50 protein-coding genes, 1 pseudogene and 1 riboswitch (2 of these 52 running past the window's edge) are annotated in these 57,671 nt (G+C 63.3%); of the genes and pseudogenes, 20 read left to right on the plus strand and 31 right to left on the minus strand.

Annotation, left to right across the window (positions count from 1 at the left end; translation table 11 throughout):
- From infB to rimP, 3 genes are all read right to left on the minus strand, one after another.
- Positions 1–1,794 carry the 5' portion of a translation initiation factor IF-2 gene (gene infB / locus M0D64_RS13730; RefSeq protein WP_266258079.1) on the minus strand. The gene continues 1,170 nt to the left of window position 1, outside the view, so only the first 1,794 of its 2,964 coding nucleotides appear in the window; its start codon is at positions 1,792–1,794; the stop codon falls past the left edge of the window.
- Between the two features lie 94 nt (positions 1,795–1,888).
- Entirely contained in the window at positions 1,889–3,364 is a 1,476-nt protein-coding gene (gene nusA / locus M0D64_RS13735; protein WP_054034655.1) for a transcription termination factor NusA, read from the minus strand.
- Positions 3,361–3,819 (minus strand): ribosome maturation factor RimP, encoded by a 459-nt coding sequence (gene rimP / locus M0D64_RS13740; RefSeq protein WP_028199738.1) that lies wholly within the window; start codon positions 3,817–3,819, stop codon positions 3,361–3,363. The genes nusA and rimP overlap by 4 nt, the downstream gene beginning before the upstream one ends.
- 186 nt (positions 3,820–4,005) lie before the next feature.
- Here rimP and M0D64_RS13745 point away from each other — a divergent pair, with 186 nt between their 5' ends.
- A complete protein-coding gene (locus M0D64_RS13745) occupies positions 4,006–4,245 on the plus strand; it encodes a hypothetical protein (protein ID WP_266258080.1) in 240 nt (79 codons plus the stop codon).
- 96 nt (positions 4,246–4,341) lie between these two features.
- Here M0D64_RS13745 and rluB read toward each other — a convergent pair whose 3' ends face one another.
- The 4 genes from rluB to M0D64_RS13765 form a co-directional block, all read right to left on the minus strand.
- A complete protein-coding gene (rluB, locus tag M0D64_RS13750) occupies positions 4,342–6,240 on the minus strand; it encodes a 23S rRNA pseudouridine(2605) synthase RluB (protein WP_266258081.1) in 1,899 nt (632 codons plus the stop codon).
- Positions 6,241–6,304: 64 nt separating this feature from the next.
- Positions 6,305–7,303: an SMC-Scp complex subunit ScpB gene (scpB, locus tag M0D64_RS13755; protein WP_266258082.1), complete on the minus strand. Its 999-nt coding sequence runs from the start codon at positions 7,301–7,303 to the stop codon at positions 6,305–6,307.
- Positions 7,304–7,677: 374 nt separating this feature from the next.
- Positions 7,678–8,901: a pyridoxal phosphate-dependent aminotransferase gene (locus tag M0D64_RS13760; RefSeq protein ID WP_266258083.1), complete on the minus strand. Its 1,224-nt coding sequence runs from the start codon at positions 8,899–8,901 to the stop codon at positions 7,678–7,680.
- 223 nt (positions 8,902–9,124) lie between these two features.
- Positions 9,125–10,027 carry a LysR family transcriptional regulator gene (locus M0D64_RS13765; protein ID WP_266258084.1) on the minus strand — a complete coding sequence of 301 codons (903 nt, stop codon included), beginning with the start codon at positions 10,025–10,027 and terminating at the stop codon, positions 9,125–9,127.
- Between the two features lie 409 nt (positions 10,028–10,436).
- Between M0D64_RS13765 and M0D64_RS13770 the strand changes: the two are divergent.
- Positions 10,437–10,823 (plus strand): annotated as a pseudogene (locus tag M0D64_RS13770) (transposase); the annotation flags it as partial.
- A 318-nt stretch (positions 10,824–11,141) separates the two neighbouring features.
- A complete protein-coding gene (locus tag M0D64_RS13775; RefSeq protein ID WP_266258085.1) occupies positions 11,142–11,396 on the plus strand; it encodes a hypothetical protein in 255 nt (84 codons plus the stop codon).
- A gap of 369 nt (positions 11,397–11,765) precedes the next feature.
- On the opposite strand, the gene M0D64_RS13780 is transcribed toward M0D64_RS13775, so the two are convergent.
- Positions 11,766–12,089, minus strand: a complete 324-nt coding sequence (locus tag M0D64_RS13780; RefSeq protein WP_097392170.1) for a hypothetical protein — start codon at positions 12,087–12,089, stop codon at positions 11,766–11,768.
- 307 nt (positions 12,090–12,396) lie between these two features.
- Between M0D64_RS13780 and M0D64_RS13785 the strand changes: the two genes are divergently transcribed.
- The 3 genes from M0D64_RS13785 to M0D64_RS13795 all read left to right on the plus strand — a co-directional run bounded on the left by M0D64_RS13785 (position 12,397) and on the right by M0D64_RS13795 (position 14,034).
- A complete protein-coding gene (locus tag M0D64_RS13785) occupies positions 12,397–13,074 on the plus strand; it encodes a YdcF family protein (protein ID WP_266258086.1) in 678 nt (225 codons plus the stop codon).
- Between the two features lie 245 nt (positions 13,075–13,319).
- Entirely contained in the window at positions 13,320–13,562 is a 243-nt protein-coding gene (locus M0D64_RS13790) for a hypothetical protein (protein WP_093632441.1), read from the plus strand.
- Positions 13,563–13,776: 214 nt separating this feature from the next.
- The gene (locus M0D64_RS13795) at positions 13,777–14,034 is read left to right on the plus strand and encodes a hypothetical protein (protein WP_007182306.1); all 258 of its coding nucleotides are present in this window, start codon (positions 13,777–13,779) and stop codon (positions 14,032–14,034) included.
- 139 nt (positions 14,035–14,173) lie between these two features.
- On the opposite strand, the gene M0D64_RS13800 is transcribed toward M0D64_RS13795, so the two are convergent.
- Positions 14,174–14,464 (minus strand): putative quinol monooxygenase, encoded by a 291-nt coding sequence (locus tag M0D64_RS13800; protein WP_266258087.1) that lies wholly within the window; start codon positions 14,462–14,464, stop codon positions 14,174–14,176.
- Between the two features lie 563 nt (positions 14,465–15,027).
- Between M0D64_RS13800 and M0D64_RS13805 the strand changes: the two genes are divergently transcribed.
- The gene (locus M0D64_RS13805) at positions 15,028–16,323 is read left to right on the plus strand and encodes an EAL domain-containing protein (RefSeq protein WP_171926863.1); all 1,296 of its coding nucleotides are present in this window, start codon (positions 15,028–15,030) and stop codon (positions 16,321–16,323) included.
- A gap of 123 nt (positions 16,324–16,446) precedes the next feature.
- Here the strand turns inward: M0D64_RS13805 and arfB are convergent, their stop codons facing one another.
- Complete coding sequence (gene arfB, locus M0D64_RS13810; RefSeq protein WP_054034662.1) at positions 16,447–16,851, minus strand: alternative ribosome rescue aminoacyl-tRNA hydrolase ArfB; 405 nt, start codon at positions 16,849–16,851, stop codon at positions 16,447–16,449.
- Between the two features lie 150 nt (positions 16,852–17,001).
- Between arfB and M0D64_RS13815 the strand changes: the two genes are divergently transcribed.
- The gene (locus M0D64_RS13815) at positions 17,002–17,643 is read left to right on the plus strand and encodes a VC0807 family protein (RefSeq protein WP_266258088.1); all 642 of its coding nucleotides are present in this window, start codon (positions 17,002–17,004) and stop codon (positions 17,641–17,643) included.
- A gap of 51 nt (positions 17,644–17,694) precedes the next feature.
- Here M0D64_RS13815 and M0D64_RS13820 read toward each other — a convergent pair whose 3' ends face one another.
- The 3 genes from M0D64_RS13820 to recC are packed head-to-tail and all read right to left on the minus strand — an operon-like array spanning position 17,695 to position 26,794.
- The gene (locus M0D64_RS13820) at positions 17,695–19,731 is read right to left on the minus strand and encodes an AAA family ATPase (protein WP_266258090.1); all 2,037 of its coding nucleotides are present in this window, start codon (positions 19,729–19,731) and stop codon (positions 17,695–17,697) included.
- Positions 19,728–23,420, minus strand: a complete 3,693-nt coding sequence (gene recB / locus M0D64_RS13825; protein ID WP_266258091.1) for an exodeoxyribonuclease V subunit beta — start codon at positions 23,418–23,420, stop codon at positions 19,728–19,730. The genes M0D64_RS13820 and recB overlap by 4 nt, the downstream gene beginning before the upstream one ends.
- Positions 23,417–26,794: an exodeoxyribonuclease V subunit gamma gene (recC, locus tag M0D64_RS13830; RefSeq protein ID WP_266258092.1), complete on the minus strand. Its 3,378-nt coding sequence runs from the start codon at positions 26,792–26,794 to the stop codon at positions 23,417–23,419. Before recC ends, recB begins: the two co-directional genes overlap by 4 nt.
- Positions 26,795–27,016: 222 nt before the next feature.
- On the opposite strand from recC, the gene M0D64_RS13835 reads away from it, so the two are divergent.
- Positions 27,017–29,530, plus strand: a complete 2,514-nt coding sequence (locus M0D64_RS13835; protein ID WP_266258093.1) for an FUSC family protein — start codon at positions 27,017–27,019, stop codon at positions 29,528–29,530.
- A 15-nt stretch (positions 29,531–29,545) separates the two neighbouring features.
- On the opposite strand, the gene M0D64_RS13840 is transcribed toward M0D64_RS13835, so the two are convergent.
- Both M0D64_RS13840 and M0D64_RS13845 read right to left on the minus strand, forming a co-directional pair.
- Positions 29,546–29,764: a hypothetical protein gene (locus M0D64_RS13840; RefSeq protein WP_266258094.1), complete on the minus strand. Its 219-nt coding sequence runs from the start codon at positions 29,762–29,764 to the stop codon at positions 29,546–29,548.
- 86 nt (positions 29,765–29,850) lie between these two features.
- The gene (locus M0D64_RS13845; protein ID WP_266258095.1) at positions 29,851–30,333 is read right to left on the minus strand and encodes an Lrp/AsnC family transcriptional regulator; all 483 of its coding nucleotides are present in this window, start codon (positions 30,331–30,333) and stop codon (positions 29,851–29,853) included.
- 273 nt (positions 30,334–30,606) lie between these two features.
- Here M0D64_RS13845 and M0D64_RS13850 point away from each other — a divergent pair, with 273 nt between their 5' ends.
- Positions 30,607–31,116, plus strand: coding sequence for a cysteine dioxygenase family protein (locus tag M0D64_RS13850; protein WP_266258153.1), 510 nt, complete (start codon positions 30,607–30,609; stop codon positions 31,114–31,116).
- An 83-nt stretch (positions 31,117–31,199) separates the two neighbouring features.
- Here the strand turns inward: M0D64_RS13850 and M0D64_RS13855 are convergent, their stop codons facing one another.
- From M0D64_RS13855 to M0D64_RS13870, 4 genes are all read right to left on the minus strand, one after another.
- Positions 31,200–33,812 (minus strand): mechanosensitive ion channel family protein, encoded by a 2,613-nt coding sequence (locus M0D64_RS13855; protein ID WP_154560071.1) that lies wholly within the window; start codon positions 33,810–33,812, stop codon positions 31,200–31,202.
- A 200-nt stretch (positions 33,813–34,012) separates the two neighbouring features.
- Positions 34,013–34,660, minus strand: a complete 648-nt coding sequence (locus tag M0D64_RS13860) for an NAD(P)-dependent oxidoreductase (RefSeq protein WP_266258096.1) — start codon at positions 34,658–34,660, stop codon at positions 34,013–34,015.
- Between the two features lie 169 nt (positions 34,661–34,829).
- Positions 34,830–35,285, minus strand: coding sequence for an Rrf2 family transcriptional regulator (locus M0D64_RS13865; protein WP_168435666.1), 456 nt, complete (start codon positions 35,283–35,285; stop codon positions 34,830–34,832).
- A 99-nt stretch (positions 35,286–35,384) separates the two neighbouring features.
- A complete protein-coding gene (locus M0D64_RS13870; RefSeq protein ID WP_266258097.1) occupies positions 35,385–35,858 on the minus strand; it encodes a hypothetical protein in 474 nt (157 codons plus the stop codon).
- Between the two features lie 279 nt (positions 35,859–36,137).
- Here M0D64_RS13870 and M0D64_RS13875 point away from each other — a divergent pair, with 279 nt between their 5' ends.
- Positions 36,138–36,719 carry a DJ-1/PfpI family protein gene (locus tag M0D64_RS13875; protein WP_154560073.1) on the plus strand — a complete coding sequence of 194 codons (582 nt, stop codon included), beginning with the start codon at positions 36,138–36,140 and terminating at the stop codon, positions 36,717–36,719.
- Between the two features lie 128 nt (positions 36,720–36,847).
- A complete protein-coding gene (locus tag M0D64_RS13880) occupies positions 36,848–37,174 on the plus strand; it encodes a hypothetical protein (RefSeq protein WP_054034668.1) in 327 nt (108 codons plus the stop codon).
- Here M0D64_RS13880 and M0D64_RS13885 read toward each other — a convergent pair.
- Together M0D64_RS13885 and M0D64_RS13890 are read right to left on the minus strand one after the other, a co-directional pair.
- Entirely contained in the window at positions 37,161–38,906 is a 1,746-nt protein-coding gene (locus M0D64_RS13885) for an ATP-binding protein (RefSeq protein WP_266258098.1), read from the minus strand. The two genes, M0D64_RS13880 and M0D64_RS13885, sit on opposite strands and share 14 nt — an antisense overlap.
- A 406-nt stretch (positions 38,907–39,312) precedes the next feature.
- Positions 39,313–39,660, minus strand: coding sequence for a DUF190 domain-containing protein (locus M0D64_RS13890; protein ID WP_266258099.1), 348 nt, complete (start codon positions 39,658–39,660; stop codon positions 39,313–39,315).
- 152 nt (positions 39,661–39,812) lie between these two features.
- A riboswitch (Fluoride riboswitch) is annotated at positions 39,813–39,875 on the plus strand.
- A gap of 80 nt (positions 39,876–39,955) precedes the next feature.
- On the opposite strand from M0D64_RS13890, the gene crcB reads away from it, so the two are divergent.
- Positions 39,956–40,336, plus strand: coding sequence for a fluoride efflux transporter CrcB (gene crcB / locus M0D64_RS13895; RefSeq protein ID WP_154560076.1), 381 nt, complete (start codon positions 39,956–39,958; stop codon positions 40,334–40,336).
- 63 nt (positions 40,337–40,399) lie between these two features.
- On the opposite strand, the gene M0D64_RS13900 is transcribed toward crcB, so the two are convergent.
- Positions 40,400–40,819 carry a DUF1801 domain-containing protein gene (locus M0D64_RS13900; protein WP_154560077.1) on the minus strand — a complete coding sequence of 140 codons (420 nt, stop codon included), beginning with the start codon at positions 40,817–40,819 and terminating at the stop codon, positions 40,400–40,402.
- Positions 40,820–41,080: 261 nt separating this feature from the next.
- Here M0D64_RS13900 and M0D64_RS13905 point away from each other — a divergent pair, with 261 nt between their 5' ends.
- Positions 41,081–42,229 (plus strand): acyltransferase, encoded by a 1,149-nt coding sequence (locus M0D64_RS13905; protein ID WP_266258101.1) that lies wholly within the window; start codon positions 41,081–41,083, stop codon positions 42,227–42,229.
- Between the two features lie 94 nt (positions 42,230–42,323).
- Here the strand turns inward: M0D64_RS13905 and M0D64_RS13910 are convergent, their stop codons facing one another.
- From M0D64_RS13910 to M0D64_RS13940, 7 genes are all read right to left on the minus strand, one after another.
- On the minus strand, positions 42,324–42,914 hold the full coding sequence (locus M0D64_RS13910; RefSeq protein ID WP_266258102.1) for a c-type cytochrome: 591 nt from the start codon (positions 42,912–42,914) through the stop codon (positions 42,324–42,326).
- On the minus strand, positions 42,907–44,175 hold the full coding sequence (gene soxC, locus M0D64_RS13915; RefSeq protein ID WP_266258103.1) for a sulfite dehydrogenase: 1,269 nt from the start codon (positions 44,173–44,175) through the stop codon (positions 42,907–42,909). The genes M0D64_RS13910 and soxC overlap by 8 nt, the downstream gene beginning before the upstream one ends.
- A gap of 116 nt (positions 44,176–44,291) precedes the next feature.
- The gene (locus M0D64_RS13920; protein WP_266258104.1) at positions 44,292–45,329 is read right to left on the minus strand and encodes an ABC transporter substrate-binding protein; all 1,038 of its coding nucleotides are present in this window, start codon (positions 45,327–45,329) and stop codon (positions 44,292–44,294) included.
- A 41-nt stretch (positions 45,330–45,370) separates the two neighbouring features.
- Positions 45,371–46,201, minus strand: a complete 831-nt coding sequence (locus M0D64_RS13925; protein WP_266258105.1) for an ABC transporter ATP-binding protein — start codon at positions 46,199–46,201, stop codon at positions 45,371–45,373.
- On the minus strand, positions 46,195–47,253 hold the full coding sequence (locus tag M0D64_RS13930; protein ID WP_266258106.1) for an ABC transporter permease: 1,059 nt from the start codon (positions 47,251–47,253) through the stop codon (positions 46,195–46,197). Before M0D64_RS13930 ends, M0D64_RS13925 begins: the two co-directional genes overlap by 7 nt.
- 60 nt (positions 47,254–47,313) lie before the next feature.
- Entirely contained in the window at positions 47,314–48,762 is a 1,449-nt protein-coding gene (locus tag M0D64_RS13935) for a SidA/IucD/PvdA family monooxygenase (RefSeq protein WP_266258107.1), read from the minus strand.
- Positions 48,763–48,904: 142 nt separating this feature from the next.
- Positions 48,905–50,395: an MFS transporter gene (locus tag M0D64_RS13940; protein WP_266258108.1), complete on the minus strand. Its 1,491-nt coding sequence runs from the start codon at positions 50,393–50,395 to the stop codon at positions 48,905–48,907.
- A gap of 277 nt (positions 50,396–50,672) precedes the next feature.
- Here M0D64_RS13940 and M0D64_RS13945 point away from each other — a divergent pair, with 277 nt between their 5' ends.
- The 6 genes from M0D64_RS13945 to M0D64_RS13970 all read left to right on the plus strand — a co-directional run bounded on the left by M0D64_RS13945 (position 50,673) and on the right by M0D64_RS13970 (position 56,884).
- Positions 50,673–51,740 (plus strand): ABC transporter substrate-binding protein, encoded by a 1,068-nt coding sequence (locus tag M0D64_RS13945; protein WP_266258109.1) that lies wholly within the window; start codon positions 50,673–50,675, stop codon positions 51,738–51,740.
- Between the two features lie 16 nt (positions 51,741–51,756).
- Positions 51,757–52,611, plus strand: coding sequence for an ABC transporter permease (locus tag M0D64_RS13950; RefSeq protein ID WP_266258110.1), 855 nt, complete (start codon positions 51,757–51,759; stop codon positions 52,609–52,611).
- 48 nt (positions 52,612–52,659) lie between these two features.
- Entirely contained in the window at positions 52,660–53,544 is an 885-nt protein-coding gene (locus tag M0D64_RS13955; protein WP_266258111.1) for an ABC transporter permease, read from the plus strand.
- Between the two features lie 71 nt (positions 53,545–53,615).
- Positions 53,616–54,482, plus strand: coding sequence for an ABC transporter ATP-binding protein (locus M0D64_RS13960; protein ID WP_266258112.1), 867 nt, complete (start codon positions 53,616–53,618; stop codon positions 54,480–54,482).
- Between the two features lie 46 nt (positions 54,483–54,528).
- Positions 54,529–55,905 (plus strand): LLM class flavin-dependent oxidoreductase, encoded by a 1,377-nt coding sequence (locus M0D64_RS13965; RefSeq protein WP_266258114.1) that lies wholly within the window; start codon positions 54,529–54,531, stop codon positions 55,903–55,905.
- Positions 55,906–55,936: 31 nt separating this feature from the next.
- Positions 55,937–56,884, plus strand: coding sequence for a TauD/TfdA family dioxygenase (locus tag M0D64_RS13970; protein ID WP_266258115.1), 948 nt, complete (start codon positions 55,937–55,939; stop codon positions 56,882–56,884).
- Between the two features lie 147 nt (positions 56,885–57,031).
- On the opposite strand, the gene M0D64_RS13975 is transcribed toward M0D64_RS13970, so the two are convergent.
- Together M0D64_RS13975 and M0D64_RS13980 are read right to left on the minus strand one after the other, a co-directional pair.
- On the minus strand, positions 57,032–57,376 hold the full coding sequence (locus tag M0D64_RS13975; protein ID WP_266258116.1) for a DUF3088 domain-containing protein: 345 nt from the start codon (positions 57,374–57,376) through the stop codon (positions 57,032–57,034).
- A 55-nt stretch (positions 57,377–57,431) separates the two neighbouring features.
- Positions 57,432–57,671: the final stretch of an acyl-CoA dehydrogenase family protein gene (locus tag M0D64_RS13980; RefSeq protein ID WP_266258117.1), read on the minus strand. It continues 978 nt past the right edge of the window; only the last 240 of its 1,218 coding nucleotides appear in the window; its start codon lies beyond the right edge, outside the window — the gene reads right to left on this strand; it ends in the stop codon at positions 57,432–57,434.

A 57,671-nucleotide genomic window follows, 5' to 3' on the forward strand; every position in this document is an offset into this window, starting at 1 on the left:
GATCTTGTTGATCGCGACGACGAGCGGCACGCCGCCTGCCTTCGCGTGGGCAATGGCTTCCTTCGTTTGCGGCATCACGCCGTCGTCGGCTGCCACCACCAGAATCACGATGTCGGTTGCCTTCGCACCGCGAGCACGCATGGCCGTAAATGCTTCGTGGCCCGGCGTATCGAGGAACGTGATGACGCCACGCGGCGTTTCGACGTGATAAGCGCCGATGTGCTGCGTAATCCCGCCCGCTTCACCCGCTGCAACCTTGGCGCGGCGGATGTAGTCGAGCAGCGAGGTCTTGCCGTGGTCGACGTGACCCATGACCGTGACGACCGGCGGACGCGGCAGTGCTTCTGCGTCCGTGATTTCGCCTTCGACCAGCATGGCTTCCGGATCGTCCAGCTTGGCCGCAACCGCGTGGTGGCCCAGTTCCTCGACGATGATCATCGCCGTTTCCTGGTCCAGCATCTGGTTGATCGTGACCATCTGGCCGAGCTTCATCATCGACTTGATGACTTCCGAGGCCTTCACCGCCATCTTGTGCGCCAGATCGGCGACCGTGATGGTTTCCGGCACGTGCACTTCACGCACGATCGGTTCGGTCGGCGCCTGGAACGTGGTGTTCTGATCCTGATGCTTGCCGCGCCCCTTCGGGCCACCGCGCCAGCCACGATCGACACCGCCGCTCGTATCGCCACGCGTCTTGATGCCACGGCGCTTCGCTGCGTCGTCCTGCCAGCCGCCCTTGCCACCGCCCGGCTTTTTCTTGTCGCCAGCCGACGGCGTGGTCGTTGCAGCCGGAGCCGCAGCAGCCGGTTTCTTGGCTGCCGGACGTGCCGGTGCTTCACCCGCCGGACGCGCCGGCTTGTGCAGCGTGCCCTTGGCTTCCACGGGCTTGGCCGGCTCAGCGGGCTTCGGTGCCGGTTCCGGCGCCTTGACCTGCGCCTTGCGCGGCGTGTTCATCATTTCGCGAATCGCACGCGCTTCGGCTTCTGCCGCCGCACGGCGCTTGCTGACTTCTTCCTGCTCGGCGCGCGTTTTCTCGGCGGCCTGACGCGCTGCGTCTTCCGCTTTCTTCGCTGCTTCGCGTTGTGCCGCGCGTTCTGCCGCAGCACGCTCGTCGTCCTGCTCGCTTTCCTTGGCAACCACCGGTTCCGCAGCCTTGGCCGCGACCGGTTCAGCCTTCGCCGCCGCCTTGGCAGCCTGCGCCGGCTGGGCAGCTTGAGCCTGTTCGCGAGCCGCCGCTTCGGCCGCAGCCGCCGCGCGCTTCTTCGCCGCTTCTTCTTCCGCACGACGACGCTCGGCTTCAGCCGCCTGCTCGCGCGCCTGACGTTCGGCTTCTTCGCGTTCGAGCTGTTCCTGACGTGCCTTCAACTCCTGAGCCTGCTTTTCGAGCAGCTCGGCTTCGTGACGTGCTTCCTCTTCACGACGCTGGAGTTCGAGATCGTCTACATCAGCTTCGGCCACATGATTCGATGCATCCCCGCCTTCAGCGGCGGATTCGTCGCGGCGGACGAAAGTGCGCTTCTTACGCACCTCGACCTGAATGGTGCGAGCTTTGCCCGTCGCGTCGGATTGCTTGATCTCCGACGTATGCCGTTTCGTCAGCGTGATCTTGCGCTTGTCCGCATCAGTCGAGCCGTGAGACTTGCGCAAGTGGTCGAGCAGACGCGCCTTGTCCGTTTCGGACAAGCTGTCGTCTTCGCTCGCTTTAGTGACGCCTGCTGCCTGAAGCTGCTCAAGGAGCACGCCTGCAGGCATTTTCAGTTCCGCGGCAAATTGGGCTACGTTGTTACTCGCCATTCATTCCTCTTAATGCAAGGACCGATTCCTTGCGGTTAGCATCTTGTCATGCGGCCTAACGGCCGCGTTCAATTTAGTGCGCCATGGTCATTTCTCACTGGAACCAATGTTCACGTGCTTTCATGATCAACGCCTTAGCGGCATCCTCTTCCATTCCGGTCATCTCGACCAGTTCATCCACAGCCAGCTCGGCGAGTTCGTCGCGCGTCTGGATCTGGTGTTCGGCAAGCTTGGCGAGCAGGTCGGCATCCATGCCGTCCAAGCTCTTCAGGTCGAGTGCAACATTCTCGACCTTTTCTTCATTCGCGATCGCCAACGTCAACAACGCATCGCGCGAGCGATTACGCAGTTCGTGAACGGTGTCTTCGTCGAATGCTTCGATTTCGAGCATCTCGTTGAGCGGCACATAAGCGATCTCTTCGAGGCTCGTAAAGCCTTCGTCGATCAGGATGTCGGCCACTTCTTCGTCGACATCGAGACGCGCCATGAACAGGTCACGCAGTACACCGCGCTCCTGATTCTGCTTTTGCGCAGATTCGTCCGGCGTCATGATGTTGATCTGCCAGCCGGTGAGTTCGCTGGCAAGACGCACGTTCTGGCCGCTGCGGCCGATCGCGACCGCCAGTTCGTTTTCGTCTACGACGACGTCCATCGAATGCTTTTCTTCATCGACGACGATCGACTGGACGGCTGCCGGCGCGAGCGCGCCGATCACAAACTGTGCGGGATCTTCCGACCATAGCACGATGTCGACGTTTTCGCCACCAAGCTCGTTACGCACGGCCTGGACACGCGAACCGCGGATACCGACGCAGGTGCCGATCGGGTCGATGCGCTTGTCGTAAGCGATCACGCCGATCTTGGCGCGCACGCCCGGATCGCGGGCCGCCGCCTTGATTTCCAGCAGGCCCTGTTCGATTTCCGGCACTTCCATTTCGAACAGCTTCATCAGGAATTCGGGCGCCGTACGCGACAGTTCGATCTGCGGACCGCGAGCGGTGCGATCGACCTTGGCGATATAGGCGCGCACGCGGTCGCCCACGCGCAGATTTTCCTTCGGAATCAACTGGTCGCGGCGCAGCAGCGCTTCGACACGGCCGGTTTCGACGATGAAGTTGCCCTTATCCAGGCGCTTCACCGAGCCGGTCATGATGTGCTCGCCGCGCTCGAGGAAGTCGTTCAGGATCTGCTCGCGTTCCGCGTCGCGCACCTTCTGCAGGATCACCTGTTTGGCAGCCTGTGCGCCGATACGGCCGAATTCGATCGACGGCACCGGTTCTTCGATGTATTCGTCGAGCTGGATTTCCGGCTTCTGTTCGCGTGCTTCGAACAGCAGGATTTCCTGATCCGGCTCCTGCAGGCCAGCTTCGTCCGGCACCACTTTCCAGCGGCGAAACGTTTCGTGCTCGCCGCTTTCACGGTCGATCTGGACGCGGATGTCCGCGTCTTCTTCGAAGAGTTTCTTGGAGGCCGAAGCGAGGGCCGCCTCGAGCGCGGCAAATACCACGTCTTTATCGACGTTCTTCTCGCGTGCCAGCGCATCCACCAGCATCAACACTTCGCGACTCATTGTTTGCGGCTCCTAAAGTCAACTTTCGGAACGAGGCGTGCCTTATCGATATCCGCGACGGTGAAATCGAGCATCGCGGCGCCTTCCTTCCCTTCAAATTCCAGACCGATCGTCTCGCCTTGCGGAGCATGCAGAATGCCCCGGTACGATTTCCGTCCGTCCAATGGCTTTTTCAATGTGATTACCACTTCGCTGCCTGCGAAGCGTTCAAAATCCGCCAGTTTTTTCAGCGGGCGGTCGAGACCCGGCGACGACACTTCAAGCCGCTCGTAATCGATATTTTCGACCGTCAGAACGTGCTGGAGCTGACGCGTGACTTTCTCGCAGTCTTCGATCGCGATGCCGGCCGGCTGGTCGATATAAATACACAACATGCCGCGCCCGGTGCGCTCGAGATCGACGAGCTCGTAGCCGAGTCCCACGACCGTGGTTTCAATCAGTTCCGTCAGTTGCACAGTGCCCTCTAAGATGTTCGCGCGGCGAGACCTGCCGGGTTTGTCTGCAAACACCAATGCGGGCCGCGCGCCAAGCCGGCGCACGTTCGTGCTACCCGAGATGCCGAACCACTTAGAACTGCGCGGCAAAAAAAAATGGGCTAAACGCCCATCATCTTATTACCGGTGGTCGCACCTGAGCCGCACATGAAAAGCCGCACGCCCAGCGACTCCGCGATTGTAGCCATTTTTCGGGACAAACGCAAACCGCAGAACGCCGTACGAAGCGCATTTCCGCTTGATTTCATGGGAATCTTTCAACGATATGGCGGCACGCCGCGCCTTTTGCAAGGCGGCTTGCGCCGCCTCGAACCTGCGCCGGACAAGCAGGGGCGAGGAAACTCTGCCCCTACTTATGCGCACGCCGCGGTTTTATGCATCAGATGAAACCCGCGGCGCTCGTCGATTGATTCTGACGGTGGCGAAGCGTAAATCGTTGATGAACGATCAGCGGCCAACCGTCATGCTTAAGTTGCTTGCCGTTTAACGGCCACGCGAACGGCCGCGCGGCGCTCCACCACCACGATTGGCACCACCCGCCGCGTTGGGGTTGCCGCCACCACCGGCGCGGTTGGCGTTACCGCCGCGATTGCCGGCCGGCCCGCGGCTACCGCCGCCGCCCGGATTGCCGCCGCCAGGGCCGCCAGCGCGCTTACCGCCGCCAGCCGCACGATTGCCATTGCCCGACGGCGCGCGATTGCCGTCGACGTCACGGCCGCCACGCGGGCCAGGTGCACCGCCGCCGCCCATCGGGCCGCTGAAGCCGCCGGCGCTGCGGCCAGCGCCGCGGTTGCCGTAACCGCCACCGCTACCACCGCCAAAACCACCACCCGAACCACCGCCGAAGCCGCCACCCGCCGCACCGCGACGGCCTTGACCGCGCGGCTGCTGTTGGTCGAAACGGCCATGCGACATCAGTACCGGTTCGCGGCTAATGAAGCCCATCGACGTTTGCATCGGATCCGGCTGCTTGCGCTCCGGTGCCTCTCTGCGGCCGCCCTTTTCTTCCGACGGCGCCTTCAGACCGACCGACGCCATCAGCGCGCGCACCTGATTGTCTTCGAGTTCTTCCCAGCGACCGCGCTTCAGGCCCTTCGGCAGCGAGATCGGGCCATGACGCGTGCGGATCAGGCGGCTGACCATCAGGCCGGCTGCTTCGAACATGCGGCGCACTTCCCGATTACGCCCTTCGGCGAGCGCGACGTGATACCAATGATTGGTGCCTTCGCCGCCGCCATCGCGGATGCGCAGGAAATTCGCCGGGCCGTCTTCCAGCTCGACGCCGTGCAGCAGCTTCTGACGCATGCCTTCCGCCAGCTCGCCGACCACACGCACCGCATATTCACGTTCGACGCTGTAACGCGGATGCATGAAACGGTTCGCCAGATCGCCGGAGGTGGTCAGCATCAGCAGACCTTCGGTGTTGAAGTCGAGGCGGCCGACCGCGAGCCACTTGGCGGTTTTCATGGGCGGCAGCTTGTCGAACACCGACGGGCGGCCTTCCGGATCGGCGTGGCTGACGATTTCGCCAGTCGGTTTGTGATACAGCAGCACGCGCGGCGGCTTGTTGGCCAGCTTGCGCTTGACCGGCTTGCCGTTGATGCGGACCTGGTCGGTCGGCATGATGCGCTGGCCGATGTGAGCCGGCTCGCCGTTCACCGACACGCGGCCGGCGACGATCAGTTCTTCCATGTCGCGGCGCGAGCCCATGCCGGCTTCGGCCAGCACTTTGTGCAGCTTCGGCGCGTCGTCGTCCGCAGCCAGGACGCGCTTGGGCGCGGCCGGCTTGCCACGGCGCAGCATCGGGGCGCGTACGCCGCCGGTGGCACTGTTGTCCGCATCGAATGCGGGCGACGTGACGTACGAGAACAGATCGTCCGGGTTCGCTTCGGCTGCGATTTCCACCGGCGCTTCGGCGCCACGGCGATTCTGACGCTGACCGCCTTCGCGCGGCTGACGCTCGCCGCGCCCGCCTTCGCGAGGGCCGCCCTCGCGGGGCGCACCTTCACGCTGACCACCCTCGCGCTTCGCGCCGCCCGCATTGCGGCGCGGGCCCTGGCCCTTGGCGCCACCATCCTTGCGCGGCATGCGCACTTGCGCGACCACCTCGCCGTCCGGCGGCGTTTCGGTGACGACCGGAGCTCCTTGCGCGGGCGCGCCTTCGGCGCCCTTCGTCTTCGCTCCGGCGCGGCGCCGCGCGATCAGGCTACGCGGTCCGCGACGCAGGCCGCGGCGCGGACGGTCTTCACCGTCTGCTTCCGTGGCCGGCGCCGGGCGCTCGCCCTCGCCTGCCGACGCTTGCGTGGTACGCGCTTCGTCGGCGCGTGCCGACGGCACGGCGCGCTCGGATTCGGACGAATCGGTGTCGTGGGTATGTGTCAAAACAACCTCAAAATGTCAGGTCGCGCGCGCCCATTGCGGGCGCGGCAAAAAAAGTTCGGTTACGTCAGGCGCTGCGCGACTCGGGTTCGTCGTCGGTCAGAATGCCTGCGTCCTGTGCGGCATCGCGGCGATCCTCAAGATCGCCGTGCGCCGCCGTGGTCGGGTTCGGCTCGGCGGCGTGCTCCGTATCGCGGAGTACGCCCGAGTCGTGCGCGGGTATTGCCGGATCGGCCTGGGAGACCGGATCGTGATTCAGTGCAGGCTCGGCGACGCCGGCCTGCGGTTCAAAGTTCGCTGCTTCGACATGTTCTTGCCTGTTCGGAGCTGCAGCAGCGTCCTGATGCGACTCGGGCGCCGGCGCGGCATCCGCCGGATCATGCCTTGCCTCGGCAAGTTCAACTGCCTTGCCTGCTTCAGCACCTGCCTCGCCAACGGCAGATTCCGACGGCCCTTCGAGCGGGCTCTCTTCACCCGAAGCCAATGCCTGTAAGGTCGCGGCCTCGGAAAATTCGATCGCATGCTGACCGAGCAGATCCGCGTTCAACTGCGCCGACGGATCCGCGAGGGGCGGCAATTCGTCGAGCGCCTTCAAACCGAGGTCGTCGAGAAATTGCCGCGTCGTCGCGTACAGCGCCGGACGGCCCGGCACATCACGATGGCCGATCACTTCGATCCAGCCGCGATCCTCGAGTTGCTTGACGACCTGCGTATTCACCGTGACGCCGCGAATCTCTTCGATATCGCCGCGCGTGACCGGTTGCCTGTACGCAATGATCGCGAGCGTCTCGAGCACCGCGCGCGAATATTTCGGCGGCTTCTCAGGATGCAAACGATCCAGGTACGAGCGCATCGCGGGCTTGCTTTGAAATCGCCAGCCCGACGCCAGCCCGACCAGCTCCACACCGCGCCCAGACCAATCCTGCTTCAGGTCTTCGAGCAAATTCCGAACAGTGTCTGCCGACACGCCGTCGGCAAAGAGCTTGCGCAAATCGACGAGCTTTAACGGCTCCTGCGCGCAGATCAAGGCAGTCTCGAGGACGATCTTCGCCTCTTGGGTATTCATGCAGCTAGGTCAGACCCTGTGGTCAAAGAACCGGATCAAACAGACGATGTGGAACTGAAGACGCGCTCGCCCGATTCTGATCGGTCATATTGATGGGAGCACGCACCGGGGGGAGGCGAAACAGGCAATCGAGCCAAACCCAGCCGGACGGAGCAGCGATATTCCTGAAAGGAATCGCGTGACTGAGCGCCATATTACGCAAAAACAACCAGTGCGTAAAGACGAAATCCCCGGCGCATTTTTCAGCGGCGCCCCAAGCTGCGTGCTTTCGCGGAAAACCAGGCGGAAATGCATGAGAATCGGACTGAAATCGGCCCTTAGTTGGGCCCTTGGTTGTGCCCTTCACCCACGCCAAGCGCCCGTTCCGCCGCACCTCAATGCGTGCCGTGCTGCGCCAGGAAACGCTTCAGACGCTCGACACCCGCGTCCAGCCGCGCCGTGTCGCAGGCATAGCACCAGCGCACAAACCCCTCGCCTTGCGGACCAAACGCGCTGCCGGGTGCCACGCCCAGGCCCACTTCGCGCACCATGGCCTTGCATAGCTCGAGACTGCGTGACGCCCCCGGCATCGAGAAAAACACATACATCGCCCCGAGCGGCGCCTTAACGTCGACGCCCGGCACCGTGGACAGCGCCCGCACCAGATGGTCGCGCGACGCCTTCAGGTCGAGCACCAGTTCCTGCGTGAAGCGCTCGCCCTGCTGGACGGCCGCGATGCCCGCCTGCTGGACGAAAGCCGGTGCACACGAGGTGTTGTATTCGACCAGCTTGCCCAGATCGTCCATCAGCGAGGCCGGCGCGACGATCCAGCCGAGCCGCCAGCCGGTCATCAGCCACGCCTTGGAAAACGAATTCACGCAGATCACGCGCTCGTCGCGCGTGGCCAGATCGAGAAACGACGGCGCCGTGCGTGAATGGGGGCTGTAGGCGCCAGCTTCGGCGTCCGCGTAATAAAGACGCTCGTAAACTTCGTCAGCGACGATCCAGATACCGTGGCGGCGGCAATGCGCCAGCACGGCGCGCTGCTCTTCGCGGCTCATCACCCAGCCGGTTGGATTGTTCGGCGAGTTGATCAGCAGCATCTTTGTGTCCGGCGTCAGCGCCGCCAGCAACTGCTCGAGATCGAGTTGCCAGCCGCGCTCACCGTAGCCCAGCGCGACGGTTTCTACATGCGCGCCCAGAATCTTGGGAATCTCGACCAGATTCGGCCACAGCGGCGTGACCGCGACGACACGGTCGCCCGCCCCCACCACCAATTGCGCGGCCAGCATCAGCGCATTGACGCCGGCGCTCGTCACCGCAATATGATCGGACGACGTCGTCCCGTGCAACGCGCTGACGTAGTCCGCGAGCGCCGCGCGCAACGGCGCAATGCCCAGGTTATGCGTATAGAAGGTGGCGCCCGCGGCTAACGCGGCGCTTGCGGCGTCGCGGATGAAGGCCGGGGTCACCCGATCGGACTCGCCGAACCAGAACGGCAACACGTCCGCATCGCCGAAACCGGCGTTAGCGACTTCTCGGATCTGCGAAGGACGCAGTGCGCGCACGGCATCGCGCGCGTTGGGGACGGAGGGCACAGGCAGATCCGTTTCGCTCATCGAGGCTTCCAGACAGGTGATAGGTAAGGGCTGACGCTTGGGAAGAGGCGTCAGTTTAGCGCGCCGCCTGTTTTCGGGACGGCGAAGTCGCTGACTCGCCTGGCACGATCAGAAAGCCGACCGCACCAGTCGCCCCGACTATCGGGCTAGGCTCAAGGCGGTGACCGCTCCGCGGATCGCGACAAATCTCATCTCGCTGAACAAACGGCCCAAGCCCGCGTCATCAGCCCAAATCCTCAGCCCGCGCCGGCAATTGACGAATCAGACTCCACACCGCCTCCGCCGCCGGCGACAGCGAGCGGTCGCGCCGCCGCACCAGTTCGACGGTGCGCTCGGCGCGCGGCACGAGCGGCCGCGCCACCAGCGAGGCGCCCGCCGGCAGCGGCAAGGCCAGCCAGGGCAGCACGCTCACGCCCACGCCCGCCTCGACCAGCCCAAAAACGGTCGCGGAATGCCCCAGCTCCTGCACCACGGTGGCGCTTACGCCGTACTCCTGCATCACGGCATCAATGATCGGCCGGCTGCCTGACGCGTAATCGAGCATGACGAGCTGCTGGCCTTCGAGGTCCGTCCATGCCACCTGCCTCTGTACCGCCAAGGGGTGATCGTCGCGCGAAACGACGCAAAACGAATCTGTCATCAGCGATTCGCTCAGCAGGTCGTCAGCGGAAAACGGACCGATGATCACGCCGAAATCGACTTCGCCCGACTTCACCTTGCGCACCACGTCGCTTTGCACGTCGTCGCGCAGACCCAATGTGATGTAGGGAAACTGCCGTCCGCACGACGCCACCACGCCGGGCATCAACCGGCAGGCGATCGTCGGGCTTGCGGCCACCACCACCCGTCCACGGCGCTGCTCGCCGATTTCGCGGATCTCGCGCAATGCGTCGTCCAGATCCGTCAGCAGGCGTGACACGCTCGACACCAGATTGCCGCCGACATCCGTGAGCTGCACCTCACGCGTGGTGCGGTCGATCAACTTCAGACCGATCTCCCCCTCCAGTTCGCGTACGCAGCGACTGACCGCCGATTGCGTCAGACCGATTTCATCGCCGGCCCGGCTAAAGCTCTGCAAACGGGCGACCTCAATGAAAACCCTTAGCTGACGCAGCGTCACATTCATTTACCAGCCTCATCAATAACCCAGTTTGATGCGCATTGTATGGCGAAATGTCGCACCACAGTCGCATTTAGTGCGATCGTTGCAGCGCAGCAATAAGGCGCAAACGCACGCTGGTCGGGCTTGATTGCACAAGATTGGTGATTGTCCCGATTTGCGAGATGGGTTTTTTGGATTCTTATACGCCCCTAGCTAGCGCCCGCGCTGGCCCGCTGTCACAGGCCTTTCAGGTAGTTGGATTCAACTTGGCACACTTCCTGCATTTACATGCACACAGGGTCGGCGCCATGACTACTGACTGAATAGCAGATCGTGGCAAGCCCGACCCCCCTTGGCACTCGCCTATCGAGTGCATGGAGAGTGCGCGGCGCGGGGCAGCGCACCGGAGTTAGCTTCGCTGAGGTGAAACATGATGCTGTTCGACGATTTGAGAGACAACGAGTGGGCGCTGGTCGAGGCGTTGTTCTGTGCGGAGCCAGCACGGAGCGAACGTCGTGGTCGACCACGCGTGGAAGCGCGCGCAGTAGTCAATGCCGTGCTTTGGGTGCTGTCGACTGGAGAGGGCTGGTCCAAACTGCCGGGCCGCTATCCGTCGCCGCCGACTTGCCGCCGTCGCTTCGACGAATGGCAAGCCGATGGTACGCTCGCCGAAATAGTTAAGCGACTCGGCACGAGCGGCCGTGAAATTTCGCTGCGCGGTCGCATTGGCGCGACCGCGGCGAAACCGCCGGCACCGCCGAGCCGCGACCGTCTGCGTGGCGCATTCTGGACCAATCCGGAATCGTGGCGCGCGCCGGTCAAGATGGCCTGACGCGAATTGTTTTGCCTCCGGGCGCCTGCGGGCGCCCGGCGTGTATCTGGGCCGCCGTGCGCCCGCCGTGCGCCGTATATCGACGCCCGACCGACAACAATGGGCACCGCTCCTCGGCGCGCCCAACTGAGTCGTCCCTTCCGGTTTCTCCGACGTCATCACCGGCTCGCTACAGGCATCCGAAGCGAGCCGATTATTGCCGGTGAAACATCCATTTACTATTGCTTACAGCGTGCTTTCGCCACTCGGCATACCTTATGTGTATGCAAACAGGCCTTGAGTCGATCGGCTTGACGGGAGCTCAGCATGAAACCAATGTCACTGCTTCTGTGCGGCATTGTCGTTTCATCAATGGCCGCACCGGCGCTCGCACAGCAGCGCCCCCAAGGCTGGAACTGGCGGCCGGATAACACGGCCACCGTTGAAGCCTGGCAGCAAAGCGGACCACGCAGCCGCGACTTCACGCCGCCTGCGCCGCGTGGCGACTTGCGCGGCGATATCGCGAGCAATGTACGCACGCGGCCTGAACCGCCGCGCGAAGACCCTGCGCGCCGCCGCTAGGCATGCGCCGCCGCGCCGCTGACAGGCTCGGCTTGTGTCAAATCACATGGGATCAACGCTGTTGTTCGCCGCCATTGTTCGCTATAGCCGGCGTCCATCGTCACTGCGAGACAACACGCTGTATGGCGAATTGAACGGTCAGGGAACCACGAGGCGCCGCGCCAGTCTGATTCAACGCCATTAGCACAGCGTGGCAGTAGTAATTCCGGTACGCCCGTATCCTCGCGATACGGGCTTTTTTTTGCGTCAACGGGCGGGCGGCGCGCACTGTACGCGGCGCATCAGCCAGGCAATAAAGCGAAGCAATAAAATCACCGCCAGCCGCGTGGAGCGGCCGGGAAATACAGCGCCAGCGCCTGCCCGCCGCCCTTAAGGCCGGGCTTCGAGAGCGGCTGTGGGCCGCGCTTCGGCTGTCGCGACGACGTAGTCGTTCATTCGCTGTGCGGTCCAGCTCAACAGGCGTTCGTCGTGCGCAAGCCTCGCGAACTCGGCCCTGCCGCGCTCGGTGAGCACGGCAATATCGACCGGCGCGTGAAAACCCGGAGCCGGTGCGACGGTGCGCTGCCGAACAGTGTCCATCAGGCCGAGCGCGCGAAGATATTGGAAGACACCCGGTCGTCTGGCCCATGGGACCTGGCGATATTGCGCCCGCCGCAGCGCTTCAAGTACCGCTTCGTTGGAATACGTGGTCATCTCACTTCTTTCTTAAAGTGCAGCTATGACACATCTATGCCCAACACGTCACCGCGCCACCAGTGACGCGCATAGCACCCGCCCTTGGCTGGAAACTGGCCGCTTTCATGCGGTCGAATTCCGCCAGGTGCTGCCCTGGTCTCGTTTTCGGAACCCCCGTCTGAACGCCATGTTAGCGTTCTGTCTACGGGCCGACGATGCAACCGCTGCGGCGCGATAGCAAGCCCATAGATTTGTCCCGAATGTCATACGTTACCCCATTTAAATTGATTCTATTCACTTTATTAGCGCTTTTTTTGCAGCAATCGTGCTTTGGAAACGCGCCCGCCGACCTCTCGCCATTGGCGCGATCGCCCTGTTCTGGCTGCTCGCCGCCGGCTGGCTCACGGCTCCATTGCTGCAATTGGCGCAGCCGCATCGGCGGACCGACACGCCCGCCCGCTTCGCGCCGCGCACCGCGATAATCATGCTCGGCGGCGGCACCATTTACGACAATGACGATGTGCTCGTGCCACCGCGTGACGTGCTCGCGCGCATCGCCGTGAGCGCGGAAAACTACGCAGCCTGCAAGCGTACGGCCGCCACGTGTCAGGTTATCGTGAGCGGCGGCAATCCGCAGCGACATAGCGCAACCGAGGCGGACACCTATCTGCCCTACCTGCTGCACCAACGGGTGCCGCGTGCGGACATCGTGCTGGAAAACAGCAGCCGCACGACTTACGAAAACGCGCGCAACGTCTCTGCCATTCTCGACCGGTCACGTTACGACTCCCTGATACTCGTCACCTCCGCCTATCAGATGCCGCGCGCCTTACTCGACTTCCATCGTTTCGGCCTCACGCCACAGCCGCTGATCTCGAGCGCGCTGCACGCAGATCCCGGTGTACTGCCGCGCTATGACAATCTGGTGAATGCGGAGATTGCGCTGCACGAACTGATTGGAATCGCTCAATTTCACGTCTATCGTGCAATCGGATGGTTCTGAATCTCACGCTTCCCAACGAAGCAATTTATTTAGAGATGCGAATATTCTTTGTATCGGCAACGCATTGTCGAGTTTGAAGCGAGATCGTCATCGACAGTGACTGTGGCCCGAACGTAACAAGGTGTAACTAATTGTCACTGTAGTTACAAAACGTCCGCTGGAGCGGATATTGCTGGCTAGAATGCATTGTCTTTCCGATTGGACAGGCAAATATTCGGGTCCATTACCACTCTGCGGAGGTAACAATGAAGAAAGTGTCCCTGGCGATCCTGGTTTCCCTCAGTGCCGTAACAGGCGCGGCCTATGCGCAGGACAACGGCGTCATGATGAGCACCGATCCGGCCAAGGCCGCCGACGTCGAGCAGCGCGCGCAAGATTTGCAAAACCGCCAGCAAGCAATGGAAAGCGCGCCTATGCCGGAGAAACATCACAAGATGGCCCCGCACCATCATAAGAAGGCCGCCAAGGCCGAAGCCGCCAGTTCGTGAGCGCAGTTTGACAGCATCACCTGCGGCCTCGCCGCGAAGGTGAAAAGCCGAAGCCGGCACCGTCGGCTTCGGCTTTTTTGTTGTCTAATGAACTTGCTGCAGGCCCGCTGCGCCCGGCCGACGTTATGCTAAAGTCGCGCACCGACCGGCGCCCAGCGACCGTCACCCGGCCGGAATCCCCCTAACCTGTGCGCACCTTGGTGCGGAGGACAGCATGAGCAACATCCAGCTAGATATCGAATGGACTGAAGCAGCATCTCGCAAAATCGAAAAACTGATGCCGCGCGGCGGTCAGGAAGCGTTCCTCGCGCTGCCGCCCGTCGAGTGCCTCCCGATGGAAGGCGACGTGCTGTTTCTTGGCCCGGACGGCAAGCAGCAACCGTTCATTGTCGCGGAACGCCAGTATCACCACGATGGCGATGCCGACTGGACCATCATCCTGATCCTCGACGTCCCGCAAGCCACGCACTAAAGATAAACGGCGAGCACCGCGCAGGCCGTGCCCGGCCTGGCAGATCACTCGCCGTTGTTCGGGCTTCAGGGTTCGACCTTCGGAGTTCCCTCCGTTGTTCGTCCCCGCTTTTCGTCCCCGCTGTTCGCCCCTTCAACGCTTACGCGATCTTCGACACGACGCGAATTTCCGCGTGTTCGACCCAATTCGCCACCGCTTTCTTATAAGCCGCAATGTGCGCGGATTTTGCATGCGCCGCCAGCGCTTCCTGGCTTTCCCAACGCTCGACAAACACGAACCGGCGCGGCTCCTGCACGTCACGATGCAGATCGTATTGAAGCGCACCCAGCTCCTTGCGTGTCGGCCCGACGATGCCTTCGAGCGCTTCGCGCAATTGCTCTTGATAGCCCGGCTTTGCCACCGAGATTGCGACCACTGCGATTTCCGCCATGCCTGTGCTCCGTTTGTTCAGGAAAAGCAGCAGCATACCCGCCGCCCGCCAAACCTGCAGGCGCTCACGCGCCCCGGGCAGGCTCCTGCGGCCACGGCAGGATGACCCTGATGCAAAACCTTCCGCAGACGCAAAATGTCTGAGCACCGTCCTTGCCTGGAGTTTGGCGGGCGGCCACTCACCGCCCTGCTACCCTCGGCTTCATACGCGTGATTGATTTCATTCGAACGATCGATCCTGCGCGCGGCAAACGAACGCGAAACCCACGCGAGACGCCCACGAGACCGGGGCCGGCCGCTGTACCACGGCCGGTTTGCCGGGCGCCCGGCCACATCCCGCGTCTGTGATAACCCGCACATTCACGCGAAGTTCGAACTGCTAGACTGGTTTTGACTAATCCCGCCGGAGCCCAGCATGGCTGGCATTGCTCTCCGCGTTCCCGGGCTGTGCCCGCCTGACCCTGCCGGCGCCTGGGCTGTGCATCCGTTGCGCGTCAAATCTGTCTGCGCGCCCCGTCACCCGCTTGCCGCGACGTCACTATGCCCGCACTTATGCCCGCCCTTATGCCGACCGTCAGAGAATTGACCCTTAGCGGCCTGCTCCCACACCTGGTCCGGGACGAGTCCGGCTGGACCGCGACATGGCGCGCGCTGACCCTGCACAGCGTGTTCCAGCCGGTGCTGTCGGTCACGCATCAGTGCGTGGTCGGCTACGAGGGCCTGCTGCGCGCGTTCGATCCGGTCGGCTTGCCGGTATCGCCGGAAGTGCTTTTCTCCGGCACGCGCTCGGCCGCCGACGCACGTGAACTCGACCGCATCGCGCGCTGCCTGCACGTGGCGAATTTCATGGAACAGGGCATCAGCACCGGGTGGCTGTTTCTGAATACGCGCCCACAGGTGTTCGAAACCGGCTGGCCGCAGCGCACCTTCATCGATGAGCTCTCGGCGCACTTCGGCCTGCCGCAGGAACGCATCGTCATCGAAGTACTCGAACAACCCGCCGACGATGAATCCGCCGTCGCCAGCATGCTCGCGGCATCGCAGCCGCGCGACTTCCTGATCGCGATCGACGACTTCGGCACCGGTTTTTCGAACTTCGACCGCGTCTGGCGCTTTCGCCCCGACATCGTGAAACTCGACCGCTCGCTGGTCGCGCGCGCAGGCAAGCGTGAAGGCGACGATTCGATGATCAGCCACCTGATCGCGATGCTCCACCAGTCCGGTACGCTGGTACTGGCCGAAGGCGTCGAAACCGACGAAGAGTTGATGATTCTGATGCAGGCCGACGTCGATTTCGTGCAAGGTTTCTGGCTCGGCCAGCCGAAGGGTTCGGTGCAGGCTGCGTGTGCCCGGGTGCCGGCGCTGATCGAGTCGATGTGGAGCAAGTTCGCCGCCTATGAACAGGCCCATGCCGGCCACCAGCGGCTCGGTTTCGAAGGATTCGCCGAATCCGTGCTCGCCGCTGCCGACACCTTCAAAGCCACCGGCGATCTGCGGCAGGCGGCGCAAAAGGTGTGGCATCTGCCCGAAGCCCGCCGCGTGTTCGTCACCGACGGTCAAGGCGAACAGACGCAAGCGTCGGTCTCGGCCGCCTCGCTGCCGCCACCTCCGCTGCGGCTCGCGCCGCTCTACACCGATACGCGCAGCAACTGGTCGCGGCGCGCGTATTTCAAGCACGCGCTCGCCGCGCCAGGGCGCGTCGCCATGATGGGGCCGCACTACTCGCTCGCGGACGGCCAGGACTGCTATACCGCGGCAATCGCATTCGAGCGCGACGGCACACATGTGCTTTGCGTCGATTTTGTGCCGACGACGTCGCCGCCCGATACGCGTTCTGGCGGACGCGGGGGCAAACGCTGAGCCTGAGCGACCGTTGGCTGGCGCGCGTTATCGTGAGACTCCTCGGGTGCCTCTGAGGGCACTTTTGTCGCTCTGCCGGGATTTAGCGCCTCGGCCCCGCCGCCTTAAATCCCTTTAATTCCGTCAATCCTCCACCCGCCCGCGGCCGGATTTGATCTCACTGCGCTTGGCCTTGCTGTCGAGGCGGCGCCGGTTCGACGCGCGCGTCGGCCGGGTCGCGACACGCGGCTTACGCGTCACGCTGACGCTTTCGATCAGCTCGTCGAGCCGCGCGAGCGCCGCCGCGCGGTTCATCTCCTGAGTGCGATGCTGCTGCGCCTTGATAATCACCACCCCGTCGCGCGTAAGCCGATGATCAGACAGCGCGAGCAGGCGCATTTTCAGCACTTCCGGTAACGACGAAGCGTGCACGTCGAAGCGCAGATGGATGGCACTCGAGACCTTGTTGACGTTCTGCCCGCCCGCTCCTTGCGCGCGCACTGCGGTCAATTCGATTTCGTTCGGCGGGATCGGATAACGGGATGTCATGATGGGATTGAGCTAGAGACGCAAGTGTACCCAGGGCACAGTCGATTACCGACTACGGACTATCGGTCACGGCCGCCGATGCGAAAAACTATTTGCATCGACACAGCCGGTTCACCGATACTGCCGTTTTCGCTTACAGCGTAAATTCATATGAAACTCCGTTCTGGTTTTGTGCTGGAACTGGCCGTCAACTTTCTGCTGCCATGGCTTGCCTACCGTTTCGCGCTGCCGCACCTGGGCGAGACCGGCGCGCTGATCGCGTCCGCCGTGCCGCCGATCGTCTGGAGCCTGATCGAACTGGTGCGCTTTCGACGCGTCGACGCGCTCAGCGTCATGGTCGTGGCGGGCATCGTGCTGTCGGTCGCGGCGATGGCGCTGGGCGGCAGCCCCCGCATGCTGTTGCTGCGGGAATCGCTGGTGTCCGGCGCGGTGGGCGTGGTGTTTCTGCTGTCGTTGCCGATGCGCCGTCCGCTGATCTTCTATCTCGCGCGCGCCACCGTCGCCCGTGAAATGGAAGGCGGCGCCGAGCGCTTCGAAACCTTGTGGCGCGAGCGGCCTGCTCTCGTCAGTGCAATGCGGCTCATGACGCTCGTATGGGGCGTCGGCCTGACCGGTGAAACGGCGCTGCGCGCCTGGATGGCGCTCACCTGGCCGATCGAACGCTTTCTGGTGGTCTCGCCGTTCATCGGCTACGGCATTTACGGCGCCTTGACGCTGTGGACGCTGTGGTATCGCAAGACCATGCGCAGCCGGGTCGAGGCGCGCGTGCAACCGGGCGGGATCGCGGGATAAGGGGTTTGGCCGGGCCCGCGAGCGAATACGCGCGTTGCCCACGTCATCCCGCTAGGCGACGCGCCACGCCTCCGCAATTCGCGCGGCCAAGCCCGAATCACGCTGCGTCGGCGTCGCGATGGCCTGCGCCAGCACGGCGCGCGCGCCAATCACTTCGACACGCTCACGCGCGCGGGTAATTGCCGTGTACACGAGTTCACGCGACAGCACGCGGCTGAACACCGACGGCAACATCAACACCGCATGCTGGAACTCCGAGCCTTGCGACTTATGAACCGTGAGCGCGAATGCCGTATCGTGCGGCGGCAGTGCAGCAGGCGACACGGCACGCAGACCGCCGTCGCCGGTACGGAAATACACGCGCAACGCACCGCCCGCACCCGGCAGCGCAATGCCGATGTCGCCGTTGAACAGTCCGAGCGCGTAGTCGTTGCGCGTCACCATAACGGGGCGTCCGGCGAACCACTGCGCACCTACGGCCAGCGTCACACCCGCCGCGCGCCGCACCTGTGCGGCCATTGCGGCATTCACCTGATCGACCCCGCGGGGCCCGGAGCGGGTCGCGCACAGAATTCGAAAGCGGTTCAGTGCGTCGAAGAGCGGCAATGGGTCCGGTGTATCGGCGGCTAGGGCTTCGGCGAGCGCATCCGCGTACGGTGCAAAACCTGCGGCGAGCCGCACGACGGTGCGATCGGCAAGCGTCGCATGCGTATCTTCGTACAGCGCCGCTGCACAGGGTTCGGCCGGGTCGATGCGCAGGACTTCGAGCGCCGCGCCGGCCGCACCGTTGCGAATCGCGAGCGACAAACGGCCGATCGGTGATTCGAGGCCGAATCGATAGTTGCGCTCGAGCCAGACGACGCAGTCGGCGAGCGGGTTTGGGGGGGACGAAGGTAGTGCTGAGACGAACAAGTCGTCAGGCGGAGTATCGAAATCGTCTGGCGCACCCGTTTGCGCGAAAAAATCGTCAGGCCCTTCGTCGAAGCCGCTCGACAAATCCGGCAATGCTTCCGACAACCGCGCCGCCTCAATGCCCAGCGCCTCAGCAATCCGCTGCAGTCCGTTCTGCGTAAAAGCAGGCCGCGCGCTGAGCTCGGCGAACACCGCACCAGCCTCGACGGCAGCGAGCTGATCCTTGTCACCCAGCATCACGAGACGCGTCTGCGGCGCAATGGCATCGAGCAAATGCGCCGCCATCGCAACGTCGATCATCGACGCCTCGTCGATCACGACGACGTCGTAAGGCAGCGGGTTGTCGCGATGATGCCGGAAGCGCCCACCCGGCCCTGAACCAAGCAGCCGATGCAAGGTGTACGACGTCTGCGGCAAGCGCGCGGCGAGTTCGGGCGGCAAATCGCCGGCACGTGTGAGCAAGGCTTCCTGCATGCGTTGCGCGGCTTTGCCGGTGGGCGCCGCCAATGCAATTCGCAGATCGGCCCGCGCATCCAGCAAACAGGCAAGCACGCCAACCACCGTAGTCGTTTTGCCTGTACCTGGGCCGCCGCTGACGATGGTCAACCGCCCGGACAGCGCCATGACTGCCGCGACACGTTGCCAGTCGACTTCGTCGTCCTGTGGCGGGCCGAAGTAGCGCAGCAGACGCTCGTGCAACGTTTGAGCGGTAGCGTCCGCGTCTACGCCTGCACTGGCGCCTGCATTTGCACCCGCATGCGCAACCAGCGAGCGTGCGAGACGCCGCTCATAGTCGTAGTAGCGCGCAAGATACAGCCGCCCTTGCCCATCGATCACCAGCGGGCGCAACGCCGCCGCGCTTTGCAAGCCGTCGCTAACCATGCCGCTTGCGAACAGCGCCGAGCGCACTTCCGTGCTCGATGCATCGAAGCGTCGCGCCAGCACGGCAAGCGGCAGGCACACGTGCCCTTCGGCAGTCGCGCGGCTCGCAGCAAAGGCGGCCCGCGCCGCCCACTTCACCGCCTCGCCCGACGCGCCGCCGCGCCGCGCCAAGGTGCCGATGCGGCGCGCGAACCCTTCGGCAAGCGCGGTGCTGAAATCGGCCGGCGCGGGCAAATTCACCCCGATGTCGTCAAGCTCCGGCGGCGCGGAAGAGTTCCGCTCGAACGTGCTCATGCGACACCTCCGATCATCGCCGCGTCGAGCAGCGCCACCAGTTCGAATGCAGGCCGCCGCATGTGAACGCCCGCCGCTCCATCCGCATCGCGCCACTGCGGACGAACCCCGCGCACGAACAGATAGAGATAGCCGCCGATGTGCGTGTCGTACGCATAATCGCGCACCCGCGTTTTCAGATAGCGATGCAGCGCCACCGTATAGAGGAGCGCCTGCAGGTGATACGCGTGGCTCGCCATGGCCGCTTCGAGCGGTGCCGCGGCGTAGTCGGCGGCGGTGTCGCCCAGATGGTTCGACTTCCAGTCGACGATCCAGAAGCGTCCGTCGTGCTCGACGATCATGTCAATAAATCCTTTGACGAAACCGCGCAACACGCCGGGTTCCAGCGCAACGTCGGGATACCCGTGTTCGATCAGCAGCTCGCGCAGCGCCGGAAAATCGAGCGAAGGCGCGGCAAACAGAAATTCGAGTTCGTTCAGACGGCGCTGCGGATTCAACCTGGCGAGCGCCATGCCGGGCACGAGCTCGGTAGTCACTACGTCCGCGATCAGGTTATGCATCATGGCCGGCAAGCGTGCCGCGAGTTCGGGCACTGCCGACGCCGGACGCTCGCGCAACGCGCCCCGGATGGCATCCGGCCATGTCTTCGGATCGGTGAAATCCGCGAGCTCGAACATGCGATGCAGACACTCGCCCGCCGCCGCGCCGCGTGGAAACGCGAGAATGTCGTCCTCAGCGTAGGACGGCGCTTGTGGCACCGCTAACGGCATCGGCGCAAGCGCGTCGGCGATCTCGTCGTGATCGGGGCGCACCTCTTCCACCGGCGTGTGCACCTCCTCGGCTTTGCTGCCGGCGGCGATCAAGCCGCTGAAGCTCGCCATGCGCCACTGATCGCGCAACGGCCGCCGATTGGCGCGCGCCTGCATCCGCGCGCCGCTGTCCTGGAGGCTTTCCAACGGCGCACGGCGCTCCACTTTCGGCAATGCCTGCAACGTGATCGGACCGCCCGCCAACGCCTGCCACGATGATGACAAGGCGGCTTCGTCGGGTGGGTCGGTGAGCCAATCGTCGAAGCTGTGACCGCTGCCACCCACCAGCCAGTTCAGCACGCTGCGCCGCGACTCCTTGGTAGAGCGCGACGACAGATAAGTACCTGCAACCAGATAGCAGCGGTACACCGCGCGCGTCAGCGCCACATAGACGAGCCGTGCCCGTTCCGCCGCCTGTTCGCGCGCCGCGTAACGTGACGCGCGTTCGGCTTCCTCGTCATCACAACCGTAGTGCAGCACTGCACCACCCGTTTCGTCGTGGTATTCGCGTGCATCGGGCAAGCCGGAGGACGGCGGCTCGCGCAGCGCACCGTCGTTCAGAAACGGAGAGAACACGACCGCATATTCCAGCCCTTTCGATTTATGCACGGTGACGATCTGCACAAGATTGCGATCCGACTCGAGCCGCAACTGCGCATCTTCGCCGCCACCTTGCGTTCGTTGCGCGGCGAGCCAACGCAACGTCGGCGCAATGCCGGGTTGCGTGGCGGCACGCGCCTGCACGAGTTCGGCCAGATGATTCACGTTCGTCAGACGGCGCTCGCCGTCCGGCCCGGCCACCAACCGTTGTGCGACGCGCAGTTCGCGCATCAGCGTGCGCCACATCAAGGCGAAGCCGCGCTCGTGCCATAGCGTGCGATAGCGCGAGAAACGCTCGACCCAACCCATCGCGTCCGCGGCATGTGCGGGATCATCGGCCGGTGCCGGTGCGTCGGCGACCTGCTCCAGGCGCCACAGTGCGGCGGCGTCGAGGCCAAGCCAATCAGTGGCGAGCGCGGCGCGCAAGCGGCGCAGATCGCCCGGCGTATCGACCGCGGCCAGCACGCGCTCGATCTGCTCGGCGTCGAGCGTGGCAAACACCGAAGCCTGCGCCAGTTCCACGCTGCCCACGCCCCACGACGCCAGCACACGCTTGATCAGACTGCCCTGCTTATGCGTTTGCACGAGCACCGCGATATTGCCCGGGGCAAGCGGCACGTCGCCGATCGTCACCGACCCTTCGCGCGCACCGCGCAGGAGCCGCACAATCTCGGCGGCGCAGGCTTCGCTCGCCGCGCGCTGCGCTTCGCGTTTGGTCAACGCAGCGTCGCCTTGCGGCAAAGTCCAGATGCGGAAGTCCCCAGCGTTTGCTTCGGGTTCGGAGAACGGCGGACGACGCCGCTCGCCAGCCCGCACCGGCTGATAGTCGAGACCGTCGAGCACGAACGCCTGTGGATTGGCTTCGAACAGCCGGTTGCAGGCTTGGACGATCGGCGCGGTCGAACGCTGATTGACCGCGAGCGTGTAGCACGCCGAAGCCGCCGCGCGCGCCGCCAGATAGGTATGCAGATCCGCCGCGCGAAAACTGTAGATCGCCTGCTTCGGATCGCCGACCAGAAACAGCGGGCCGGCCGACGCGAAGATGCGGCTGAAGATCGCAAACTGCAACGGATCGGTATCCTGAAACTCGTCGATCAGTGCGGCCGGATAACGCGTACGCAACGCATCGGCAAGCCAGGGGTTGGCCGCGAGTGCGCGATACAGGTTGGACAGCAGATCGTCGAACGACACCACCCGGCGCGTGCGTTTGCGCGCTATCAGTTCGGCGGGCGCGTAGTCGAGCCAGGTTTCGACGAGCGAAAGCCAGCGCGCGCGTTGTGCGGCTTCGGCCGCGATCACGGCGGCAGACAGCGCTTCGGCGTGCTCGAAGAACGGATGCTCAGGCGGTTCGAACTTGACCTTGGTGGCCTTCTTCAACGCCGAAGCCGTCAGCTTCAAGGCAGCCTTTGGCGGCGGCGCATGGCAATCGCCCTGAGCGAAGTATTCGGTCCACGCGGCGATCGCTGCGCTCACGAGTTCAGGCTTGTGCGAGGTCTTGCTCAGACGGTCCTGCGCTTGTCCAAGCAGACTGACGATCGCATCGCGCTCCGCCTGCCACATAGCGCAGGCCGCATCGAAGCCCGCCTGCGGATCGGCATTGCTTCCACCTGAATCGACCTTGCCCCAGCGCAACTGCGCCAATGGCTTCTTCAGGCGCCGCGCGAGTTGCTCATCGAGCGACGCGGGACCGGCGCGTTTGGCCACCAGCCATGCCGCGAACGCAGGATGTGCATAGGCCACCGGTTCCACCTGCTCGCGCCAGAAATCGGCCGCCATTTCGAAACGCAAGGCCGCGTCGTCAGCTTCCATTTCGAAGGCGAACGGCATGGCTGCGGCGAACGGCGCCTCCTGCAACGCACGCTGACAGAACGCGTGGATGGTGTGAATCGCGGCCTGGTCGAACGTGCGCAGTGCGCGGCGTACGACTTTCAATGCAGTCTCACGATCGATGCCGCGCTCCGGCGCCAGCGTCGTTTCAAAGAGACGCTGGATGAACGGATCGCCGCCATCGTCGTCCGTATCGATAGCCCGGTCCAGTTCCGCGAGCCGCCCGCGAATCCGCTCGTGCAACTCCGCGGTCGCCGCCTTCGTAAAGGTCACGACAAGAATCTGATCCGCGTTCAGGTTCTTTTCGAGCAGCAGCCGCACGTACAGCGCGCAGATGTTCCAGGTCTTGCCGGTTCCCGCCGACGCCTCGATCTGATTGACGCCGTCGAGCGAACAGGCGAAGACGTCGAGTTCTTCCGCGACCAGCGCGTGATGGTGAACGGCGCCGCTCATGACGCGCTCCGCAGATGCTGCACGAGCGGTTTGAACACGATCGAGGCGAGACTGCCGAACGGTTCGTCGAGCGAAAGCGGCGTACCGCGCAGCGCGATGCGCAAGGCGGGGTCATCTGATTCGCCGCGCACCCGATCATTGATCCACACGCCCTGCGCCGCGGAATCGCTCTCGCTGACTTTCATCCATGCACTCTTCGGGAAAAAGCGCAGCGGCAGCATGCGTCCTGCTCTGAACAATGCGGCTAGCGGCGCCAGTTCATCGAGCGGCGCGGCGACCGGCGTGAGCTCGAAGCTCTCGCCGCTGCCATGCCAAACCGTACGGCGTGGACCGTTCGGCTGCGCCGCGCAATACACCAGATGCGCAAGCCACGCCGATAGATAGTCGCGCGCAGTAGGCTTGGCGTAGCGGAAAATCACTTGTCCTGTTTCGGTCAGCAAATTCAAGGTGCCATGCAGTTGCAACGGTGCTTCGGCCGCTTTGCGGAGCGCCGCGTCATGAGTGCCGAAGAGCGTATCGGCGATGTCGGCACGATCGGGCCAGCGCGGCACGATATCGAGCACGAACGGCAACCGTTCGACACCCGAAGCGACTTCGCGGCGCACGCTGTCGGCGAGCTGGCGCAGCGCGCCGAGTTCGCGCGAGCGCCATACCGCGCCGGTCGCGCCACCCGGCAGTTCGGGACTGGCCGCGGCAACGCGGCGCACGCGCTCGAACATGCTGTTATCGTCTTCGGTATCGCTGTCCAGCAGTACCGGAAGGAGCCGCTCCGCCAGGGCGTCCCGTCCAGCCCAATCGAGTTCGAACGGCTCGGTGTCGAGCAACTCCCCTTGCGCATCCGACAACACGATGCCCAGACGGTCGCGCAACAACGCACGCGCCGGATGACGCCAGAAGCGCACGAATTCGTCGAATGCGACGGAGGCCGTCTCTTCGGGCGGCAACGGTTGATCGAAGAACGGCGCGGCGGCTGGATGCTGCGGCGCGGCCAGCAAACTGGCCAGTTCCGCGCGATCCACGTCGTAAGTGAAGAGGCCATGCTGCGACGAGAAATAATCCGACGCAAACGCCTGCAGCGGATGATCGATGATGAACGCATGCCGTGCGGCTTCGATTTCCGCGGGACTCGCCCCTTCCCCCGCCGACACTTGCGCGAGGTGATCGAGCAATTCATCGACCAGCGCGGCTGGCGGCAACGGCGCATTGTCGCGAATGCTGCGGCCCGTATAGGCGATAAACAACCGGTCGCGCGCCGCCAGCAGCAGATCGAGGAACAGATTGCGTTCGTCGTCGCGGCGCTGCCGGTCACCGGCTTTACCGAACGCGGCCATCAGGTCGAATTCGTCGGCACGGGCGAGACTCGGCAACACGCCGTCATCCATGCCGAGCAGGCAGACGATGCGATACGGCAAACCGCGCAAGCTGGTCAGCGACGAAAACGTCACGCTGCCCCAAGGCACGCCGCCGCGCGCCGGGTCGTCGAGCGCCTCGGTGAGCGCGCCGCGCACCACCGCGGCCGGCAGCACAACATCTTCTGCGCCCGCTTGCATCGCGTCGCCCATCTTGTCGATGGCGTCGCGCACTGCCGCCAGCGAATCGGCAAACGCCACGCCGCTGTCGAAGCACTGCGCAAGAGTTTCGAGCAGCAGTTGCGTCCATTCGGCAGGTGTCTGGTCGATCGAGCAGCGCTGCGCGAAGGTCTCGATATCGTCGACGAAACGCGACAGGCGGCCGAGAAGCTCGGCGTCCGAACCATCGGCGCCTTCAACGGGCAACCAGGCGTCGACCGGCTCGCCGCCATCCGGCATCGCGTAGCCAAGGTACAGACGGGTCAGCGCATCGGCAAACGTATGACGCGCGACAGGTACGTGCTCGCCCGTCGGCTCGCCAGGCACCAGCCCGCGCCGCGCACCGGCTGCCGCGAGCCATTCCTGCGCGGCTTCGAGCGCACTGGCATCGATCCCGTAACGCGCGGCGATCGCATCGACCCGCAACCATTCGATCAGATCCGGCGCACCCACACTACGCTCAGGCAAGGCCAGCCAATCGAGCAGCAAACGCGCGACCGGATTGGCCTGCGAAGGCGGCAAGCCGGTGATCCGGTACGGAATGCGGCGAGTATCGCCAGGCGGCGCGGTGCCGAATACCGCATCGATCAATGGCCCGGCGGCCGCGAGATCGGACACCGCAACCAGCACGTCGGACGGTTGCAGATCGTCGAACTCATCGAACCAGCCGAGCAGGCGGTCGTGCAGCACTTCGAGCTGCCGCGACAGGCTGTGACACACATGGACTTCAATGCCGTTTTCGATCGGCAATTCGTCCGTGTCCGTTTCCGCCCGCAGATCGAGGATGCCGTTCTGCACGGCAGCGAGCCAGCTCGGTTCCGGATTCTCGGTGAAGTCGCCCGTCTCGCCGGATGCGGCGCTCTCGGTCAACTCATGGAGCATATGCAGTTGCGCCTGGGTCTGGCGCCCCCACTCGGCCAGGAGCGGATGACCCACTTCCTGATAATCGAGCTGGCCGGCGACATCGAGCGCTTCGACACGGCCCGCACTGACGACGTCGAACCAGAATTCGCGGCACGGGTTCATCACATACAGACGCACGTCGACCCAGCGCGACAGCGCGCGCAGCAAGGCGACGTGCAGCGGCGGCATGGTCGGCAGCGCGAACACGCTGACCGCTTCAGGCCACTGCGCGTTCGAGATGGCTTCGAGATCGAGTGTGCCGATTTCCTCGAGAAAGCGATACGCAGGCGGCAAGGCGGCTGCGGGCGTTTGCGCGTCACCCGCCACTTCGGCAAGCACGGCACGCCACAGTGCGGCTTGCCAACGCTCGTCCTCACGCGCCGCTTCGCTCGCGCCGACGAGACGCGGGCCGTTGTCGTCCGCCGCGCCGCTCGCGAAGATCGAACCGCCCTTCTGCCATTGCAGCAGCCATTCCGGGCGATAGGTCAGATAGTGGTCGAGCACGGTAGCGACGCGGCGCGCCAGTTCGTAGCGCATCGACGCATCCGCCGCATCGAGATAAGTACGCAGACGCGGCGACGCATTCCACGGCAGTGCTTCATCCGCCTCTCCCAGCAACCGGTAGCAGCGCCAGACGAGCCGGTCCGGCGCGAACGGCGAATGCTTGGGTACTTCAATCACGCCGCCGATTTGCGCCCACAGCCACTGCGCGAGGTAACCGAAATTGACATTCGCGCAGATGCCCTGGCGCGCGGCGATGTCGAGTTCGAGCCGACGCCGCACCGCCGCGCTCGGGACGATCACGGGCTGCGCGGTCCAGGGATCGGACGGCGCTTGCGCCAAGTCGTCGAGCAGCGCGCCGACAAGGGTTTCGTAGCGGTTCGAGTAGAAGAGTTGGAGCATGGATCCTGGGAAAGCAGGCGACGCGAGCGGAACACCCGGGCCGCGACAGACATTGAAGCGACAGCATAACAAACGCGCTCCCAGGGCAGAACCTGGCCGAATGGACGAGGTCAGATCAGGCTCAAAATCAGTTAGACTCGACGGCAGTTTGGGGCTGCCCGGGGTCGACCCGGGTCGACCTTTTCAACCGCGTTTTCTCAGTGAATGGAATCCAGGCAGTCGATGCGCTATTCGGTTGAAATAAAAAAATTCCTCTACAGCCAGTACTTTTATGGCGGCCTGCGCATCGCAGTCGGCGTGTCATTACCAGCCATATTGTGTTTGATCGTATTTCACGACCGCGAACTCGGCTTCACGATCGCGACCGGCGCACTCGGCGCCTGTGTGGTCGATATGCCGGGTCCGCTCAAGTACAAGCACAACGAGATGCTGGCGTGCACGGTGATCGGTTTTCTGTCCGCGCTCGCCACCGGCATCGCCACGGTCAACCCGGTGGCGCTGTGGTGCACAGTCGTACCGCTCACCTTCGTGCTCTCGTTGATCGTCGTGTACGGCAACCGCTGGCCGCAGATCAGCTTCGCCACGCTGTTCATGATGATCATGACGCTGGAAGAGCATTTCACGCCGATACAGGCGCTCGTCAATGCATCGTGGATTCTCGTGGGTGGTCTCTGGTACACGTACTGGTCGACCTTCGTGAGCCGCTGGATGATGCACCGCATCGAACAGCAGGCGCTCGCCGAAAGCGTGTTCGCTTGCGCGGACTATCTGCTCGCGCGCGCCGCCTTCTACGATCTCAATAACGATCTCGACGAGTGCTATCGCAATCTGGTCGACAAGCAGATCACCGCCGTCGAACGTCAGGATGCCGCACGCGATATCGTCCTGCGCAATCTGCCCAAGCTGAAAGCCGGCCGGCTCGAACCGCGCCGGGCAATGCTGTTCAATCTGTTCATCAATACCGTCGATCTGCACGAGCTGTTTGTCGGCACGCATGTGGACTACTCGCTGGTGCGCAGCACGTTTGGCGGCTCCGACCTGCTGGTGTTCTACCGCGATCTGATTCGTAAATCCGCAGCTGATCTCGAAGAAATCGGACTCGCGGTGCTGCAAAACCAGCCGCCGCGTACGCGCATCAATGTAAAGGCCGAATTGCGCGCCATCGAGTTCGAGATCGAACTGATGCGCAAGCAGGACCTGGCTGCCAAAAATCCTGAGGCTTATTCGGCGGTATCGTCCACCTTCCGGCGCATCTGGAGCGCCACGCGCCTGATCGACAGGATGCACCAAAGCCTGTCGAGCGATCCAAGCGCGACCGAGACAGAACTGCGGCTCGACAAGGCGCTCTCCCGCTTCGTATCGAGCCGCCGTGTGCCAATCGGGCAGATCTTCTCGAATCTGACGATGGCCTCGCCGAGCTTCCGCCATGCGCTACGCGTGACGATCGCGGTCGCCGTCGGTTTCTGGCTCGGCCGCCTGCTGCCGCTCACCAACGCATACTGGATCGTGATGACGACCGTCATCATCCTGAAGCCCGGCTATTCGCTGACCAAGCAGCGCAACGGGCAGCGGATAGTCGGCACGCTAATCGGCTGTGCGGCGAGCATCGCGTTGATGATTTTCGTCAAGGAGCCGCACATCCTGCTGGTGGTGATGTTCGCCTCGATGGTGATGAGCTACAGCCTGTTGCTGTTCAATTACACCGCGAGCGTCGTGTTCACGTCCTCGTATGTGCTGCTCATGTTCCATCTGCTCGCGCCGGGCAGCATGCGCATCATCGGCGAACGCGCAATCGATACGGTGGTGGGCTGCGCGATCGCCATTGCGGCAAGCCACCTGTTCCCCTACTGGGAATACCGGTTGATGGGCAAGCTCGTCAACAACATGATCAATGCGACGCGGCAATACCTGGAAGCGAGCTGGTGGTGGAGCGGCAAGCCGGCCGCCGCGGTGGTCGCTACGGTGACGGAGGCCGGCGCGTTTGCGCCCGCCGCGGCAATGGCGGATCCGGCGATCGAGCTCGGCACGCCCGCGCTTGCGATGGCCAACGCCGGAGCGAATGCGGGCGGCAACGCTGCTCCCAAAGCCGGCGCAAGTGCTGGTGCAACCACAGATGCAAGCAGCTTTGGCGCAAGCCCCGGCGCGATCACCAGTGCAACCGGTGCCGGCACCACCACGATCAGCAACCCGACCGCCAAGCCGGTCGGCGGGGCATCCCCCGCCGCCGCAGCCGCTGCAACAGCGCTCGATCGCGACTACCGCTACCGGCTCGCGCGCAAGAACGTCCACGTGGCGTTCGCCAATCTGGGCCAGGCGTTCCAGCGCATGATGCTCGAGCCAAAATCCGCGCAGAAGTTCGTGCCGGAATTGAACGACCTGCTGGTGCGCAGCCACGTGCTCGCCTCGCAGATCACGGTGGCGGCGCCGTTGCTGCGCACCTCCGCGCAGCGGGCCGACAACGTCTCGCTACAGCCCTTGCAACGTGCCCTGAGCGCGGTCCGCGACAATCTGACCGAAGCCGAAGCCGGCAGCGCCCCGCCCGCCGATCAGGCCGAGCAGATCAAACAATTGTCGCGTGAGCTGGATGCGATGGTGGTCGGGACGGAGAAATCGCCGGACCACTCGGCGGATGCCGTGCATGACATGAAATTGCTCGCCCATCAATGCAAGCAGATGCTGACGGCGTCGGCGCAGATTCGCAAGGATGCGAGCGTCATTCGCCTGCCGGACGAGTGAAACGCTCGGGTCGTCTTATTGTGCGGCGCCGCTTGCGGGCTTCGCTACGGTAGCCGCAGCCGCTGCAGCTACCGCGTCCGATGAAATCGTCGGCGCCGGCGCGTTCTCGCGATCGAATTCGCGCTTTTCCGTGATGGCGTTATAGAAGAGCGTGGCGATCACCAGCAGTACCGCGACGACGATGAAAACAGCAATGCCAAAGGTCGGGTTCTTCTTGCGCGGCGGTTTGTTCATGAGGCGGGCTCGGTTCGCGAGGCAGTCGCGGATAGTGTCTGGGAAGGCGGCATTCTACGCCCACTGAGCTTGCACACGGCTTGCAGTCAGCGCCCCTCCACCACCGCCGACGGCCGCACCGGCAGCGCCGTCGAGTACTTGATCTGTTCCATCGCGAAACTCGAACTAACGTCGTATAACGGCACCGCGGCGATCAACAGCTTGTAGACGCGATCGTAGTCGTCGATATCGGACACCACCACGCGCAGCAGGTAATCGGTTTCGCCGCTCATCCGGTACACCTCCACCACCTCCGGAATCTCCCGCACCGCGCGCGTAAAGGTCTGCGCCCAGGCCTCGGTGTGCTGGTTGGTGCGCACCGCGACGAACACGGTGGTACCCACGCCCAACTTGCGCGCATCGCACAGCGCCACCTGAGCGCGAATCACGCCCGTCTCTTTCAGACGCTGCAGCCGCTTCCAGCACGGCGTTTGCGACAGATTCACGCGCTGCGCCAGTTCGGCGATCGGCATGGTTGCGTCTTCCTGCAGCAGCTCAAGAAGCTTCCGATCGATGGTATCCATTCCCATCTTCAAACCCCCATAGGAAATTATTCTACTTTTAAGACTTCAGGGGGAATTATATGGAAACTCTTTCTCCGGGCAAACCGGTATAAATATGTCTATCCAAAAATAGCCGATAAGCAGCCATGCCGCTGCGCCGCGATCATGAGCCAAGACCTCCGTTCAACACCCGCCGCCCGTTCCTCAGCCCATGCCGCACAGTTTGCCGGAGCGAATGAAACGCCCTCGCGCGCGCACCGCACCGCGCCGCTTACGCACCTGTGCGACGCACTCGACGCCATGTTCGAAGCCTGCGTGAAATTCCCCGAACCGTCGGATTCGACCTTCTTCGCGCGCAGCATGCGCATCGCGCTGGCCGAAGCCGCGGCGAATCCCGATTTGCTCACCTCGGCGCAACGCGAAGGCTCCACTGAAAATTACCGCCGTCATCTGCTGGCCGCCGATCCGCACGGCCGCTATGCGATCGCCGCGCTGGTGTGGCTGCCGCACCAGGCAAGCCCGGTGCATGCGCACCACACGTGGTGCGGCTCCGCGGTGCTCGACGGCACGCTGAGCGAAACGGTCTTCGAATGGAATGGCGCGCAGCACTGCGCAAGCGCCACGCGTACCCAGGCGCGCAATGCCGGAGCTGTGTCGTTTGTACGCGGCGGCAAGGGCGGCATTCACCGGCTGGGTAATTGCAGCGACGCGCCTGCCGTCTCGCTGCATATCTACGGTGTCGCAGGCGCGCAGATCGCCACGCACGTCAACGACATCGTGCGCGCAGCCGACGCGCCGGCGCTCGTCTGAAACCAGTAGGCTCTGCCTAAAGACGCAAACGGCGGACGCGGACCGTGCCAAGGTCCACTAGCCTCGCCTCGCATCCAGCCCAATCAGTTTTTACCACCCGCTTCTCCGGCCGTCGGAATCTGCGGCGGAATCGGCGCGGTCTGCCCGGTCGGCGGCGGTGCCGGACGCGGTTCGTGCGACACATCGCGCGCCACCGCCATCGCAGCGTGCGCGGTCCGCGTGGCAGCCGCCGCCTCGGCATGCGCGTGCCCATGCCCATGCGGGCCGACCTCGGGCAGTTCATCGTCCGGCAAAGGCTGTCCCTCGCTATCCTTCGACGACGTGTACACCCGCATCTGCGGCACCGGAATCTCGATGCCGGCTTCGTCCATCTTGCGTTTGAGCCTCAGATTGAAGGCGCGCGCCACGCTCCATTGCTGCAACGGCCGCGTCTTGATCTGCCCTTTCACGACCATCCAGTTCGGATCGAAGCGGTCGAGCCCCCACACCTCGATCGGTCCGAGCATTTCGCGCCGGTAGCGGAAGTCGGCCATCAGATCGGCGCCGACTTCGCGAATCAGTTGCGTGATCTGATCTACATCAGTCGAGAACGACATGCGCACTTCGAACACCGCATAGGCGAAGTCGCGCGACAGGTTCTTGACGATCTTGATCTGCGAGAACGGAATCGCGTGGATCGCGCCTTGCCCGTCGCGCAGGCGGACGGTGCGGATCGACAAATGCTCGACGGTGCCCGCATGGCCGCCGTCCACGTCGATCCAGTCGCCGACCGAGATCGTATCTTCGATGATGATGAACAGCCCCGTGATCAGGTCGGTCACGAGCGACTGCGCGCCGAAACCGATCGCGAGTCCGATCACACCGGCGCCGGCCAGGAGCGGCGTCACATTGATGCCCAGGTTCGCCGCGGTGACGATGCCGGCAATCGTCATGATCGTCACCAGCAGCACGTTGCGCAGCAGCGGCAGCATCGTGCGCGCCCGCATGCTCGGATTGCGCGACTTGTTGCGCGGACCACCCGGATTGAGGGCCTCGGTAATTGCCGTGTCGACCAGAATCCACAGCAGCCATGAAATGAACACGGTCGCAATGATCGCGGTCACCGCGTGCGCAATCCCGCGCGCTGCAACGTTTTTCTCCACGACTTCCGCGAGCGACACGCCCCATAAACGTGCCGCCAGCTCAAAGAAGAACAGCCAGATGAACAGCGTCAGCAGCGTGCCGCAAAAGCGCAGCAGGCGCGACAGATAAGGCGAGCGGCGCCGCGCACGGTGGCTTCGCGGGCGCGTCACACGAAGCACGATGGCCGAAAGGAAAAATGCGAACACCAGCAACAGTGCGGTGACCACCGAAATCTGCAGTACGTTTTCGCTGGAGCCCGAGCCGCCGAGCGTGGCGACCACCGACGCGCCGGCGAGCACCAGCACCGGCAAGTGCCAGAGCGAGGCGAGCACGTCGAACGCGTCGGTCGCGGCCCTATGATCGTGGCGCTGCTCGTAAGGCCGGTTGCGAATCAAATGCGCGATCGGCCGGCGGAATGCCAGCGCGAAATAGCCGGTGAGCACGGCGGCCGTCATGTTGGCGGCCGTCGAAATCAGCGCGGCGAGATTTGATCCGAGCTGATGCTCGACGTCGTAATTGACCGCCGCATCGCCGAGGGCAGCGCATATGCCCACCACGAACAGCACGCGCCGCGCGTGTTCGATCAGCAGGTGCACCGCAACCCGCCGATGTCCTGAGCCGAACAGCGAAAACATGATCAGACAGATCGCCGAGAACACCGCACCCGCGACGATCGCATAGGCGACCACCAGGCCGAGGGTGCGGCCGAGCGCATCGGGCATCGCGCGCACGAACAGCAATGCGGCGAGAAAGGCGATGATCCACGGGCCGACCCGGCGCAGCGCGAAGATCAGCAGCTCGCGCGTGGTGGGATTCGGTTTGAGCCCCATGAGGATACCGAAGCGCCGGTATAGCCGGTGCTGCACGTAGATCAGCGCGCCGGCGCACGCGCCCCAGCCGGCCAGCATGGCAATCATCGCAAAGACGATGCGCCCGAAGCCTTCTTGCCCCTGGCCCGAAATGATCGTGTAGAGCTCGTTGCCGGCCGCGTTGAATCTCCCGCCCCAATAGCGCACCGGCGTGCGGCCCTGATGCACATTGGATTCGAATGACGCGATGCCCGACGCGATCGCTCCGAGCAAGCCAGCACTCGTTTGGGCGGTCGCGGACGCGGGCGCGGCTGGCGCAGCGTTTTGCGACACGTCACGCAGCTTTTTGAGCTGGGCGACGAGCGCGGTGCGCTGCTTGTCGTTGTCGAGCGTGGTGATCACGCTGTCGAGCGAGCGCGTCAGTTCCGCCTGGCTCGCGGGCGACGGCGCGGAGGCCGCTTCCGCGGCCGAGGCACCCGAGGCGGCAGACGCCGGCGTTGCCGTCGCGCTATTGATCAGGCTCTGCAAGGCCGGAATGACCGGCGTGCCGGCGCCGGCGGCCTGGGCGGTCGCAGGCATCCATCCGATGCCGAGGGTCAGTACGAGGCAGACCGTGGCCGCCCACGCGCCGAACCACGCCGCGACATGAGCACGAATGCCGCGCCCGATACGACTGGAAGGAAAATGAAAGACGGCGCGAGTCGCCAGTTGCCCGCCGTTAGACGGCGCGGCCCCGGACTCACGCCGCAATGGGCATGACTGCATGGCGATCCGTAAGAAAACGGGAGACGCCAGTGTAGCCGCAGTTTCACCACCAGCGCCCGAACATGCGTAACCGAATGTTAGGACGCTTGCGCAAGTTCGAGGAACGGCGGGCTGCCTTCACCCCCTCGAACTGCCGCCAAGGCGCGCGCAACGGACCAGGCACGACAGGAGCCGCGCGCGGTCCGGCACTCCGTCAAGACTCAATAAGCGACCGTCGCGATCTGACGGACGAAACGGCCCTGCTCCAATTCGTCGACGAAGGCGATCGCATAGTCTTCCGCGGAAATGCGGCTATTGCCCTCGGCGTCGGCCAGAAGCGTGTTCGCGCCCGTGCGGAACGTACCGGTGCGCTCGCCCGGCGCAATCAGCGCGGCCGGCGCGAAGAACGTCCAGTCGAGGTCGGTAACGCCGCGGTAGTAATTGAGTGCATCGCGATGGGCCAGTGCGACCGCTTTATAGGCGTCCGGGAAACCGTCCGTGTCGACCAACTGCTTGCCCGGCGCCACTTCGAGCGAGCCCGCGCCACCCACCACCACGAGACGCTTCAAGCCCGCTGCGCGCACGCCGTCGACGAGCGCATGGGTCGCCTTGGACACCGCCGCGGGATCGTCGTGCGGCGGCGCATATGCGCTTGCCACCACGTCGTGGCCACGCACCGCGGCGCCGACGCTCGCGGCGTCGAGCAGATCGGCCTGCGCGGCTTTGAGATTCGCCACGTCGGCCGGCACGCGCGCCGGATTGCGCGCCAGCGCCGTCACCTGATGCCCGCGGCGAGTAGCTTCCGCGGCAATCCGCGAACCAATCGTCCCGGTGGCGCCGAACAACGCGATCTTCAACTGTTTGCTCATTTCAATGCTCCTGTCATTAGCTTATGTGTAACTACGTTGATTACATATAACGTGGAAAAAAGAGGGGCGTAAGCCCCCGTCCGTTCTCAGGTACGCAGGTTCCGTCTACACCGTGCGCGCCCTTCGATACCGCCTCATTGCTACTTTCTTTGCCACCCTCGTCGCCGCATCAGCCATGCGAACGCCGCTTGCGTTCCAGCGCCCGTTCAGCGCGCATCAGGTCGGCAGTGGCATCAGCCAGCGTGCGTGCACCGAGCGACGCTTCCATGGCCTGCTGCGCTTCGTCGATAATGCCGCGCAGCACGACCTGGATATGCCGCCCCACCATGCACGCCGGGTTCGGCTCCTCGCGATGCATGGCGAACAATTGCGCATCGTCTACCGCGCGATACACCTGAAGCAGGGTGATCTCGTCAGGCGCCTTGGCGAGCAGCGCGCCGCCGCCCGCGCCGAGTTGCGAGGTCGTGAGACCCGCATCGGCCAGCATGCTCAGCAAACGCCGGATCAACGCAGGATTCGTATTCACGCTGCCCGCGATCATCTCCGACGAGAGCGGCACGCCCTCCTGCAACGACAGCAGCGCGAGCACATGCACTGCAAATGCAAACCGGCTACTCGTATTCACAGCAAACCTGCCCGGCGACGACTATGTGTAACCATAGTAATTACATTTAATCCGACTGTTAAACGGACAAACGAACGGCCGGACGCACCGGCCGCCATCTCACTTGTCCATCTGCTTTTGCGCATCGCTGGAATCGCTCGATGCCGACGCCGAAGCAGAAACGCCCGCCGACGACGCCGAACTTTGCGCCGACCATTCCTGCAGCTTGCGCCCCGCCGTCTCGAGACCCTGGCCGGTCAGCGCCGCCGCCTTGCCGAGTTGCGCATTGGTCGCGCTCGCCGCGCCTTGCAGGTTGGCTTGCGCGCTCGACGCCAGCGAGGCCGGATCGATCGTGATCGACGGCGCGGACGCCGATGAGAGGTTCTGCTGCGCGGCGGCCTTGGTCGCATCGACCTGCTGGCCGACGTAGCTGGCCGCCTGATCGAGCTTCTGACCGGCGGCTTGCGCCGCATCGTTGAGCTTGCCGGCGACCTGCGCCGACGCATCGTTCTTCTGACAAGCCGTGAGGCCGCCGAACACGAGGGCAACAACCGCGACGCGGCGCAACAACGGCGAACGAATGGATAAAGTCATATTTAAGTGTGAGCCGCATCGAGCGGCTTCCGCATGCGAAAACGGGCCCATGATACGCCGTTGCGCGGCACGGTCTCCTCGACGAGCACCCGGAAGCCCGCGGACTCGAAGCTGCCTGGCTGCGGCTCGAAACAATTGCGCCAGCGCCGCCGCATCGTCAGCGTGCAGTACGCGCCATTCGAAATACTTCATTGCGTACTCCGTCGCGGTTCTGTCAAACGTGTTGGAGTAGACTGCCTGAGCGTTCGATGTGTTCCGTTGATCAATAGGAGGCATGCGATGGCAGCAAAGAAGATTCTGTTCCTGACCGGCGACTTCGCCGAGGATTACGAAACGATGGTGCCGTTTCAGGCACTGCAGGCAGTCGGCCACGTAGTCGACGCCGTCTGCCCGAACAAGAAAGCGGGCGACAAGATCAAGACCGCGATTCATGATTTCGAAGGCGACCAGACCTACACCGAAAAACCCGGCCATCAATTCACGCTCAATGCAACGTTCGAGGACGCCGATCCGCGTCAATACGACGCGCTGGCAATCGCAGGCGGCCGCGCGCCGGAATACCTGCGACTCAACCACAAGGTGATCGAGCTCGTGCGGCAGTTCGCCGAAGCAGGCAAGCCGATCGCCGCGATCTGCCACGCCGCGCAACTGCTGGCCGCTGCCGACGTGATTCGCGGCAAGCGCATTTCCGCCTACCCGGCCTGCGCACCCGAAGTGAAGCTGGCCGGCGGCGAGTACGTCGACATTCCGGTCGATGCGGCGATCACCGACGCCAATTTCGTCACTGCCCCCGCATGGCCCGCTCACCCTGAGTGGCTGCGTCAGTTCCTCGTGCTGCTCGGCACCCGGATCGAACTCTGATCCTCAAGCGAGCGCCTTGCCCTCGCGGCACTGCGCGCTCGCAAAACACACCCATATTTGAGACTCGTCCGATAGTTCGCAACGCAAGGTTTTCCTATAGTCGCCGGTTGACTTGGGAGCCCCTTTCGATGGAACTGACTGACTGGATCGTCATGCTCGCCGTCACGTTGATGGCGATTGCTTTTTTCTGCGCGCGTACGCCGGCCAACTGGTCGCGAGAAAACCGCGCACGGCGTCTGACTGGCACACGCATGTTGGTGCAAGCGGCGTGTTCGCTGTGGGCGGCGCTGTTGATCGTCGCCCACGGCCTGTTCGCCCTGGACGGCCTGCCCGGCCTGCACCCTGCGCCGCGCGAGGCGCTGACCGGCGTGGCGATCCTGCTCGTCTGCGGCTGCTACTGGTCGATACGCGGCAGCAAACTCCTCAAGCCGCGCCGGCTCTTTACCGCGTACTGATACCGGGCGCGGCATTGGCGGCATGCGCCGGCGCGCCGCCGCGCGGGGCAAGGCCATCACGATCGCCAAGGCCCTCGCGCACAGCACGAACCGCGTGAACCCCGTCCGCCAGCGCCGCATGCGTTTCAACCGCCAGTTGCGCCGTCCGCACGTCGGCTTCAGGCAGCGACAGATAAAACGTCGTGCCAATGCCCTCTTTCGACTCCGCCCACACGCGTCCGCCGTGCCGTTCCACCACGCGCCGCACGAGCGCGAGGCCGATGCCCTCACCCGCCGCCACATTGCCGTGCAGCCGCTGAAAGGCATTGAAAAGCCGCGGCAGCGCGACCGCCGGAATGCCCAGGCCATTGTCCCGCACGTAGAAAATCCGTAGCGAATGCACACCGGGCGGTGCCGGCGTCGTACCAATTTCGATCCGGCCTTCGCGCGCGGGATCCAGATAATTGACCGCATTGCCGATCAGATTCGCGAACACCTGTTCGAGCGCGGTCGGGTCGCCCCACACCGCCGGCAAATCCTCGACGATGACATGCGCCCGGCGCGCCCGGATCGACCCTTGCATGGCATCGACCACGCGCGGCACGATATCGCGCACTTCGACCTTTTGCCGCCGGTACTCCACACGGCCGACACGCGAGAGCCGCAATAGCGCGTCGATGATATGAGATGCCCGCAGCACGGCGGTCTGCAGGAAATGCAGCGCCTCGCCGATATCCTCGTCGACCACCCGTTCGATGCGCTGCCGCGGTTCTGCCGCGAGCGACGACTGGCGCAAGGCCACGCGCAGCTCATCACACGCGCGAATCAGTTCTTTCGAGAAGCCTTGCAGATTCACCAGTGGCGCACGCAGGTCGTGCGACACGCTGTAGATGAACATTTCGTTTTCCTGAGTCTGTTGCCGCAAGGTCTCGTTGATGCGCGCCAGTTCGCTGGTGCGCCGCGCCAGATCGGACTGGAAACGCGCCTGGATGCGCTCGGCTTCGAGCAGGCGCCGGCTGGTTTCATGCAAGGTCAGATCGAGCCGGGCGATTTCATCGCGCCCCGGGCTGATCGGCGCCAGCGGCTCGTTGCCCGCGAGGCGCCCGGCGTTATCGGACAGCACCGCAAGCCGGCCGCGCACGCCGCGCGTGAACAGCCACACGGCCAGCGCGACGAATAGCAAGGAGCCGAACACGGCCGCGACGATCAGCGTCTGTTGCCGTTCACGCGCGGCGTCGGCGGCATTCGAGCGCAACGTGTCGAGGCGCCGCTCTTCGGCCTGGAAAGCCACCACCTGCTGACGGAAGCGATCGAGCACGTCGGCCGAGGCCAGCTCGCGGAAGCGATCGAGCAGATCACGCCGCCGCCCCGAATGCAGCATGTCCTGAACGCGGTCCGACCATTGCCGATACCCCTGCACGGCCTGGCGCACCTGCACCACGCGCTCGACTTGCGCCGGGTTGTCGGCAACCAGCTCGGCCAGTTGATCGATGCGACGGTCGACGTCGACCCACAAGGTGACCGGTGTCGTAAAGCGGGTATCGTTGGTAAGCACCGCGCCGCGCAGCGCCACGGACTCACTCAGCACCGGATCGAGAATCGCGATGGTCTGGCGCAGCACGTCTTCGCTATGGATGGCCCACCGTTCGGCTTGCGTCGCGTCGGCCTGCGCCATGACGAGTCCAGACAGCAACGCCAGTTCGAAGACGGCCGGAATTGCGATCAGCAACAGGCCTTTAGTGGTCAGTCTCATGCGTGCGCATTGGAAGTCGATGGCCGGCAGATCGTGCGCGGGACGGCACATTATGTCGGCGTTTGCGCAGGAAGACAAAGACGGCGCGCCACCGACCAGGCTTCTGCCGCCAAATACGAACCCGGGTGCAATGAATCCGCATAAAACGTCAGGCTTTTGAATTAAACGTAAATCAAATCGAATGCTGTGCCCCGATTTGGAACGTTAGGACCAGTATGAAACCGTTGCGCACTTACATTTTGCTTTCATTGTTGTCCGAGGTGCAAAGGATGGTGCACTACCGGATCGGGAGCGATCGGTGCGAATCCCATCCCGGTGCGGATTTGCATTTCGGCGACGCCGGAGCATGCAAGCGTCGGCTGATGGCTTAACCGCTAATTGACCGCAAATTAACCGCAAACCACGGTTAGCGGCGCGCCGGATGTTTCGCGTCCCCGTGCTCGCCGATCAGGCCGAATTCGATCGGGCAACGCGTGTAGAACACCGGGACGCTGCCCGCGCGCACCGCTTCCAGCAAGGCTTCCGCCTCCCCTTCAGTGAGCGCGAAAATCACCTGCTGCGGTTGATCCGCCAGCTCGAAGAAGCGCGCAGCGTGCCGCGCGCCCGCGTGGCCGACACCTTCGGCCGCCGCCACGACGGTCGCGCCATGGATGCCGACGAGCTTCGCGATCGACAGCAAACATTCCACGACCGTTTGATGGCCGTGGCGCCGGTTCTTCTCGGTATAGAACGTGAGCTGGTAGCCCTTCGTCATATCGGCCTCCCGCGCAGTTGCAATGTTGCACTGGACCACGGCAAACGCTCGCAGGCCCTCTGTTTATTCTAGATCACGCACCACGCGATGCAGACCGCACGCGCGCGCCGCGATGGCGCTCACCTGTCCCCAATGCCCTGCCAATGCTAGACTGGCGCGCTGGAGATGGCATTCTCCATTAACCGCCCTCGATGGCTGATGATGCCTGCTTCGCCCGGACGACTGCGGACGCGGCATCACGCCTTCCGCTCAAGCCCGGTTTGTCGACCCTTCGGCTTCGCCAGAGTACTTTTGCATGTATTTGTCCATTCTCGCGGTCGGCATTGGCGGCGCGCTCGGCTCACTGTTCCGCTGGTTTCTCGGTATCCGTTTGAACGGCCTGTTCACGGGTATGCCGCTCGGCACCTTCGCCGCTAACGTGATTGCCGGCTATGTCATCGGCGTCGCGGTCGCGGGGTTCGCACGGGCGCCGCAGATCGCGCCCGAATGGCGGCTCTTCATCATCACGGGCTTGATGGGCGGCCTGTCGACCTTCTCGACGTTCTCAGCGGAAGTCGTGCAGCGCTTGCAGGACGGCCGGCTCGGCTGGGCGGCAGGCGAGATCGTCATTCACGTGGCGGCTTCGCTCGTCATGACGATCCTGGGCATCGCAACCGTTTCGTTGCTGTCGCGCTGAACGCTACACATATTCCAATCAGATTAATCGGCCTAAGCGCTTCCCCCAGATAGCGCTATTGCATCACGCCTCATTAGCTTTATGTGCTTTAGCTCGAGTACTCGCAGGCGCATTTTTCTTCAATTTGGTCTGGTTGTACTCGATAGCGGCACGCACGAGTTTCTTTAAAGCGGGTCCATTGACCTTATCGCCCTCGAAAAAATCGATCGCCCGTCTCGCGTTGCCGTCGAGGCCCGCGTTGAAAAGCTTGTCGGGATCCGGGAGATTCGCCCCGTGGGCAAAGGTCAGCTTCACCTTCCCCTTGTGTGCGTTGGCGACCGCGATCATTCCGTCGCGGGACCACACCGGGCTTCCCATCCACTTCCATTCCTCGATGATCTCCGGGTCGGCTTCGAGGATGGTCTTGCGGATGCTGGCGAACGTTTTGCCACGCCAGTCCGTGATGCCTGCGATCAATTGGTCAATGCTTTCCGATGGAGTCATTGGATCCTTGTGCCTCGAATTATTGTTCGGTTTCGACAGAGCCTAGCTTTGAATTGTGCCCGCATCAATCTATTCGAGCTAAAACCTGTGTCAATGCCGCAAACTATTGCTGTAAACCCGCCCCTGACGCTGACAAAAACAATCGTCCAACATTGCATTTTACTGAGGCCTGGTGAGACATTTATTTCCCCATTTTTTTCGATTTTTGTTGTTGATGACAGACGTAAGATCGCCGCAGCCTGAATAGAAGAAGGGGCAAAAATGGCGATCACCTTGAATCTGTCAGCGTCCGCGAATCTGAATAAGTCGCTAAAGATCGACGCAATTCGATTCCTCGCGGCTGTCTGGGTCCTGATGTATCACTTCAAGCCTCCCGCGTTTAAAGAACTTCTGCCTCATCAACTCGCCTTCCTCGGCAGCGCATTGTGGTCCGGCTCGACAGCGCTGTTCGCGGGCCCTGCCGCCGTCATCGTCTTCTTTGTCATTTCCGGCTATTGCATCCACAACGCATATCAAAAGGATGTGACGCTCAAGCCGATCAACTATTACGCGTCCAGATTCATCCGCATTGGATTACCGCTGGTCATCCTGCTGTGCCTCGTTCAACCTTTGCCGACCGGACAGAACTATCTGGAATCCGTACTGTGGTCGCTCTACTGCGAGATGGTGTATTACGCCGCTTATCCGCTCCTGCGCGCCCGCTTTCGCTACATCGGCGAAATGATCGTTGGCTGCGCGGTTGCGGCAGGCGTGATGGTGGCCTTGGTTCGTCTGATCGGGCACCCGGTTTGCCACGGCTGCGTCATCGAGACGTATGGCGTTCCGGGTACGGCTTTACTGTATGCGGCTGGATGGATCTTCGGCTGCCTGATCGCGGAGACTCAGCGCAACGCGGAGCAGTTCCACATCCGTGGCGCATATTCGCCGCTTACCCTGATGATCAAGCGCGGCCTTGATCGCAGCACCCGTTTTCTCGCGAATCACCTGGTTGCGCTGAGAGTGGTAATTGTCGCGGCCGGGGCGGCCATTATGATTTTGCTGTCCGAATCGAATCTCAAACCGGCCGTTGTGCCGTTGATTACGCCCGATATCACGCTTCCGTTATTCCAGTTTCTGGCGGCCGTCTGGATCGCGGCGGAGACTGCCACGCCTTCCAGAAGCGGCGTCTGGTCCAGACTGGCTAGTTTTGGCGCGTGGTCCTATAGCCTCTATCTTTGCCACAAGATGGCGCTCGCCCTGCTGGAAATGACCCGATTCGACGAGACGTCCCGATTCGCATGGTTCGTACAGGTGGCGTTGGCATTCGCCATCAGTTATGCGTTTTACCGGATGATCGAAAAGCCTTCGCATCTGATTTCCCAGCGACTACGGAAATACACGCCGAATGCGCCTGCTGCGCCGGCTGCCTGAAGCGACTGCGTGAAGCGGCTGCATGAGCGAGCCGGCAATATCGGTTAGCGTCGCTTCGGGCCCGCTCCCGGACCATCCGATCAGCGTGGGCGCCTTATAGCTGCCCCGGACGCGGATCAGCGACAAAACCGCCACGATTGGGCATCGCCACACGCGGCAACGAGGCCGCGTCGAGCCGCGTATTCGCCGGCACGATGCCGTTCTGGTTGAGCAGAAATGCGCTGAGCGCGTACACCTCGTCGGCGGAAAGCGATTCGGGCGCGTTGTAAGGCATCGCGCGGCGGATATAGTCGAACAGCGTCGTCGCATAGGGCCAGTAGCTGCCCACGGTGCGCTTCGGCTTCGCGCTGGTCAGTGTGCCCTGCCCGCCGACCAGTTGATCGCCGAGACCGCCCTCGCCATGCGCGCCGTGGCACGCCGCGCATTTCGCGGCGAATATGTGCGCGCCGGTGGCGACGTCGCCGCTGCCCGCAGGCAGGCCGCGGCCATCCGGCGCGACGTCGATGTTCCAGGCGGCGAGGTCCTGATCCGTGAGCGGCGTGCCGATCTCGTGGATCGACCTGCCTCTCTGGTCACCCGGCGCAATCGATGAGCACGATGCCAGCGCCGAGAGCGACACCAACACGGCCAGCGCGGTCCGTGCCGTTCGCGCCGGCATACCTGTCAAACGGCGGCCATCACGCATTACGCACCTCGCCGCTTGCATCCACTCGCCATTGCTGGATCGCGTTGTAGTGATACTGCGAATTCAGGCCGCGCGCGGCGACGAGTTCGGCACGGGTCGGTTGCACATAGCCGGTCGAATCGGTGGCGCGCGAAAGAATCACGGCAGCGCCGCCATCCCAACGCCAGTCCGCCTGAAAGCGCGTCAGCGCACGATCCAGGATCGCACCGTCCAGACGCGCGGGACGCCACGTCGCGCCGCCGTCGGTCGACACCTCCACCTTGCGGATCGTCCCGCGTCCGGACCAGGCCAGACCGGTGATCGGGTAATAGCCGTGCGTGGTGAGACGATGTCCCGGCGACGGCCGCGTGATCACCGACTTCGCGTCCATCTCGAACGCAAACTGACGCGCGGTGCCGTTCGCGAGCAGGCTGGTGTACTTCGACGTTTCCTCGCGAGTTTGCAACGGCGCATCGACCACCTTCAGCCGGCGCAGCCACTTGACGTTCGTATTCCCCTCGAAGCCGGGAACGATCAGACGCAACGGATAACCGTTCTCGGGGCGCAAGCGTTCGCCGTTTTGCGCGTAGACCACCAGCGCGCGATCGAGTATCCGTTCGAGCGGCAAGCTGCGCGTCATCGCAGCAGCGTCCGCGCCTTCGGCTAGCAACCAGCCGCCGCCGGCTGTGTTGCCGGACGCCGTCAGACCGCCCACCTCTTCGAGCAAAGTCGACAAACGCACCCCGGTCCATTCGCAGCACGACAACAAACCATGCGTGAGTTGCACCGGCATGCCGCTCGGGCCATTCCATTCATTGCCGGTATTACCGGAGCATTCGAGAAAATGAATCCGCGATTCGGACGGCAAACGCAGCAGATCGTCCATCGTGAACAGTTTGGGCGTGCGCACGAGGCCATGAATGGCCAGCCGATGCTGACCGGGATCGATGTCGGGCACGCCGCCGTGATGACGTTCGTAGACCAGGCCGTTGGGTGTGAGCGTGCCGTGCAGATCGGCGAGCGGCGTCATCGACGAAGCCGCACCGGGCAGTGGCCACGCGCGCGCACTCCGCCGCACGACATTCGCCTCATACGGTGACGGCACACCGTATGGATGTTCGAGAACGGGCGCACCGGGCACGCGGCTCGATTGCGCGACCGCGAGCGGCTTGAGCAATTCACTTGCGGTAGCAGCTTGAGAAGCGACCAGGCCGCCGGCCGCCAGACGACCCAACAGTCGACGGCGGCCGCGCGACGGCGGAGAGTTGTGCGGATTCATCATGGCGTCGGCGCATCATAGGCAAGCCGATTAGCGTAACGATGCCTTCCGCCATGGCCAAACGATAAATTCGACTATCGATCGACGCAGACCGCATATCAGACGAACACCACTCGCGGTCAAGCCAGCACGTTCGAGAACACCCGATCCGCGAGACGATTGGAATCGGTCCCGCTGTTAAGCACGCCGACCGCCTTCAGGTCGTCGGCATAGAGCGAGATCTCCTTCTTGAACGCATCGCCGACTGGATGATGGCGATCGGTATGGCTCTTGAGCATCGCCGCCAGTTGGCTCACATCGGCGGACGGCGTATAGACTGAGAAAATCGCGGCGGCATCCGCAGGATGATTCGCAGTCCACTCCGTCGCTTCGAGCAGCGCCTGCGTCAACGCCTGCGCGGTGGCGCGATCCTTTCGCACCAGCGTACCGCGCACGCCGAGCACACAGCACGAACGCGTCTGATATTCACCGCACAGATTGTTCGACACTTCGTACAGGTGGTCGGATTCGCGGATCGACCAGATCGTCGGGTCGCCATCCGCGATCGCCTGCACTTCGCCCTTCTTCAGCGCTTCGCCCAAGAGGTTCGCCGGATACTGGCGCCAGTTCACATCGCGCTCCGGATCGACGCCGATCTTTTTCAGCACGATGGCGAAGAAATTCTTGGTCGGACTCGCCATATCGCTCACGCCGATCGTACGCCCCTTCAGTCCCGCCACATCGACGATGCCCGACGCGCGCGTGGCCAGCAAACGCATGCACCCGCCGTGAATCCCGGCCGTCAGTTTCACATCGAAGCCCTGCTCCAGCGGCTTGATCCAACGCAGCGCCATGCCGACACCCGCATCGGACTTGCCCGTCGCGATTGCTTCGAGCAACTGATCGGTCGACCCTGAAAAATTCACGAGTTCCACCTGTAAACCGTGTCGCTCGAAAAAGCCCTGCTTCACAGCAACGGCAACAGGCGCGGTACAGATCGCGCCCGCGTTCCAGGAAAGCTTGAGGGGCTTGAGCGGAGCCTGCGGCGTTTGAGCAAACGCGAGCGTTCCCGGCATCAGCGACGCACCACCGAGCGCCGCCGCGCCCGCAGTCCAGGCCGTCTTGCGCAACCACGCGCGGCGGGCCGGACTCAGCGGAGATTCATCGTAGGGATTCATGGTTGACTGTTCCTCTGGTCGTTATCGATTGTTTTATTCGTTCAGGTGTCGAGTCCTAGCTGGGCGAGCACCTCGCGGCGCAGCGCCACCAGTTTCGGATCGTCGCGATGGCGCGGATACGGCGCGTCGTTACGCACTTCGGCGACCACACGCGCCGGCCGCTCGCTGAAAACGATCACGCGGTCGGCGAGCAGGAGCGCCTCTTCGACGTCGTGTGTCACCAGCAGCACGGAAAAGCGCGCGTCCAACCAGAGCCGCGCCAGTTCACCCTGCATGCGGATACGTGTGAGGGAGTCGAGCTTGCCGAACGGCTCGTCCAGCACCAGCAGCGCCGGATCGTTGACGAGCGCGCGGGCCAGCGCCACGCGCTGCGCCATGCCACCCGATAATTGATGCGGAAACGCTTCAGCGAATTCACTAAGGCCGACTAACTCCAGTGCGGCGTCGATCCGTTGCTGCGCCTGCTTCTCTTGCGGACCGCTGCGTCGCGCGAAGCGTTTGCGCTGCGCCTGCGGACCGACCCCGACATTGCCGCGCACTGTGCGCCATGGGTACAAGGTCGGGTCCTGAAACACCACCACACGCGACGGATCGGGACCGACAATTGCAGCTCCATCTGCCTGCACGCTGCCCTGCGTCGGCGTATCGAGCCCAGCGACCAGCCGCAGCAAGGTGGACTTCCCGCAACCACTCGGGCCGAGCAGCGCAACGAACTCGCCCGGCTCGACCGTGAAACCGACGTCCTGTAGCACCGGCAACGCGGCACCACGCAGCGCGACTTGATGGCTGACGTGGCGCACGTCGATGCGTGCGCCGTCGCGGACCGGCGCAGCAGCGGCCGACTGATTCAACACTTCGGGTACGGCTACCATTTGAGCAATCCCTTTTGCCAAGCCAGCAGGCGATCACGCACACGAAACAGCAACGTGATCAGACCGGAGCACATCAGCGCCATCACGAGCAGCGCTGCATACATATTCGAATACGCCGCCCAGCCCTGGGCCCATTGCAGATACCAGCCGAGCCCCGCTTTCACGCCCATCATCTCTGCGACGATCAGCACCGAAAACGACGCGCCAAGACCCATGAACAGGCCGACGAACACCGACGGCAGCGCCGCCGGAATCGCCACGCGCAGAATCAGAAAAGCGGGCCGCGCGCCGAGCGTGCGCGCGATGTCGTAATAGGCCGAGTTGACGCCGGCTACGCCCGACCAGGTCAGCACTGCGACCGGGAAAGCGGTCGCCAGCGCGATCAGGAACACACTCGCGCTGAAGCTCGACGGAAAGAAGAAGAACGCCAGCGGCAACCATGCGGTAGCCGGTAGCGGCCCGATCAGGCGCAGGACCGGATGGACCCAGTAACTCACGGCCTGCGACCAGCCGATGCTCACGCCCGTCACGAATCCCGCAGCCGCGCCTAGCACGTAGCCATAGGCGAGTAGTCCAAACGAATGCACGACGCTCGAACCAAGCCGCGGGTAGTCTTCGGCATAGACACCGATCAGCGCCTGCGGTGGGGCGAAAAAGGGCCGCGGCAGCCACTCGAGTTGTGCGGTGATCGCTTCCCATGCGCTCACGCCGAGCGCCAGCGCGAGCAACCATGGCATTGCCCCAAGCCATGCGCTGGTGCGCGTGGGCGTCGTCGCCTGAGTGGACGGATTGCGCCATCCCGCGACGGTCGTCGCAACAGCAAATGCCGCGAGCACCAGCTTCAACGCGATGAATTCTTTCGTATACGGCCAGTCGTCGGCACTCGGCCACCATTCGGTCAGCGCTGCGCTGCCGAACCACGCTATGGCAGCGAGGCCCGCAATCAGAACACTGCGTGAGAGCCCACGCCGTGTTACGGCGCGGTTGATGTCAACGACGTCCGTGCCGATGGCCGGCGTTCCTGTCGTGATCGATTCGAACTGCGTGGACATAGCGGCTCCTGCCTCTCGCCTTATTGAATTATCGTGACCGTGCGCTTGCTCGGGTCCACCTCACGCGACGTCGACCCTGTCGCGCTGCCAGACGCTCTGTGCGTAGACTGAATCGTCGAAATCCGCGGCGATGTCGCCGTGAATCCGTGCTTCATGCGCGTCCAGATCGGCGAGAAACAGATCGCGGCTGATTCGCTGCGCCACGGAGGGAATATCGCGCTTCATGCTCGGTACGTCACCGACCGGCAATCCGAAACTGACGAAGGCCGCTGGGTTGTAGACGTGGATGTTCTTCAGATAAGGCGCCTCGCCCTCGACCTTCTCGAGGTATTCGAGCGCGGCGCCGAGATACGGATGCGCGCCCAGCGCGTCGTCGCTATCGCCTGCGGCGGGCACGTATTGATCGCGCCACAGGCGGATATGCCCGGCGATCTGTGCCAACTCCGGCCGCAACGCCGGATCGATCACATAGCCCGTGCCGGCAATGACGAAATCGAATGCGAACGACTCACCCGCCACGTCGGTCTCCACGCGCTCGTCTCTGACGCTTGCATGTGTCCACGGCGCGCCGAGATGCAGATGAAAGTTCGGAAAGCGTGTGACGCGCTCCAGGGCGTCGACTGGCGGCGTCGAACCGGCAACGCGGAAGCGTCGCGCCTGCGACCAGCGAATCGCGTCAGGCAGATGGAAATAGTTGTCGTACGCGCCGGGATAGGCGCGTGTGCGGGTCACCGGCACCGACGCGATCCGCTCACGCCGCACGAACAGATGCACCTGCCCTGCGCCGGCTTCGAGTGCCGTGCCTGCCGCATCGAATGCGGACGCCGCGCCGCCGATCACCGCCACGGATTTGCCGCGCAGCGCAGCGAAATCGATCGCCTCGGAGGTGTGAGCACGAAGTGTCGGCGGAAGGCTCTTCAGCACAGCAGGAATGTTCGGCCCGCCGTTACCCGCAACGCCGTTGCCGAGGATGATCTTGCGTGCCGTCTCCACGATATTGCGCACCGTGGCGCCATCGCGTACTTCCAGATGCAAACGAAAATGCTCACCCGTAGGTTCGATTCGCGTAAGCCGTGTGCCGTAGCGAATCGGAATTTCGAGGAAATGCCGGTACCACGCGAGATATTCTGCCCAGCGCGTGCGAGGAATGCGGTCGATCTCCGCATACGACGCAGCGCCGAAGCGCGCTTCATACCATGCCTGAAAGCTCAGCCCCGGCAGACCCGCCTCGGGGCCCACCAATGATTTAGGGGTGCGCAGCTTGTTCATGCGGGCGCGATTCAACCAGACGCCCGCTTGGCCTTCATCGGCAGCGGCGTCGATCACGCTGACCTGACCGATGCCGGCGCGCCGCAAGGCGAAAGCGAACGCCGCGCCGGTCTGTCCACCGCCGACAACCACCACGTTATGGTCGATGCCATCGCGCGGCGGGACCCAGTTCTCGGGTGAGGGACCGATCAGCCGCAGTGTGTCGAGCGCAGGCTGATCGGGGTGATTGAATTGCGTCATGGTGTCGGGTTCGGTCTGGGAGTTGAACAGCAGACGGATGCGTCGAAATCGAATGGCGTGGCCATCGGACGATCAAGTATCGCGGTGCCGCAGGCTTACCCAAACCAACAAATTTCGCTTTGCTTATTTGTTTCGTGGCGCCCTACGCTCGTGACGTCACTCCTGAATCCGCGTAGTCCTCGGCGTCGATGTCGTACCCCGACGGCTCCCAACGGATCGCCAGCAGCACGAGCAGCGAGCTCAGCGGCGCAATGGCGATCAACCAGAAGACCTTCGTACCCAGCGCGGCAGCCAGAACCGGGAACAGAAATAGCGAGACCGTCGACGCGGAACGCACCAAGGTCTGGTTGAAACCCACGCCGATTCCGCGCAGCGAGGTCGGATAGCTCAGCGACGCATAGGTCATCGAATGGGAGCCTGGTCCGAAACCTTGCCCGAACAGATAGCCGCCAAGCAACAGGATCGCGACGACCACGAGCGCGCCGCTGCCGGGTTTGCCGATCAACGCGAGCCCGATCAGCGAGGCGAACTGCAGCGAGTGCCCGAGCACCGTCATCTTCCACGCACCGACGGTTGGTGCGGTGCGCACGCCGATCAGCCCACCCACAAACGCAAATGCCAGATTCAGCGAGAGCGCCGCGATGATCGTCGTAAGCGGCCCCTGATGAAAGAAGCTAGTGATGATCACCGGCAAGCCGAAAATGATCGCGTTGTAACCGAACGAAGAAGCACTGCCGATCACCGCGGCAAGAATCGTGCGGCGCCGGTAAGTGGCGTTGAACAGGACCCCATAGTTGCGCCACGACGCCGCACGCGGCGCCTTGACCCGCGTCGCGCTTCGTTCAACCACTGCGTCGACGCCATACGAGCGCTTCAGAATGCGCGCGGCCTCCTCGAGATCGCCCTGATTCGCTGCCCAAACAGGCGATTCGCTGATATAGCGGCTGCGCACGAGAATAATCACGATGGCCGGTACCGCACCGAACGCGAGTGTCAGACGCCATAACCAGCCAAGCTGATGCTCGGGCAGAATCGCGTACAGCCCGAGAATCAGCAGATAGCAGGTGCTCGTGGCCGCGTACCATGCGGGGCACCACGCGGCCACACTGGCCGCCTTGTTGCCCTTGCCCGCTACCCGCGAGAACTCGGCGAGAAACGCCATCGCCACCGGCAGATCGAGCCCCACGCCGAAGCCCATCAGAAAGCGCGCCCCGCCGAGCACCCACGCATTCGGCGCAAGACCGGCCGCGATCGCCGCGACCACGAAGAACAGCATATCGGCCATGAACACGCGATAACGGCCGATGCGATCAGTCAGATACCCGCCGAACAGCGCGCCGAGGATCGCGCCGAACGTGATCGCCGACGAAACGAATCCCACCTGAACCGGCGACAGCGAAAACTGGCGCGCGATGTCCTTGATCCCGTAAGCAAGCGACGTCAGGTCGTAAGCATCGAGAAAGACTCCACCCAGGGCGATCGCAATCACGATGCGTGCGTTACTGCCCTTTGCAGCGCCCGCATTGACGATGCGCGAAACATCCTGCGCACTACGGATGACAGTGGAAGACGCTGTGTTACCCGCAGGCGCTTGCGGGTCGGCGACGGTGGATGGAAAAGCAACAGTGGACATGATCTCGCGTTCGCATGAATGGCTGAAGCGTCGCATGGTAGCCATGCAATCCACGCACGCAAAACGACGAATTTAACTATGCAAATCGGGAATCGCGCACTTGCACCGTGCCAGTGCCGCACGGACCCTTTTAGGCAACGTGGTTCGAACTACTGCAGATTTTCTTATCAGCAATGATTGGTTGGATTCGAGCGCACGCGAATCTAACGTGTAGTGCCAGCTCTCTGCCCACCTGAGCATTTGCACTCCATTCCCTTCCATCGATCGGTATCGCCGCATGCGCTATTTCCGTCTGCTGAAATCTTTCGTTGCCGTGGCGACCCTGTCGCTTGCCGCGGTTCACGCCTATGCTGACAAACCCGCCGTGATCCGGATCGGCGTTGCGCAGCAGGGCACGGGCGACCCGCCTACCTTCGGCGGCACCCCCGCGGCGACCGTGCAATTGCAGCAGTCGCTCGAAAAGGAATTCGCCGCCGACGGCATCAAGGTCGAATGGCTGTTCTTCAAAGGCGCCGGCCCGGCCGTGAATGAAGCGATTGCCGACAAGTCACTCGACTTCGCCTTTCAGGGCGATCTGCCTGCAGTACTCGCCCGCGCCAACGGCCTGAAGACTCACCTCCTGCTCGCCTCGGGCGTGCGTACCGGTATCAAGATCGCCGTGCCCACGGATTCGGACGTGCGTTCGATCAAGGACCTCAAAGGTCGCCGTGTCTCCATTTTTCGCGGCACCAATCTGCAACTGGTCGCCGACAACGCGCTCGCCGCCAATCAGCTCGAAGAGCGCGACCTGCGCGTGATCAATCTCGACACCGCCAGCTCGCTCGCCGCTTTGGCGTCCAAGGGGATCGACGCGTCGGTCAACGACTACCACCTGTACAAACTGCGCGACCAGGGTCTCGCGAAAATCGTCTACGAATCGCAGAACGATGGACCGCAATTCACGCGTCAATCGCATCTGCTGGTGCTCGACGATTTCGATAACGCGCATCCGGATGTCGTGCAACGCGTCGTCAACGTGTTCGTTCAGGGCGCGCAATGGTCGTCGGATGAGGCGAACCGCGACGCGCTCTTCAAGCTGTGGGCCAAAAGCGGCGTGCCCTATTCCTCATGGCAGGCCGAGTTCGCGAATCAAAGTCTGAAAGACCGCAATTCGCCGTTGATCGACCCGTTTGTCGTCGCGCGCTATAAAGCGGTCGCGGCGGATGCGCTGAAACTCAAACTGATCCGCCAACCCGTCCAGGTCGACGGCTGGTTCGAGACGAAATATCTCGACAACGCGCTGCGCGCGCAAAAACTCGACCACTACTGGACGCGCTACGACGCTGCCGGCAAGCCGCTCAGCTAAAACGGGAGCGATCACGATGAGCGAAACCGCATTTCCGGTCGATAGCGAACGGCTCGGCCACGCCGCCGCGGCGCCGCGCGCGCCGCTCTATCGCAATGCGCGCCTGCGCGCACTCGCCTGGCATCTCGCGCCGTGGGTATTGCCAGTCGTCCTGCTCGCCTTATGGGCGACCGGTTGCGAGCGCGGCTGGATCGCGCCGCAGATTTTGCCGCCACCTGAGCGGGTGTTCGACACCTTTGTCGAGTTGACACGCAACGGCGATCTCGCAAGCAATACGCTCATCAGTCTCCAGCGCGTGCTGCTCGGCTTCGTTGCGGGCACCTTGGTCGGTTTTGTGCTCGGCGCGGCGCTCGGTCTGTCGCGCACTTTCGAGGCCTACGTGTTGCCGAGCTTCAATGCGCTCGTGCAGATCCCCGTGCTCGGCTGGCTGCCGTTTCTACTGCTGCTCGTCGGTGTCGGCGAGCCGCTCAAATACATCCTGATCGCACATGCCGCGCTTGTTCCCGTGACATTGAGCACGCTGCAAGGATTCCGCCAGACACCCGCCTCGCTCGATGAAGTCGCGCGCGTCTTCGAATACAACCGCTGGCAACGGATCGTCTATCTCGTCCTGCCCGCTGCCGTGCCGACGCTCGCCACCGGCGTGCGGCTCGCGTTCACCAAAGCGTGGCTCGCACTGGTGGTCGTCGAATTGGTGGCGTCGTCCGAGGGGCTCGGCTATCTGATCGTCTACGGGCGGCAACTGTTCCAGCTCGACCTGGTGATGGCCTCGGTGGTCGTGGTCGGGGCCATCGGTTACGCGATGAATCGTTCGCTCGACGCGCTCGAAGCGCGTTTGCGGCGCGGTCAACCGTCGGCGTTTCGCGAGTAATAGTAATGGCGCCGATTGCTGCCACGCACCGCATATGAGGTATCCACGATGAGTCTTGCTCTTTTCAAGCGGCCTGCCGGATCGAAACAGTCGGCCGATGCGTCCTGCGACTGCGGCAGTAACGTGCCCGCCTCCTTCCAGCGCGCGGCGCGGCCGCGCCGGTCCCTGCTCTCACGCGTCGGCTGGCGCGGCGCCGTCTTGCCCATCGTCGCCATTGCGGTCTGGTGGGCGATCTCGGAAGCGCACGTCGTCAAGAGCGGCTTGCTGGTCAGCCCCGCGCAGGTGATGGCCACCGCCTGGCAGCAAATCGTCAGCGGCGCGCTTTTCAAGGCCCTTTCCGCCTCGCTCGCGCGTGAAGCGAGCGGTTTCGTGATCGGCACGCTTGGCGGCCTGTTGCTTGGCAGTGTGCTCGGCTTCTCGCGGCTCGCCACACGCATGATTGGCCCGAGCTTCGACACGTTCAAGCAGATCTCCCTGTTTGCATGGATTCCGCTGATTTCCGTGTGGTTCGGTCTCGGCGACGCAGCGAAAGTCGTGTTCCTCTCGCTCGCCGCGTTGCTGCCGGTCGCCGCGCATACATGTGACGGTATTCACGCCGTGCCGCGCGCCTACATCGAAGTCGCGCGCGCTTTTCGCTATTCGCGCTGGCAATTGATCCGCGCAGTCATTCTGCCTGCCGCGTTGCCGTCGATTTTTACCGGCCTCTATCTCGCGCTGATCTATTCGTGGCTCGCCACCCTTGGCGCGGAATATCTGCTGGTGGCAGGCAGCGGGATCGGCAATACGCTGATCGACGGCAGCGAGCAGTTCCGCATGGATCTGGTGCTGTTCGGCGTGATCGTGGTCGGTGTGACCGGTTGGGCGTTGAACGCGCTTGCGCGCGCGGTGGAGCGAGCGATCTTTGCGCGCCGTTCACAGGCGGCCGCTCGATAAGCACGCAGCCGATATTCACCGGCTATGCACTGAATTTGCACTGAACACAGATTACAGATCAAGGTCCGCACATGACTTCCTCCACGCTTTCCGACAGCATCGACATTCTCCACGTCAGCAAGCGCTATACGCAGCAAGGCGGCACATCGCTTGCGGTGCTCGACGACATCAGCCTGCGGGTGCGCCCCGGCGAATTTGTCAGCGTGCTCGGATCGAGCGGTTGCGGTAAATCGACCTTGCTGCGGCTGATCGCGGGCCTGGATACCGATTACAGCGGCGAAATCGTCGTTGCCGGAGAAAAGGTGCGCGATACCTCGCTCGAGCGCGGCATCGTGTTTCAGGATCACCGCCTGTTTCCGTGGCTCACGGCGTCGCAAAACATTCTCGCCGCGTTGCGTAACGCGCCGCTGTCGGCACGAGAAAAGCGCGATGCGGTTGCGCAGCACATCGCGCTCGTCGGCCTGAACGGCTTCGAGAATGCGTATCCGCATCAGTTATCGGGCGGCATGGCGCAGCGTGTGGCGATCGCACGGGGCCTCGTGAACCGCCCGCGCGTGCTGCTGCTCGACGAACCGTTCGGCGCGCTCGATGCACTCACGCGCGGCCGCCTGCAAAACGAGTTGCAACGCATCTGGGAACACGAACGCATCACGATGATTCTCGTCACGCACGACGTCGACGAAGCGCTCTACCTCGGCGACCGCGTCGTCACCATGGCGCCGCGGCCGGGCCGCATCAAACGGATTGTCGATGTCGCTCTGCCGCGTCCACGCGAGCGTAACGATCCCCGCTTCATTCATTTGCGCGACGAAGTGCTGGCCGACTTCGCCGAGTACGACGCCGCGCGCCATGAGCCTCACGACGATGACACGCCACACGGCGGCACGCGCATTCCAGTAGCGAATCCACCGATCACCGAATGGCGGCTCGCGTGGTGACACCCGCGGCATCCCCCATACACACAAACCCTTCGCGGAGAGAACGATGAGCGGTGAAAATCGCCAGAAGCGGCAGATCAAACTAGGCGCCTTCCTGATGGAGACAGGCCACCATATCGCCGCATGGCGGCATCCGGATGCACACGCGAGTGGCGGACTCGACTTCGCACACTACGCGGAACTGGCGCAGATCGCCGAACGCGCCAAATTCGACACGATATTTTTCGCCGACAGCGTGAGCGTACGCGACACGAATCTACCCTCGCTATCCCGCACGGCGCGCGCCGATCATTTCGAGCCGTTGACGCTGCTGTCCGCGCTTTCGGTCGTGACGAAACACGTCGGCCTGATCGCGACGGTCTCCACCACGTTCAACGAACCATACAACCTCGCGCGCAAATTCGCTTCACTCGATCATCTGAGCGGCGGACGCTCGGGCTGGAATCTCGTCACATCGAGCACCGAATCCGAAGCGCTCAATTTCAATTTCGAACGCCATCCGGAGCACGCGGTCCGCTATGAACGCGCGCGTGAATTCTACGATGTGGTTGCAGGCCTATGGGACAGCTGGGAAGACGACGCGTTTATTCGCGACAAGGAAAGCGGCGTCTATTTCGATCCGGACAAACTGCACGTGCTCGGTCACAAAGGCAAGCACTTCAAGGTGCGCGGACCGCTAAACGTCGCGCGTTCGCCGCAGGGATGGCCGGTCGTCGTGCAGGCCGGCGCATCGGAAGCGGGACGTGAGCTCGCCGCGCAAACCGCGGAGGTGATCTTCGTCGCGCATCAAACACTCGATGAAGCGCAGTCGTTCTATCGCGATGTCAAAGGCCGCCTCGCGAAATACGGCCGCTCGCCGGATCATCTGAAGATCATGCCGGGCATTTTTCCGATTGTCGGCCGCACGCAGGAAGAGGCCGACGCGAAGTTCGCCGCGCTGCAGGACCTGATTCATCCGACGGTCGGTCTGTCGCTATTGTCGAATATGTCGGGCGGTGTAGACCTTTCCCAGTATCCCGTCGACGGGCCGTTGCCCGAGTTGCCGGAAACCAACGGTGGCAAGAGCCGTCAACGCTTGCTGTTCGATCTCGCGCGGCGCGAAAACCTGACGATCCGCGATCTGTATCTACGCATTGCCGGCGCGCGCGGCCATCAGCAGGTGGTCGGCACGCCGCAAAGCATCGCGGACCAGTTGCAACAGTGGTTTGAAGAAGAAGGCGCGGATGGCTTCAACATCATGTCGCCGTGGTTACCGGGCGGGTTGACGGAATTCGCCGAACTGGTGGTGCCGGAGTTGCAACGGCGCGGACTTTTCCGCACTGAATACGAGGGCCGCACGCTACGCGAGAATCTCGGGCTGCCGCGACCTGCAAACCGCTATACCGCCGAGACAAAACAGCTACCCGCCGTAGCGGGATATTGACGCAACACGTTCTCTTCGCCAGGAGCCTCGCATGAGCGCAGCCGCATTGCAGGAAGTACAGTCGATTCAGGTCAACCCGCTTTCAGCGCATATCGGCGCAGAAATCCACGGTGTCGATCTCACACAGAAACTGGATACACGTCAGATCGCGGACATTCGCGCGGCGCTTCTTAAGTGGCGCGTCGTGTTCTTTAGCGAGCAGTTCCTGACGCACGAACAGCACGTCGCTTTCTCGGCACAGTTTGGCGAGTTAACTTTGGGACATCCGGTGTTCGGCCATGTCGACGACCATCCGGAAATCTATTCGATCTCGAAGTACCGCAAGGCAACGCGTTTTGAGGGGCAAGCGCTGCAGCGCCCCTGGACCGGCTGGCACACGGATGTGACGGCCGCGGTCAATCCGCCCTGGGCGTCGATCCTGCGCGGCGTGACGATTCCGCCTTACGGCGGCGATACGCAGTGGACCAACCTGGTGGCCGCGTATCAGAAGCTTTCCGCGCCGTTGCGCACGTTCGTCGATGGCCTGCGCGGACTGCATCGCTTTACGCCGCCAGCCGGCGCAAGCGGAACGGAAGCATTCGTCAAAGCCGTCGAACAACGCATTCTCGTTACCGAGCATCCGCTCGTCAGAGTGCATCCGGAAACGGGCGAGCGGGCGCTCTATGTCAGCCCTAGCTTCCTGAAGTCGATCGTCGGCGTGACGCCGCGCGAAAGCCAGGTGCTGCTCGAACTTCTCTGGGAACACGTGACGCGGCCGGAGTTCACCGTTCGCTTCAAATGGGAGGCCGGCAGCGTAGCGTTCTGGGACAACCGCGCGACCGCTCACCTCGCCCCCACAGATATTTTCGATCTCGACTTCGACCGGCAGTTGTATCGCACGACGCTGGTGGGCGATGTGCCGGTTGGCCCGGACGGGGCGCAGTCGGTCGCGATCGAAGGCTCGCCGGTGAGCGCCGCGGCGGCAGTCGCGTTGAACTGAGGCTCGCGGTGACTTACTCAACTCTGGCTGCGCCCTCATCTGCGTCGACGGCGTGCAGCTGAGTTTCTTCGATTTCCGGCCTGACCTCAATTTATTAGGTGAGCGCGTACTGCCGTTACTGCGCCAAGCCGGCTTGCAGCCGCTGCGTCAATGCACCTTGGGGAAACCGTGACGCTGCGCAAGCAGGTCGAGGATCCGGCGCGTATCCGTTTCGAAGCGCTTCTCGCCCAGCGTCTGGGCATCTGCCGGCGCAGGCTGATCGTCGCCGAAAATCAACACCGGCAGACTCTGGTGCTCAGCATCGAGTGCCTCCACGACCGCGGCGCGGGGACGCGGGAACGGCAAGCGGCGAATGTCCAGGCGTGCGTTAAGCGCAGGGTCGCTCGCCAGCAATCCTTCGATAGGCGCGCCATCCGGACAGATAAAGCGCTCGTCGGGGTGGTTCGGATCGGTAAAGCCCGGTTCCAACAGCAATAGCAGATCTCGGCTCATGGCATTCAGTAGTGGGATGATGGGTAAATGGATCGCAGCGTTTTTTCCAGGAATTTCAGAAAACGCGCCCTTCAGTCAGATGCGTGGTCACGCCGTTCAACTCGTAATCGCCGATCACGCGTGCTTTATGCAGTAACGGGTTGTGGCTGAAGATCGTGCGCAGATTGCGCCAGTGACGGTCGAAATTGTGCGCTCGCCCTGTAGCCGATGCCCCGCCGATTTCAAACAAACGCTCGCCCGCATAGAGCGCCAGCTTGCTGACCACCAGTTGCGTTTTGGCGGTAGCCAAGGACCC

It is taken from the genome of Paraburkholderia sp. WS6, assembly GCF_030464835.1.
Classification (GTDB): Bacteria; Pseudomonadota; Gammaproteobacteria; order Burkholderiales; family Burkholderiaceae; genus Paraburkholderia; species Paraburkholderia madseniana.

Bases quoted from the DNA above. Each gene is read 5' to 3' on its own strand.
- M0D64_RS13850 (WP_266258153.1), top strand. From the start codon at position 30,607: ATGTTCGAAGCCTGCGTGAAATTCCCCGAACCGTCGGATTCGACCTTC.
- M0D64_RS13970 (WP_266258115.1), top strand. From the start codon at position 55,937: ATGAGCGCAGCCGCATTGCAGGAAGTACAGTCGATTCAGGTCAACCCG.
- recC (WP_266258092.1), bottom strand. From the start codon at position 26,794: ATGCTCCAACTCTTCTACTCGAACCGCTACGAAACCCTTGTCGGCGCG.
- M0D64_RS13870 (WP_266258097.1), bottom strand. From the start codon at position 35,858: ATGACTTTATCCATTCGTTCGCCGTTGTTGCGCCGCGTCGCGGTTGTT.
- M0D64_RS13900 (WP_154560077.1), bottom strand. From the start codon at position 40,819: ATGACTCCATCGGAAAGCATTGACCAATTGATCGCAGGCATCACGGAC.
- M0D64_RS13835 (WP_266258093.1), top strand. From the start codon at position 27,017: ATGCGCTATTCGGTTGAAATAAAAAAATTCCTCTACAGCCAGTACTTT.
- soxC (WP_266258103.1), bottom strand. From the start codon at position 44,175: ATGATGAATCCGCACAACTCTCCGCCGTCGCGCGGCCGCCGTCGACTG.
- M0D64_RS13820 (WP_266258090.1), bottom strand. From the start codon at position 19,731: ATGAGCACGTTCGAGCGGAACTCTTCCGCGCCGCCGGAGCTTGACGAC.
- M0D64_RS13745 (WP_266258080.1), top strand. From the start codon at position 4,006: ATGAAAAGCCGCACGCCCAGCGACTCCGCGATTGTAGCCATTTTTCGG.
- M0D64_RS13910 (WP_266258102.1), bottom strand. From the start codon at position 42,914: ATGCGTGATGGCCGCCGTTTGACAGGTATGCCGGCGCGAACGGCACGG.
- crcB (WP_154560076.1), top strand. From the start codon at position 39,956: ATGTATTTGTCCATTCTCGCGGTCGGCATTGGCGGCGCGCTCGGCTCA.
- M0D64_RS13975 (WP_266258116.1), bottom strand. From the start codon at position 57,376: ATGAGCCGAGATCTGCTATTGCTGTTGGAACCGGGCTTTACCGATCCG.
- M0D64_RS13805 (WP_171926863.1), top strand. From the start codon at position 15,028: ATGCCGACCGTCAGAGAATTGACCCTTAGCGGCCTGCTCCCACACCTG.
- M0D64_RS13815 (WP_266258088.1), top strand. From the start codon at position 17,002: ATGAAACTCCGTTCTGGTTTTGTGCTGGAACTGGCCGTCAACTTTCTG.
- M0D64_RS13790 (WP_093632441.1), top strand. From the start codon at position 13,320: ATGAAGAAAGTGTCCCTGGCGATCCTGGTTTCCCTCAGTGCCGTAACA.
- M0D64_RS13930 (WP_266258106.1), bottom strand. From the start codon at position 47,253: ATGTCCACGCAGTTCGAATCGATCACGACAGGAACGCCGGCCATCGGC.
- M0D64_RS13945 (WP_266258109.1), top strand. From the start codon at position 50,673: ATGCGCTATTTCCGTCTGCTGAAATCTTTCGTTGCCGTGGCGACCCTG.
- arfB (WP_054034662.1), bottom strand. From the start codon at position 16,851: ATGACATCCCGTTATCCGATCCCGCCGAACGAAATCGAATTGACCGCA.
- M0D64_RS13780 (WP_097392170.1), bottom strand. From the start codon at position 12,089: ATGACCACGTATTCCAACGAAGCGGTACTTGAAGCGCTGCGGCGGGCG.
- M0D64_RS13955 (WP_266258111.1), top strand. From the start codon at position 52,660: ATGAGTCTTGCTCTTTTCAAGCGGCCTGCCGGATCGAAACAGTCGGCC.
- M0D64_RS13960 (WP_266258112.1), top strand. From the start codon at position 53,616: ATGACTTCCTCCACGCTTTCCGACAGCATCGACATTCTCCACGTCAGC.
- M0D64_RS13795 (WP_007182306.1), top strand. From the start codon at position 13,777: ATGAGCAACATCCAGCTAGATATCGAATGGACTGAAGCAGCATCTCGC.
- recB (WP_266258091.1), bottom strand. From the start codon at position 23,420: ATGAGCGGCGCCGTTCACCATCACGCGCTGGTCGCGGAAGAACTCGAC.
- M0D64_RS13905 (WP_266258101.1), top strand. From the start codon at position 41,081: ATGGCGATCACCTTGAATCTGTCAGCGTCCGCGAATCTGAATAAGTCG.
- M0D64_RS13840 (WP_266258094.1), bottom strand. From the start codon at position 29,764: ATGAACAAACCGCCGCGCAAGAAGAACCCGACCTTTGGCATTGCTGTT.
- M0D64_RS13940 (WP_266258108.1), bottom strand. From the start codon at position 50,395: ATGTCCACTGTTGCTTTTCCATCCACCGTCGCCGACCCGCAAGCGCCT.
- M0D64_RS13800 (WP_266258087.1), bottom strand. From the start codon at position 14,464: ATGGCGGAAATCGCAGTGGTCGCAATCTCGGTGGCAAAGCCGGGCTAT.
- M0D64_RS13950 (WP_266258110.1), top strand. From the start codon at position 51,757: ATGAGCGAAACCGCATTTCCGGTCGATAGCGAACGGCTCGGCCACGCC.
- M0D64_RS13890 (WP_266258099.1), bottom strand. From the start codon at position 39,660: ATGACGAAGGGCTACCAGCTCACGTTCTATACCGAGAAGAACCGGCGC.
- M0D64_RS13965 (WP_266258114.1), top strand. From the start codon at position 54,529: ATGAGCGGTGAAAATCGCCAGAAGCGGCAGATCAAACTAGGCGCCTTC.
- M0D64_RS13855 (WP_154560071.1), bottom strand. From the start codon at position 33,812: ATGCAGTCATGCCCATTGCGGCGTGAGTCCGGGGCCGCGCCGTCTAAC.
- M0D64_RS13880 (WP_054034668.1), top strand. From the start codon at position 36,848: ATGGAACTGACTGACTGGATCGTCATGCTCGCCGTCACGTTGATGGCG.
- M0D64_RS13845 (WP_266258095.1), bottom strand. From the start codon at position 30,333: ATGGGAATGGATACCATCGATCGGAAGCTTCTTGAGCTGCTGCAGGAA.
- scpB (WP_266258082.1), bottom strand. From the start codon at position 7,303: ATGAATACCCAAGAGGCGAAGATCGTCCTCGAGACTGCCTTGATCTGC.
- M0D64_RS13765 (WP_266258084.1), bottom strand. From the start codon at position 10,027: ATGAATGTGACGCTGCGTCAGCTAAGGGTTTTCATTGAGGTCGCCCGT.
- M0D64_RS13775 (WP_266258085.1), top strand. From the start codon at position 11,142: ATGAAACCAATGTCACTGCTTCTGTGCGGCATTGTCGTTTCATCAATG.
- M0D64_RS13920 (WP_266258104.1), bottom strand. From the start codon at position 45,329: ATGAATCCCTACGATGAATCTCCGCTGAGTCCGGCCCGCCGCGCGTGG.
- M0D64_RS13885 (WP_266258098.1), bottom strand. From the start codon at position 38,906: ATGAGACTGACCACTAAAGGCCTGTTGCTGATCGCAATTCCGGCCGTC.
- nusA (WP_054034655.1), bottom strand. From the start codon at position 3,364: ATGAGTCGCGAAGTGTTGATGCTGGTGGATGCGCTGGCACGCGAGAAG.
- M0D64_RS13925 (WP_266258105.1), bottom strand. From the start codon at position 46,201: ATGGTAGCCGTACCCGAAGTGTTGAATCAGTCGGCCGCTGCTGCGCCG.
- M0D64_RS13760 (WP_266258083.1), bottom strand. From the start codon at position 8,901: ATGAGCGAAACGGATCTGCCTGTGCCCTCCGTCCCCAACGCGCGCGAT.
- M0D64_RS13875 (WP_154560073.1), top strand. From the start codon at position 36,138: ATGGCAGCAAAGAAGATTCTGTTCCTGACCGGCGACTTCGCCGAGGAT.
- M0D64_RS13860 (WP_266258096.1), bottom strand. From the start codon at position 34,660: ATGAGCAAACAGTTGAAGATCGCGTTGTTCGGCGCCACCGGGACGATT.
- M0D64_RS13935 (WP_266258107.1), bottom strand. From the start codon at position 48,762: ATGACGCAATTCAATCACCCCGATCAGCCTGCGCTCGACACACTGCGG.